Here is a 55,053-nt window from a genome sequence, read left to right on the forward strand (position 1 = left end):
GGTCGCTGGGTTCGTGCTGCGGTTCGTGAACCTCGGTGCGCGCGTCGCCCACCAGGACGAGGGCCGGGTCGGGTACTGGATCATCCGCTACCTCGAATCCGGCGTCTGGGAGTACCGTGCCATCGTCCACGGCCCGTTCCTCTTCCACGTGAACAAGTACGTGTTCGGGTTCCTCGGGCCCTCGGACTTCACGTCCCGGCTCGTCGTCGCCGTCATCGGCGCGCTCCTCCCGCTGACGGCGTGGTTGTTCCGCGAACACCTCCGGGACAGCGAGGTCGTCGCGCTCGGCTTCCTCTTGACGCTGAACCCCGTGCTCGTGTACTACTCGCGGTTCATGCGGAACGACGTCCCGCTCGCCGCGTTCATGCTGCTCGCCACCGGGCTCGCGGTCCGGTACTACGACACGCGCCGGTACCGGTACGTGTACGGGAGCGTCGGCGCGTTCGCGCTCGGGATGACGACGAAGGAGAACGGGCTCCTGTACGCGGCGTGCTGGCTCGGCGCGGCCGCACTCCTGCTCGACCACCGGCTGTTCGTCGCGAGCCAGGGCGACGCCGACCGTGGGCCGTTCCGGACCGCGGTCGCGTACGTCCGCTGGCTCCTCCCCGTGCGCGTCAAACGTCTGCCAGCGGCCGTCCAGGGTGCGTGGAACCCCGACCGGGGGACGCCCGACGACGACGCCAGCAGTCCCGGCCGGACGAGCCCGTGGAACTGGGTCGCGGTGAACTGGACCGCGGCCGTGGTCGCCGTCACCGCCGTCCTCGAGTTCCTCGCCGTCATCGTGTTCTTCTACGCGCCCCGCGGCGGCGGCTACATGAAGGTCGGCGGCGGCGGGCCACCGGACGTCCGCGAGGACACCACCGGCGAGATGGGACTGTACTCGTCGCTCGACGGCTTGCTCGCGGGCGACACCACGGAGTTCCGGCTCGTCGTCGAGGAGTCACTCGTCGGGAGCTGGCAGGAGTTCACGCGCATCTGGGGCGGCCACGAGCACTCCTACACCGCGTTCCTCAAGCACTACGTCGAGGTGATGATCGCGGGCGCACTCGTCGTGTCCGCGTTCGCGGTCGTCGGATTCCTCGTCGACCGGTACGGCGACGGCGGCCCGCGCGACCTCGTCGCGCTCGCGAGCTACTGGGGGTTCGTGAGCGTCCTCGGGTACCCGATCGCGACCGACATCAAGGCCGGGTGGGCGACCGCGCACGCCATCGTCCCACTCGCCATCCCGGCCGCGGTCGGGCTCGCGATCGTCATCCGGTGGGGCGTGCAGTCGTTCACGCTCGATGACGGCGTCGGCGTCGCGCTCGCGGTCGTCCTCCTGCTGTCGGTCGTCGGCTGGATGGGGTTCGCCGTCACCGACCAGGTGTACGTGAACTCACAGGCGCCGGACAACAAGATCATCCAGTACGCGCAGCCGTCGACGGACGCGAAACCGACGCTCGACCGCGTGCGCGAACTCGGCATGGAGCGGGGTGGTGCGGGCGACGTGGACGTCCTCTTCTGGGGTGACAAGTTCGCAATCGCGGACGAGAGCGGCCTCGCGCAGCCGCCGGCGCCGGGCCCGTACTACGACCGGCGGGTCTGGATGTGGTACATGGAGATGTACCAGTACGACGCGAACCAGACCGGCGAGCACTTCGTGTACAGCGACACGGACGACAGCCAGGTCCTCAACGAGACGCGGCCGCCGGTCGTCGTGGCGCTCGGCCAGAACGAGGGCGCGAAGGTTCCGAAGGACGGCGGCGAGGAACTCCACGAGTGGCTCGTCGAGAACGGCTACGAGCGCGTGGTCCACCAGCGGTACGGGGACGACCCGGACGGCGACTACTCGCGCCCCATCCTGTTCTACGTCCGCGAGAACCCCGAGGAGTCGACGGACGACCCGCCGCTCGACCCGTCGCCGGGGCCGATAGAGAACGTGAACGCGACGACGTCGATCGACGTCGACTCGACGGCCGTCACGCCCGTCGCTGCGTCCCTGCCGGCGCGCTCACCCGTCACGACCGACCTGACGGCGGTTTCGCCCGTCGAGTCTCCCGTGATGGCGGCGCCGTCGGCGCGTTCGAGCGGGTCGACGCCGCGAGCGACGGCAACGCGACGGCCGCTTCGACGGTCTTAAACGCGCTCCGCTCGTACGTCGCGGGGAATGAGCAACGCGGCGCTCTCGGTCGTCGAACTGTTGTTGACGGCGCACGTCTACAACGAGGAACGGTCGCTGGACGAGAACGACTTGCCGCCGCGGTACCGGCGTGTCTTCTATAGCGACGGGGAGGTCAAACGCCCCGTGTCGGTGACGAACGCGACGGCGCGCGCCGCCGCGAGCACGGACCACCCCTGGGACGCCATCTCGGGGTTGATGTTCACGGAGCGCGACGAGTTCTCGGGCTCCATCTCGCTCGCGGACACGGCGATGGCCGTCGAGTGGTACGCCGAGAACGCGGACGCCGAGCGCGTCCACACGAACCCCGTCCTGGCGTACGCGTACGGCGCGGACGGGTCGTTCGACGTGGACGCGTTCGCGGACGTCGACTACGAGTCCGCACGGGAGGCGAACCGCCCTATCCAGGCCGACCGCGTCTGGATCGACTCGTTGCTCGACGAGTACTTCGACTCGGACGACGAGGACGAGGAGGACATGCTCGACCTCGTGGACATCCGTGCGCCCGAGGAGATCGATATGACCCTGGACGACCTCGTCCTCACGCAAGAGCAGGAGGACGAGATCCAGAAGATCGTGAAGGCCATCGAGCATCGGGATTACCTCGCGAGGATCGGACTGCGCGAGATCGGGAAGTTGCTGTTCGTCGGGCCGCCGGGGACGGGGAAGACGAGTACCGCGCGGGGGCTCGCGCACTCGCTGGACCTGCCGTTCGTCGAGGTGAAGCTCTCGATGATCACGAGCCAGTACCTCGGTGAGACGGCGAAGAACGTCGAGAAGACGTTCGAGGTCGCCAAGCGGTTGTCGCCGTGTATCCTGTTCATGGACGAGTTCGACTTCGTCGCGAAGACGCGCGGCGGGGACGAGCACGCCGCCATCAAGCGTGCGGTGAACACGCTCCTGAAGAGCATCGACGACATGTCGCTCATCGACGACGACGTCCTCCTCATCGGAGCGACGAACCACCCGGACGACCTGGATTCGGCGGCGTGGCGGCGGTTCGACGAGATCGTGAACTTCCCGAAGCCAGACCGCGGGATGCGTTCGGACATCCTCCGACTCATCACGCACGCGATGGACATCGACGAGTTCGAGCCGGACGCCATCGCGGACATCACCGAGGGACTGACCGGGAGCGACCTCCGGCTCGTGATGCGCGAAGCCGTGTTGTCGGCGCTCACGGAGGAGCGGACGACGCTCACCCAGCAGGACCTCGTGGACGCGGTCGAGGAGTTCGAGGAGCGCGACAACCTGAAGAACCTCGACATGATGGACGGCGACGGCGACGCGCTCATCGCGGGCGGGACGCCGGGCGCGACCGACGGCGGCCACGACCACGACCACGACGACCACGCGCACGACCACGGCGACGACGACTGAGCGCTTCGTACTGGACGACGACTGTCGCCTCGGCGCGAGCGGGCGACCCGGGACGCGACGACTTTTCCGGCCGCGTCGTGTAGGGGGAGGCGATGCAGGTGACGTTGCTCGGGACGGGTGATACGACGGGGACGCCGACGCCGGGATGCGAGTGCGAGACGTGCCGGGAGGCGGTCGAGCGCGGCGTCGAGCGCACGCGGTTCTCGGTGCACGTCCACAATCCCCGTACTGGAGAGTCGTTGCTCGTGGACGCGAGCCCGGACTTCCGGTATCAGTTCCTGAAGAACGACGTCGACCTTCCGGACGCGGCGGTCATCTCGCACGTCCACTTCGACCACCTGGACGGCCTCGGGAACGCGTACCGCTTGCTCGACAGTCTGGACGTGTACGCGGCCGACGAGACGGACCCGAAGACCGGCGAGAGCGTCGCTGGGACGGTCGCCCGGAAGTACGACTACCTCGACACGGTCACCGCGTACCCGACCGCGCCGTTCGAGACGGTGGAGACGTGCGGGTTCGAGGTGACGCTCGTCCCCGTCGACCACCCGCCGCTCGTGTGTTACGGGCTCGTCGTCGAGGACCCCGAGACCGGTGCGAAGCTCTCGCTCTCCGGCGACACGAGCTACGGCATCCCCCAGGAGTCGCTCGACGCGCTCGCCGACCCCGACCTCCTGCTCGCGGACGGAATCGTGCCGTCGTCGCTCTGCGAACACCACCCGCTCGGCGGGAAACACGAGGCCTCCGACGGCACGTACCGGACGTTCGGCACGAAGCACATGACGCGAGAGGGCGCGCTCGCGCTCGCCGACGACCTCGACGCGACCGAGACCCGTATCGTGCACGCCGCGCACTTCTACCCCGCCGACGAGGCGTTCGAAGAACCCATCGCGGTCGACGGCGAGACGTACGAGCTCTGAGCGTCAGTCCTCTTGCCGGCCGACGTACCAGTGATACCCGACGACGCTCAGGACGATCGCGCCGAGTGCGACGAACGCAACCGCGAGGTACTCGAGTCCTCGCACGAACCCACCGCTGTTCACGCCGTGGTCGCTGTCCGAGTCGCCGTCAGCTCCGTCCTTCGAGTCGCCGCCGAAGACGTCACCGACGATGTTCCCGCCGCCGGAGCCGCCGTCGATGTCCTCGAATCTCGTCGCGTTCTTCAGGTAGGCGTCGCAGCGCTCCTGCTGGGTCGCGTTGAACGCCGCGTCCCCGTGAATGTTCACGGCGCCTTCGGCGTCCTGGTCGGCGATCGTGGGGCCGCCCGCCTCGTCACCGTACTGGACGCGCTCCACGTCGTAGACGAGCCACGGCGTGTACACCTCCCAGACGACCTCGCCGTCGGGCGCGACCTCCAGCACGCGGTTGTTGCTGGAGTCGCCGACGAGCGTGTTCCCGTTCGGGAGGCGGTCGGCGTCCCGCGGCCACGACAGCGACGACGCGTTCCCGACGCGCCACGTCCGCTGCCAGTCGCCGTCGCGGCGTGCGTACTCGACGATGCGGTTGTTCTCCGAGTCCGCGACGAGCACCGTCGACGTGTCGTTCTCGCTCTCGTAGTACACGGGATTGTGCTGTTTTCGCATCACCTCGCCGCTGTTCGGTTCGCCGAGCTCCCAGACGACGTCGCCGCTCGTGCGGTTCACGAGGATGGTCATGTCGAAGTTCCGCGGGCTCGCGAGGTAGTGCGTCTCGTTGATGGCGTCGACGTCGTTCACGTGCGTCCAGTCCTCGCTGTAGTTCCCGCCGATGTCCGCCTCCCGGCTGTAGTGGTCGCGGAACTGCCACTGCCACGTGATCTCGTCGGTCGTCCGGTTGTAGACAAGCAACCGGTCGCGGTTCCCGGAGACGTTCGCGGTGGCGCGCATGTTCGCGACGAGTATCTCGGTGTCGCTGAGGAGGTCGGCGTCGTGCGTGTCCTGGAACGGCGCGGTCTCGCTCCAGACGGTCTCGCCCGTCTCCGGGTCGAGTTTGTAGAACACCGTCCGCCCGGGCTTTTCCTTCCCGCGGTACTTCGTGGCGGTGACGAACAGCGTCCCGTCGTCGACGGGGTCGACGTCGTACGACCACGTCGTGCCCTCGCGATGATGCACCCACTCGATCTGTCCGCGCGGGCCGAGTGCGACGAGGCGTGCTTTGCGCTTCCCGCCGTCGTCGCCGAACCGCATCCCCTGGACGCTGACGACGGTGAGGCCGTTCGCGGCGCGCTCCATCGTGCCGACGCAGGGGTTCGCGTCGCCGGGCGTGACCGACGTCGTCGACGCTTCGGTCCCGGCGGACGCGGTGAGGACGACTGGTGCGGCGACGCAGAGACAACACAACACGACGAGGACGGAGCGACGACGCATACACCAATCCGGTTACCGGCACTCGGTATCAGTCTTGTCCCACGCATCGAACGCACCGGGCGTCCCGGCCGCTGGTTCGCTCCGCGTTCTCCTTTCCGGGCGCATCAGTCGTCGCAATCCCCGGATTCGGGCTCCGTCTCCTCTAGCGTGTCGGGGTGGCGAGACGTGCTCACGCGGTCCGGAAGGCTAAAGTCGTACTTGGGGAATCCTGTGGTATGGACGAGGAGGAGCGACCGTCACGGGATGGGGACGGTCACGGGGAGACGACGGCCCGGCGGACGTTCGATTGGGCGGAGACGAAGCCGTCGTCCGCGGTCGTCGAGGTCGTTTCGAGCGCACTGGGAGCGGCGGCGACGGACGTCGAACCGCTCTACACTGCCGTCGACCCGGATGCGCTCGACAAGCTCGTCTCGGACCCGGACGGTAGACGTGATTGTACGGCCGTCGTCGTCTCGTTCACGTTCGCTGACCGACACGTGACCGTCGAGGGGACGGGGACGGTCGTCGCCGAACCCGTGAACGTCGGGTGACCGGCTCTTCGATTCCTCGCTGGGTCGCGTGACCGACTCTTCGATTCCTCGCTGAATCGCGTATCCCTCGCTGGGCCGCGTGACCGACTCTTCGACCCTTCGATGGGTCGCGTGACCGATTCCTGTTCGCGACGAACAGCCGCTAGAGGACGCTCTGAGCGGGTCGTCACGGCCTGGCACGCGTGACCACGGTTCCGATACGATTTTCCGCGGGCCAGTCGAACCGTCGGGCAAGAATGCTCAGCCGGCAGTACGTACGCGAGAACCCCGACGAGGTCAGAGACGCCGTCGAACGGAAGGGCGTCACGGACGTGGACGTGGACGAGATCCTCGAGATCGACGCGGAGTGGCGCGAGCTGAAGGCGGAGGGCGACGACCTCCGGCATCAGCGCAACGAGGTCAGTCGCTCCATCGGCCAGCTCAAGCAGGAGGGCAAGGACGAGGAGGCCGAGGAGGCCATCGAGCGCTCGCAGGCGCTGAAGGACGAACTGGAGGCGGTCGAGGAGCGCGCGGACGAGCTCGAGGCGGAGCTCCACGAGCGATTGCTCGAGGTGCCGAACGTCCCTCACGAGAGCGTGCACACGGGCGCGGACGAGTCGGACAACGAGACCCGGTACCGGTGGGGGTTCGAGGACCTCCGTGACCTCCCCGACGAGGTCGTGCCGCATTACGACCTCGGCGAGGACCTGGACGTCCTCGACTTCGAGCGCGGCGCGAAGGTCACGGGTGGCGGGTTCCAGTTCGTCAAAGGTGACGGGGCGCGCCTCGAGATGGCGCTCGTGCAGTTCATGCTCGACGTCCACCGCGAGCAGGAGTACACCGACGTCCTCCCCCCGGTGCCGGTGAACTCGGCGTCGATGCGCGGCACGGGCCAGCTCCCGAAGTTCGACGAGGACGCGTACCGCGTCGGCGCGCGCCAGGACGACGAGTACGACGACGACGACCTCTGGCTGCTCCCGACCGCGGAGGTCCCGGTGACGAACATGCACCGCGACGAGATCCTGCTCGACGACGACCTCCCGCTGAAGTACCAGGCGTACTCGCCGAACTTCCGGCGCGAGGCCGGCGAGCACGGTACCGAGACGCGGGGGTACGTGCGCGTCCACCAGTTCAACAAGGTCGAGCTCGTGAACTTCGTGCGGCCCGAAGAGTCCTACGAGCGCCTCGAAGGCCTGCTCGACGAGGCGACCGAGGTCCTCGAACGACTCGGCCTCCCCTACCGCGTGCTCGACATGTGCACGGGCGACATGGGGTTCACGCAGGCGAAGAAGTACGACGTCGAGGTGTGGGCGCCCGGCGACGACATGGACGACGGCCCCGAGGAGGGCGGCCGCTGGCTCGAGGTCTCCTCGGTGTCGAACTTCGAGGACTTCCAGGCACGACGTGCGGGCATCCAGTACCGCCCCGAGCGCCACGAATCGGCCGAGTACCTCCACACGCTGAACGGGTCGGGCGTCGCGCTGCCGCGCGTGATGGTCGCCATCCTCGAGTACTACCAGAACGACGACGGCACCGTCGAGGTCCCCGAACCGCTCCGCGAGTACATGGGCGGCCAGGAGGTCATCGAGGGGCACAGTCCCGTCGGCGAGAGCGCGCTCGGCGCCGGCGACCGCGAATAAGGTCGCATTCGCGGCCGACTGATTCCCGCCCTTTCCGTCGACGGGATGATTCACCGAGACGACGTCCGGGGATGGTCGGAGGGTCGGACAGAGGGGGGGAGCCTGCGGCGTATACGGACAAGAGATTTGGTGGAGAGGTACACTCGAAGTCACATGTCCCCGACTATATCTCGGAGAGCGGTCGTACTCGCGGTGATACTTGTTGGTGGCCTCGCGCTCGTCCTCGCTGGTGGCGGCTTTCTGACCGAGACGAACGTAACGGTCCACGCGACGTTGGTGGAAGCCCCCGAAAATACGTCCCCGAAGTACACCTTAGCGGAACTCGGTGACGACAATCCAGTGGAGGTCGCGAGCGAAAGAGCGCTGGCACAGAACGGTTCAGGCTCGGTGAACACGACTGGTAGTCGTTTACAGGAGGAGGGAATTCCCCAGGAGACGTTCTTCGTCGGGCATCGCGACCAGTGGATTCGAATAACATTCCGGTCTAAGTGAAGAAAAGGTCTGGAGGGAAGCGGGCAACTCGTATCCTGACGTACCGATTCTACCCGTTATGTTCCGGATGTTCCCGTGAAGACGACGGTCGGGGACGCGACGCTTGGAAGTGAGCGCCACGGTAGCAGTATCCCGTCCGACTGCTATCTCACCGCGTGTAGGTGTCGAGGGCGACGATGCGGTCGGCGAGGACGTCGAAGCAGTCGACGAACCGGACGAGGACGTCGCCTGATTCGCGGACGACGGTGCCGCGTGCGAGGACGGTCTCGGCTTCGTCGCCCGCGGTCGGCGTCCACTCGCCCGTCGCGTCCGCGCCGTCGGTCGCGGTCGGGCGACCCGGTCCGTCGCGTTCGAGTCGAGCGCCGTGCGAGCGGTCCTCGCCCGGTGGTTCGACGAACACGCCGTCGAGGTCGTGCGTGGTGTCGCTGTGCGGTCGCGACTCGGTCATGAACGAGAGGAACGCGTCGCGGCCGTCGAACGTGCGGTCGGGGCGGCGCTGCGTGAACCCGGGTGCGAGTACGTCCCGGAGGTCGTCGTAGCGCGCGTCGTCGAGGCACGCGTAGTACGTGCGGACCGTCGCCTCGGCGTCCATGTTCCAGTGGTTCTCGCCCTGGATTGAAAAGCGCTCGGTGCGCGGACCGCAGGCGGGCGTCGGGCATCGCGGGACGAGCAGCCGCGGCGGTGGACCGCGACCACGGTGGTGGGCCGCGACCGCGGCGGCGTCTCAGTCGAACACGAGGGCGTCGGGGTCGAGTAGTTCGCCGACCTGGCGCGCGGACTCGTGGGGGCGCTGGGCGTCCTCGTGGTACTCGTCGGCGACGCCGTCCTTGCCTTCGACGCGGTGTTCGGCGGCGCTCGCAAACCACGCGGCGGCCTGCCGGAAGTCGTCGCTCGCGTCGCGAGCGGTCGTCGCGGCGTCGTGGACGCGCTCGCTCTCGGCGAACCGGCGCGCGGAGTCGAACGCGCCGCCGGCGGAGTCGAAGTACGCGACCGCTTCCTCGAACGCGGCGACGGCGTCCAGCCAGTTCTCGCGGTCGTACGCGCCGAGGGCGTTCTCGAACTCCGAGCGTCCGTACGTGTAGTGCTGGTAGCCGCGGCCGTAGCGTTCGGCGGCGGTGCGGTCGTCCTGGACGGCGTCGATGGCGTTCCGGACGGCGTCGAGGTCCGGTTGGGTCATCGGGTCGTCGGTACTCCAGGCGTACGCGACGCGGCCGCGGTCGTCGACGACGAACAGCGCGCGCTTCGGGACGCGCAGGTGTCCGTCGAGTTCCTCGTGGAGGACGCCGTACTCCTCGGCGACCTCGCCGATGGAGTCCGTCAGCAGCGGGAACTCGAGCGCGTTCTGTTCGGCGAACGCGCGGTGGCTGTGCACGGAGTCGCCCGATATCCCGAGGATGGTGACGTCGTCCATGAGCGTCAGGAGGTCGATGTCCCGGAGACTGCAGAGTTCGTCGGTGCAACCGGGGCTGAAGTCCATCGGGTAGAACGCGACGACGACGACGTCCTCGCCGACGTAGTCGTCGAGCGCGAACTCGTCGATCTCGCCGTCGTGGTAGCCGGGGAGCGCGAACGCGGGTGCCTCGGTTCCCTCCGTGAGCATTACCGCGGCGTACGCGCGGCCCGTACTTAGGCCTCGTGCCCACCGAACCAGGGGGGGGGTCGTCGCGGCGGCGCGTGCCGTCGTCGCGGTCGAGTCCGGTTGGTGAAATCGAGTTCAGGGAACGCCTTTGTCCCATCCGGTCGAAGCGTGTGGTATGGCAACGAGCGACGACGGCGACGGGTTCGTGCGGGCGACCAGTCTCGCCGACCTCGAGGACGCGGGCCGGGAGCTGTTCACGGCGCGAGGCACCGCCATCGCGCTGTTCCACCACGAGGGCGAGGTGCGCGCGGTCGACAACCGCTGTCCGCACATGGGCTTTCCACTATCCGATGGGAGCGTCGAGGACGGCGTGCTGACGTGTCACTGGCATCACGCGCGCTTCGAGCTGTCCTGTGGCGATACGTTCGACCCGTGGGCGGACGACGTCGCGACGTACCCCGTGGAGGTCCGCGACGGCGACGTCTACGTGCAGCCGAATCCGCCGCGTGACCGCGACCCGGCGGCGCATTGGCGCGACCGCCTCGACACCGGCCTCCGGGAGAACCTCCGGCTCGTCGTGGCGAAGAGCGCGGTCGGCCTCGACGACGCGGGCGTCGACCCGGTCGACGTCGCCGAGCGCGGCGTCGCGTTCGGGACGCGCTACCGCGAGGACGGCTGGAGTAGCGGACTCACGATCCTCGCCGCGTTGACGAACGCGCTCGACGTGCTCGACGGCGACGACCGGAAGCGCGCGACGTACACGGGCCTCCGGCACGTCGCGAGCGACTGCGCGGGCGAGCCCCCTCGCTTCGACCAGCCCGCGTTCGACGTCGACGACGTCTCCGCGGACCGCCTCGCGGAGTGGTTCCGCGAGACCGTCGAGGTCCGCGACAGCGACGGCGCCGAGCGCGTCCTCAGGACGGCGGTCGAGACCGCTTCGCGCGAGGACGTGGAGGCGATGCTGTACGCGGCCGCCACCGACCACGCGTACCTCGACGCCGGACACTCCTTCGACATGACGAACAAGGCCGTCGAGACGCTCGACCACCTCGGCTGGCCGAGCACGACCGACGCCGTCCGCCAGGAGGACGACGCGGCGGACGCGGCGGACGTCCTCGCGAGCCTCGTGACGCGCTTCACGGACGCGGACCGCGCGGAGGAGGGCTCGGAGTGGCGCCAGCCCGAGGACCTGGCGGCGATGCGCGAGAGCTTCGAGGCGGCCCTTCCGACGCTCGCCGCGGGCGAGCGCGACCCGGACTGGCGGCCGCCGTCGGGCTTCCAGGACGCGCTGCTGGGCGACGACCCGCACGACGTCGTCGACGCCCTCCGGGACGCCATCCGCGACGGGGCGACGGTCGGAGCGCTCGCGCACGAGGTGGCGACCGCCGCCGCCACCAGGGTGGCGCGGTTCGGGACGACGAACGAGTTCGGCGACTGGAACACCGTGCATCACACGTTCACGTACGCGAACGCCGTCCAGCAGGCCGCGAGCCGCGTCGAACCCACCGAACTCTACCGCGGCGTGCTCGACGGCGCGTTCAGCGTGTACCTCGACCGGTTCCTGAACAGCCCGCCCGCACCGGTTCCGAACCCGGCGGACGGCGACGCCGGCGAACTCGGGACCGTCGAGACGCACCGCGAGAGGCTCCTGGACGCGTTCGACCGCGAAGGTGCGGTGAACGACGCCGGCCGCGAGGCCGCCGCGCTGCTCGCGGTCGCCGACGACCCGCGCGAACTCTGGTCGACGCTCGGCGGCGCGCTCCTCCGCGAGGACGCCGGCTTCCACACGCTCCAGGCGTACGAGGCCGCACACGCGCAGTTCCACGCGGCGCGCGACCGAGCGAGCGACGGCCCCGAGGGGCTGCCGAGCGAACGCGAACGCACCGCCGCGGTCGCGGCCGCGCGCTACCTCGCCGCGCACACCCCGACGAGGCGCGAAGCCGAGCAGACGTTCACCATCGCCAGCCGCCTCCTCAGGGGCGAGAGCATCCACGAGGACTGACCGACTCCACTCGGCCGCGACGCACCGGGGATCGGCCCGGAAACCGCCGCGGGGGAATCTACTTGCCGCGGGCTGTCGAAGTCGAGGTATGGCGATGGAACGCGTGAATCCGGCGACGGGCGAGCACATCGAGACCGTCGACGCGCACACGGACGCGGAGGTCGACGAACTGCTCGGGGCCGCTCACGAGCGCTACCTCTCGTGGCGCGAGGTCCCGATGCACGAGCGCTGCGAGCTCATGGCGAACGCGGCGGACGTCCTCCGCGAGAACCAGGAGGAGTACGCCCAACTCATGACCGAGGAGATGGGGAAACCCATCACGGGGGCTCGGAGCGAGGTCGAGAAGTGCGCGTGGGTGTGCGAGCACTACGCCGAGCACGCCCAAGCATATCTGCAGGACGAGACGCTCCCGAGTCCGCCGGAGGCGGAGGCGAAGGTCGTCCACGAACCCCTCGGCGTGGTGATGGCGGTGATGCCGTGGAACTACCCGTTCTGGCAGGTATTCCGGTTCGCCGCGCCGAACCTCGTCGCGGGGAACGTCGGCGTCCTGAAGCACGCGTCGAACGTCCCCGGGTGCGCGAAGGCCATCGCGGAGGTGTTCCGCGAGGCCGGGTTCCCGCAGGCGTGCTTCCAGACGCTCCTCGTGTCGGGGTCGAAGGCGAACGAGGTCATCGAGGACGAGCGCGTTCGTGCGGTGACGCTCACGGGGAGCGAGCCCGCGGGGCGCGCGGTCGCCGAGACCGCCGGCCGGGAGCTGAAGAAGACGGTGCTCGAACTCGGTGGCGCGGATCCGTTCATCGTGCTCGACGACGCGGACGTGGAGGCGGCGGTGACGCGTGGCGTGACCGCGCGCCTCCTGAACTCCGGGCAGTCCTGTATCGCGGCGAAGCGCTTCGTCGTCCACGACGCAGTCTACGACGAGTTCATCGAGCGGTTCGTCGCGGAGATGGAGGCGCAGACCGTCGGCGACCCGACCGACGAGGCGACGGACGTCGGCCCGCAGGCGCGCGAGGACCTCATGGCGGAACTCCACGACCAGGTCGAGCGCTCCGTGCGGGACGGTGCGACCGTCGAGTGCGGCGGCGAACCCCTCGACCGCGAGGGCTACTTCTATCCGCCGACGGTGCTGACGGACGTCCCGCCGGACGCGGCCGCGGCGTGCGAGGAGACGTTCGGTCCCGTCGCGGCCGTCTTCCGCGTCGACAGCGAACAGGACGCCATCGACCTCGCGAACGACTCGACGCTCGGGCTCGGCGCGAGCGTCTGGACCGAAGACCTCGAACGCGGCGAGCGCATCGCTCGCGAGATAGAGGCCGGGTGTACGTTCGTGAACGAACTCACGAAGAGCGACCCGCGCGTCCCCTTCGGCGGCATCAAGGACTCCGGGTACGGGCGCGAGCTCGCCCAGCACGGCATCAAGGAGTTCCTGAACGAGAAGACCGTGTGGGTCCAGGACGCCCAGGACTGACCGCGTTCGACGCCCGGGCAACCACCGGCGCGACCCGATAGGTCGAACGCAAGACACTTTCTGTGGCGGCGCGAACCGCCGCGCATGCCCCCCAGCCCTCCACCGACGAGCGACGCCTCGTCGCGGGCGACGGCACGGTGGCGCGACCGCGCCATCTCGCGTCGTGACGCCCTCGCTGCGACCGGAAGCGCCGCCGTCGCCGCGCTCGCCGGCTGTCTCGGCACCGATGCGTCGGCCGCGACCGTGAACGCGGCGCCCTGGCCGATGCAGGGCTACGACGCCGGCCGGACGAACCACCGCGCGGACGCGAAGCCACCCCGTAGCGACCTCGCGGTCGCGTGGCGGGGCGACCTCCCCGAGCGGTGGCCGTCGACCCGCCAGCCGGTCGCGTACGACGACCTCGTCGTCGTCCCGAACGACGGCGTCGTCGGACTCGACCGCGAGGACGGCAGCGAGCGGTTCGCGCTCCACCCTACCGAACGCGGGCTGGCTGTCGCGGCCGCCGACGGCTACCGGACGCCGACGCTCGTCACCGGCAGCACCAGCACCGTCCTCGGCCTCGACGCGACCGGCGGCGTCGATACCGGCGTCGGGAAGCGCGTCGCGGAACGCTGGCAGGTGGGCGGCGACGACGACGGCCCGTTCCCGGGCGGACTGCTCGGCGGCGACGACGTACTCGCGGGGACGACGCCCGTGGCCGCCGACGGCGTCGTCTACCACGCGAGCCCCGACGCTGCGGTGGTCGCGCGCGACGCGGCGAGCGGCCGGGAGCGCTGGCGGCACGTCGGCGAACGCGGTGGCGGGTTCTTCGCGGTCGGCGAGCACGTCTACGTCGCGACGTTCGGCGAGTCCGTTCGCGCGCTCGACCCCGCGGACGGACGCGTCGTCTGGACGCACCGCGAGCGCGACGGCGACCCGAACCGCTGGACGGGCGTCTCGGCGGCTGACGGTGACGTGTTCGTGAACGACGGGCGCGGGGTCACGGCGCTCGACGCGACCGACGGCGGGCGCGTGCGCTGGCGGTCCGGCGACGGCGAGCGAACGGACGTCAGGACGGACTACGGCGTGCCGACCGTCGTCGACGACCGCGTGCTCCTCTCGGGGTTCGACGCGGTGTACGGCTTCGACCGGGAGACGGGCGAGCGCGTCTGGAAGCGCGCGCTCGACCCGACCGACCCGCGGCACGTCGCGGCCGCGGGCGACCTCGCGTTCGTCCCGACCGAGGGCGATGGACTGGTCGCGCTGCACGCTGCGACCGGCCGCACGGCGTGGGAGTTCGCCCCGCCGGACGCGTGGGAGGTCGGCCCGCCGGTCGTCGCCGACGGTCGCCTCTACGCCGTCGCCGGCAACGCGCTCGTCTGCCTGGAGGGGTCGCGATGACGGTCACGGAGGCGGTCCGCGAGCAGCACGAGCGCGACGGTCGAGGTGGACGGGACGCGGCCGACGACCGCGGCGACGGCGACCGTGGCGGTGGCGGGGACGAGCCCCGCGGGCCGGACCCGTCGAAGCCGGTGCGGCGCGCGTTCGGCGTCGTCTCGCGACGACCGGTACTCCTGTTCGCGTTCGCGCTCGCGGCTGTCGTGGTGGCGGCCGCGGACGTCGCGCGCATCCTCGACCCGGTCGGGAACGCGACCCCGAACGTCATCGGGGGCGGCCTGTCGTTCTCGTTCCTCGCGTACCCGACCGGGACGCGCGTCACGATGGTCACGCCTGGTTCGCTCGTCGGCCTCCAGCCGTGGTGGCTGCTGGCGACGGTCGTCCTCGGCGCTATCGGGCCGCTCGCGGCGGGCGTGGCGACGACGTGGACGGTCGCGCGGGCGGCGAACCGCGAGGTGACCGTCGAGCGCGCGCTCGCGACGACCACGTACGTCGTCGCGGTCGCGGCCGCCTGGCACGCCTCGGTCTGGCTCCTCGAGGTGTTCCCGGCGGCGGTCGCACCGCTCCTCCTCGTCGGCCTCTGGCTGTCCGCGCGCCTGTTCCCGGCGCCCGCGCTCGCCGCGCTCGACCTCTCGCCGCTCGACGCGGCGAGCGAGGCGTACGCGCTCACTCGCGGTCGAGCGTTCGGCTGCTTCCTGTCCGTGCTCGGCGCCGGGACGCTCGGAAGCCTCCTCGCGGACCTCGGGACCGTCGCCGCTATCTCGCAGAGCGACCCGAAGTTCGCGCTCGGAACCGTCCTGAGTTACACGTTCGCGGGCGCCATCGGCGCGGTCGCAGCGACAATTTACGCCGTCGAGGCGCGCGAAGAACGCGAACAGTGGCGTGCGGCACGCGAGGAACGCCAACAGGGACGAGCCGGCAGCGAGGACGAGCGGCGAAACGGAAACTGACTTGGCCGCGCCGCCGCGAGGACCGAGCATGACAGACTCCGACGCCGGCGCGACCGACGTCGACGGTGACGGGAGCGCGATGGACGCCTCGACTGCACTCGCCGGGGCGCGCGGGAAGCTCGCGCTCGCCGCGGTGTTCCTCGTCGCCATCGTCGCCGCCGAACTCACGGACGTCAGCGCGCCCGCGGTCGGCCTCGACACGGCGTTCGACGTGCAGGCCGCCATCGTCGGGACGTTCATCGTCCTCTTCGGGGGCGCACAGATCAGTCACGCGACGGACGTCGCCGGAAGTGCGGACGACGGCACCGCCAGCCAGTTGCAGCGCGGCGGCGCGGTCATCGTGCTCGGCGGGCTCGTCGTGCTCGCGGTCGCCTTCCTCTGACCCCGTGGCGCGTGGCACTGGCACGCCGCGCCAGCGACGTGGCGGGCGTGCGATTCGTTCGCACAGGTAGCGAGTCGTTTATTCGCTCGGGCCACGTACAACGGTCGAATTGTTCGTCGGTCACTCGCTGGTCGCGTTCGCCGTGGTCGCCGCCGTCGCCAGCCGCGCGTTCGACGTGGACGGCCGGCGGGCGCTCGTCCTCGGTGCGATAGCGGGTGCGTTCGCGGCGGTCCCGGACGCGGACATGGCGTACGCCGCGACGGGCGTCCTCGACGTCGCGCTCGCCGCGACCGTCGGCGCTGGCGGCGCTGTCGGTGGCAGTGAGGGCGTGTTCGCGGTGACGGGCGCGTTCTGGGCGGCGTCGACGATCGTCCACCGGTCGATGACGCACTCGCTCGTCGTCGCCCCGGTCGCCGCCGTCGGGTTCGCGCTCCTCGTGCATCGCGGGCAGCGCGTGCGACTCGCGGTCGCCGTCGGCGCCGGCGTCCTCGCCGCGCTCGCCGCGCTCGCGGTGGTCGTCCACGGCGCACTCGGGTTGTTCGTGTTCGCGGCGTTCGTCGCCGCAGGCGTCGGCGTCGCCGCCGTCGTCCGCTACGGCACCACGCTCGACGCCCGCGGGACGTTCGTGCTCGCGCTCGTCGGGCTCGCCTCCCACCCGTTCGGGGACGTGTTCACGGGCGAGCCGCCCGCGCTCCTCTGGCCGCTCGACGCCCGCGCCCTCGACGCCCGCGTCGCGCTCTCGACCGACCCGACGCTGCACCTGCTCGGCGCGTTCGCGCTCGAACTCGCCGTCATCGCGCTCGCACTCGTCGTGTACGCCGACCTCGCCGAGCGGTCGGTGCGGCCGTCGCCGCGCGCACTCCTCGGCGTCGCTGGCGGGCTCGCGGCGCTCGCGCTCCCCGCGCCGACGCTCGACGTCTCCTATCACTTCGTGTTCTCCGTGCTCGCCGTCGGCGTCGTCGCCGCCAGCCCGGGCCTCGCCGCGACCGCGCGCCGCCTCGTCGCTCGCGGTCGCGCCGCACTCGCCGCCGCCGCCCCACGCCCAGTGTTCGCCGACGGCGGCCACACCGTCGCCGCGCCCGCCGACCACGACCGCGCGCTTCGCGCGCTCGCCACCGCCGTCGCGACCGTCGCGCTCGCACTCGGCGCGTACGCCGTCGGCTACCTCGTCGTCGCCTGAGCGGACGACTCGTCGCGCAGTCGCCACGCTCGGTACGCAAGCAACGTTGCCGCCGCCGCCAACGCGACGCCGGGGAGCGCGAACAGGAGGTTCGGCGAGCATCCCGCAGCGATACAGAGCGCGTGCTCGAACGACTGCTGGACGAGGACCGCGCCAGCGAGCGCCATCGCCGTCGCGCCGACGACGCGCACGCGAACCGCAACCACAGCTAGACCAGGACCTCGACCTCGTAGCCGGCGTCGCGGATCGCCTCGATGAGCTCCTCGACGTGGTCGTGCCCGCGGGTCTCGAGGTCGATCTCGACCTCGGTGTCGGCCATCCCGATCTGGCGGCTCGTGCGGTCGTGCTGGATGGCGTAGATGTTCGCCTTCTTCGCGCTGATGACGTCCAGCAGGTCCTGGAGGCTCCCGGGGCGGTCCCGGAGGACGGTCTTGATCTTCACGTACCGGCCGGTGGCGACGAGGCCGCGCATGATGACGGTCGTGAGCGTGTTCAGGTCGATGTTCCCGCCGCACATCGCGGGCACGATGACCTCTCCCTCCTCGAAGTCGAACTTCTCGAAGAGCAGCGCCGCGAGCGGCGCGGCGCCCGCGCCCTCGACGAGCGTCTTCCCGCGTTCGAGGACGTACGTGAGCGCCATCGCGATCTCGGGGTCGCTGACGGTGACGACCTCGTCCACGCGCTCGCGGATGACCTCGAACGGCTGGTCGCCGACCCTGCGGGTTGCGATACCGTCCGCGATGGTGTCGACGCTATCGCGCTCGTATATCTCGCCCTTCTGGAGGCTCTGCGCGACGCTGGAGGCGCCCTCGGCCTGCACGCCGACGATGCGGACGTCGGGATTCCGGCCCTTGACCGCGGTCGCGATACCCGAGATGAGGCCGCCGCCGCCGATGGGGACGAGCAGCGTCTCGACCTCCGGGAGGTCGTCCATGATCTCCAGGCCGATTGTGCCCTGGCCCGCCATCACGTACGGGTCGTCGAAGGCGTGCACGTACGTCCGGTCCTCGGATTCCTCGAGTTCGTGCGCGTGGTCCGCCGCTTCGTTGTAGTCCGCGCCGTACAGCACGACCTCCGCGCCGTAGCTCTGGGTCGCGTTGATCTTCGAGATGGGCGCGTACTCCGGCATCACGATCTTCGAGTCGACGCCCGACCGCGACGCGGCGAGCGCCACGCCCTGCGCGTGATTGCCCGCGCTCGCCGTGACGACGCCCTTGTCCCGGGCCTCCTGGGGGAGCGTCATGATGCGGTTGGTCGCGCCCCGTATCTTGAACGACCCGGTGCGCTGGAAGTTCTCCATCTTCAGGTGGACCTCCGCACCCGTCATGTCCGAGAACGTATGCGAGTACTCGATCGGTGTGTGCCGCGACGTCTCCCGTACCCGCTCCAGGGCTTCCTCCACGTCCGCGAGTTCTATCATGCCACGAGATTCCCGGCCCGCCCGCTAATCGTTTTCGGGGCGAGCGAACCGTGGACCGCTCAAGCGGAACCGTCGCCTCGCGACGGCGGGCCTGGCGCGGTCAGTGCTGGTGGTGGACGGGGAACGCGACCTCGACCGTCGTCTTGTACTCCGTGATGCGACCGTCCTCGACGTTCGCCGTCCAGTCCTCCACCTCGATGCCGCTGATGTTCTCGACCGACTCGTTGGCCTGCGCGAGCGCTTCGGCCGCGGCGTCCTCCCAGGATTCGGTCGACGTTCCGAGCACCTTGATTATTTTCACTGCCGTCATGGCAGTCGACGTTGGTCGCGAACCGGCTTTGGTATGCGCGCACCCCGGGAGCGGTATGGGTCCGTTAGTGGAGTGAAAGGTCTTGCATCCGGGGTTGCACTAGCCTTTTACGCTCGCACGGGGAACGGTAGCGCAATGGGTCTCAGGTGTTCGCTCATCGGCCACGACTGGGGCGAGAGCGAGATAGAGCGCGATCGCGACGAACAGGGAAGCGAGGTGGTGTTGACGGTCCGCGAGTACGAGGTGTGTGCGCGCTGTGACGACCGGAACCTCATCAGCGAGAACACGGAGGTGACGACGCTCGCGACCGACGACGAGGCGGCGCCGGCCGAGCGTGCGCCGGAACCGACGCGCGACGGCACCGAGGCGCCCGAAGCGGGCGACGGCGCGGCGGCAGAACCGACGGCCGACGCGGCTGGCGCGGCCGACGCGGCCGAGGCGGGTGACGTGGACGCCGAGCCGGGGACGGACGCGACCGGCGATGGTGCCGACACGCACGGTGACGCAGCAGCGCACGAGGGTGCGCCCGCAGAAGCTGGGGCGGCCGAGATAATCGGCGGCGACGCCGGGTCGACCGACGGCGACGGGACCGACGCGACGGCCGCTGACGCGACGGCCGCCGACGAGACCGCTGCCGACGCGGCCGACGACGAGGAACCGCCGGTCGACGACGCGGTCTTCATCGACGACGCGGAGGACGACGCGGGAGAGGGCGCGGACGTCGACGCCGTCGAGGACGCGGTCGCGGACGCCGAGGAACCCGTCGCCGACGCCGCACCGGACCCGCACGGCGACGCCGCACCCGGTGCGACCGGTGACGCGCCCGACGACGACGCACCGGACGCTCCGGCGGCCGCGGACGAGACGGCGGTCGCGGACGACGACGGCGTCGTCCTCGACGACGACGACGGCGACGGTGGAACCGTGGACGACGACCGCGAGCACGGCGAGTGGCCGGACGGCCCCGACGATGCGAGCGCGAGCGCGCCGAATGCGGACGTCTCGGGCGCCGAGACTGGTGCGGGCGACGCGACGACCGGCCAGTTACACGAGTCCGCCGCCGCGGCCGACGGCGACGACGGCTACGACGCGGAGTTCATCGACGACGACACCGCCCGAGAGCAGACCCAGCCGGAGCCCGAGCAGGCGTCGGATTCGCCGAGCGGTATCAAGTCCGCCGGGGAGACCGCACCACCGGGACAACGCCACTCTCGGACCGGCGAGCTCGTCTGTCCGAACTGCCAGAACGCCGAGAGCGCGGACCGGACGAGCCTCCGCGCGGGCGACATCTGCCCCGAGTGCCGGAAGGGCTACCTGAGCAACCCCGGCGAGTGACGAAACAGGTAAACCACCGCCCGCCAATGTGCCTTCCATGAAGGAGTACAAGATGCGTCGTGGCGAGTACCTCGAGGAAAGAATCCCGGACCTCGAAGGAACCGTCGAGGAGACCTTCGGCCCCATCACTGGCACGGAGGAGTTCAAGGGCAGCGACCTGTTCGTCGTCGGGGAACCCGACAACCCCGTGTTCGAGCGCATCGTCGTCGGCGCCGTCGAGTACGGCTCGAAGAAGGACAAGCTCGCCGTCGAGTTCCACGAGCGCGACCCGACGGAGCTCTCCCCCGACGAGCTCGAGGCCGCCGAGGAAGCGGTCTCGGCGAAGAACGAGTTCCTCCTCGACGCGACCGGTCGCGACGCGAAGGCGCGCCGCGACTCCCTGAAGCGCTCGGTCGAGGACGACCCCGACCACGACGTCGACGCCTGAATCGCGACGTCGACGCCGGAGACGCCACCCTCGTTCGTTCTCTCTTCGTTCCCGTAGCGACGCGGCCGAGCAGCAGGACGGAACCGGCGTCCTGGCGGACGCCACGCTGGTGCGACCGGTAGCCTACCTGGATCGAGGAGAGGGTCCCGCCGTTCACGGCGGGCGTGAATCCGACAACAGAGACACAGCCGGCGACACCGCTCAGTCTGGGGTATCTAGGTCGTTCGCCGCGTGGAGCAACATCCCTTCCCACGTCAGGCCGTGGTCGTTCTTGATTCGACTCAACCGTTCATGCACGTCGTCGTCGACGACAACGTGGATGTTCTTCGCCATACATACATACAAAAACTAAACATACATTAGTCTTCGGATGCAACGACCTGTTGATGAAGCGCACCAACGAGTTCGTCGTACGCCCCCGCTCCGAGAAGGACGAGGAGCTACTGCGACGACTGTTGGACGCTTCTGCCGCACTCTGGAACGAAATCAACTACGAGCGCCGCGAGAACTACGCCGACCCGGACGGCGACGTCTGGGACATCAGCGAGTACCGCGGACGCTACGGTGGCACGCTCGGTGCGTCCACCGTCCAACAGGTCGAGCGGAAGAACCGCGAAGCGTGGCGGTCGTTCTTCGCACTCCAGGAAACGGGTGAAGCCAACGGCAAACCCGGATTCTGGGGGAGTGGCGACGACCGCGAGCTCCGCACGTACATCCGCAACACGTCGTACACGGTCGAGTGGGGCGACTACTCCCGACTCGAGATTCTGGTCGGCCAAGACCTGAAAGACGAGTACGGGCTTGGCTACCGCGAGCGCCTCCGACTCGAAGTTCGGGGCGACCCGAACTGGAAGGAGTACGACAAGCAGGGCCGGTTGGAGCTTTACTACGATGAGGCTTCGGACGAGTTCAGGGCCTTTCAGCCAGTCACTATCGACAATTCTCGACTGGCACAACCACTGGCTTCGGAAGAAGCCGTCACCAGAAATCCCAGATTTCTGGTTGCCCATCAGACGTAGTCTGATGACCGCGCTGGACATCGGTGCGAACAACCTCGTCGCCTGTACGACCACGACCGGCCAGCAGTACCTCTACGAAGGACGCGGCCTGTTCGAGCGGTTCCGCGAGACGACGCGCGAGATCGCGCGCCTCCAGTCCAAACTGGACGACCAGCGCCGGTCGAGCAAGCGAATCGACCGGCTGTACCGTCGGAGAACCCGGCGTCGCGACCACGCACAGGACGCGCTCGCCCGCGACCTCGTCGAGCGACTGCACGAGGAGGGCGTCGCGACCGTGTACGTCGGCGACCTGACGGACGTTCTCGAAACGAGCTGGTCCGTCCGGGCGAACGAGAAGACACACAACTTCTGGGCGTTCCGCGCGTTCGTCGAGCGACTCGCCAACACCGCCGAGGAGTACTGTATCACGGTCGAAGTGCGTTCGGAAGCGTGGACGTCGCAGACGTGTCCGAACTGTGGGTCGACCGACCGGACGACGCGACACCAGGACACGCTGACGTGCGAGTGTGGCTTCGAGGGCCACGCGGACCTCGTCGCGTCCGAGACGTTCCTGAGACGGCAGACCAACGTAGCAAGGCCGATGGCACGGCCTGTATGCCTCAAGTGGGACGACCACAATTGGTCGGAGTCACCACGCTCTCCCCGTCCCAACGAGGAGCATACGAACCCGCAAGTTGCCTCCGTGGGCCGGTAGTCGATACCCCCAGCGCGAGGAAACCCCGGCGTTCACGCCGGGGAGGATGTCATTGGAGTGCGTTCTGGACGGACGTGGCGACGGTGCGTGCGCGGTCGGCGAGCGCGGGCGGGACGTGGCCGGCGTCGACGGCGGCGTCGAGTTCGTCGTCGTCGACGCGCTCGACGGTGCCGTCCGCGTGTTTGACGACGTCGACGTGGAGGTCGACGTAGCGCGCGCCGTCGGGGAACAGTTCGACGGGCGTGCAGACGTTCACGTACGTTCCCTTCGTCTCGCCGTCCTCGCTCCGGTACACGGTCGGGTACCACCAGTTGCCTTCGGTGAGTTTCGTGATGGCGACGTCGCCTTCCTCGCGCGGGATGCCGAGCGCGTCGTACGTGCCGCCGCCGGTCATGTCGCGTTCGACCGTGAGTTTGCCGGCGTCGGCGTCGAGCGCGGTGATGCGGCCGCGGCCGAGCGTGTAGCGGTCGCCCTCGGGTTTCCCGTGCTCGATGGTGATGGTGCCGTCGTCGCGCGGCCCGAACGCGTCGACGACCGCCGCGAACGGGAGGTCGTCGGTCTCGTCGGCGTCGCCCCACGCGCCGTCGCCGGCGTGCGCGAGCACGCCTTCGGCGAAGTCGACGGCGTCGCTCGCGCTCGCACTCCCGGCTTTGACGCGGTGGTGGCCGGGCATCGTCGTCGCCACCGCGCGCCGGTCGTCGTCGAGCGCGAACCGGGACTCGCGCCCGAACCACACCCACGCCGTCGCCGCCGCGGGGACCTCCTCGAGGCTGGTGTCGAGGCGAACCGGGACGTCGTCCGGGTCGCCGTCGGGGAGTGCGTCGAGTGCACGAGCACGGTCGCTCGCGGCGTCGAGCGCGTCCCCGAGCGCGCTCATGTCGGCGTCGGCGGCGGCGCGCTGCCAGCGGACGCCCCAGCCGTCGGGCGGGTCCGGCTGGAGGAGTTCGGTGGTGCGGACGAGTTCGGTTGCGCGCTCCCCGCGGACGTTCGCGCTGACGCCCGAGCGCGCCCGGTCGAGCGCGACGAGGCCCCCGCGAACGCCGAGCGCTTCGGCGACCTCCGGGCGGTCGTCGCCCCACGGCGGCGCCGCGTCGACGACCTGCACGCGCCGGACGTCCCCGGGTTCGACGTAGCCGTCGGCGTCGTCGAACGGCAGGAACGCCTCGCGGTCGCCGAGGTCGACGACCGCGCCGCTCCCCATGGCGTCCGTGACGGGCGCGAGGAACACCGCCCCCTCGGGCGCCGGGTCGTCCCACGAGAGCGCGTCCACGGCCACGCCCGCGAGGTCCTCGCGGAGCGTCCTGACGGCGTCGGGGTCGCCCGAGAGGCCGACGCCCTGACGGTCCGCGGTCGTCGACGCGGCGACGTCCGCGGGTGCGAACCCGAACTCGTGGTCGAAGCGCTCGCGGATCGGCGGCGACGCCTGCACGACGTCGTGGTCGGCGTCGAGCAGTCGCTGCGTGATGGCAGTCGTGTAGATGCCACGGACGCGCGCCCTCATTCCAGTGCCTCCCGCGTCGGCGCGAACCGCACGCGCTCGTGGACGCTCGGGCCGAGCGACAACTCCACCACGAGCGGGTCGCCCGAATCGGTCGCCCCATAGTCAGCAGCGTCGTCGCCGCTCGCGCGTTCGAGGACGCGGCCGTCCTCGACGTACGCGCCCCACGTCTCGAAGCGGAGCCAGCCGCGCATCTCCGCGGCGTGGGTCGTGACGTCGCAGTAGTCGACGGCGTGCTCGGGGTAGTCGCTCGCGCTGTGCGCCATGTCCATGTCGGAGTACACGACGTCGTGCGCGTCGAAGAACGCGCCGAGCGCCGTCGCGGTCTCGTCGACGAGGGCGGCGACGCGCTCGCTCGCAGCCTGGAGGTCGTCGGTGTCGAGGCCGACCTCGCGGAGCGCGGTCTGCGTGCGCTGGTCGAAGTGCATGCCCGACCGTTCGAGGGTCGCCGGTAAGAAATCCCTCGTCTCCGAGCGGCCGGTCGACGTCGCCGGACGCGCTCGAGGTGTGGTCGTACGATGCGGACGCTGGTCGCGTCGCTCGGCGTGACTGTGGGTTGGCGTACGGAAACTCGTCGCTGCGGTCAGTCGTCGGCGGCGGCGGAGAAGGAGGCGGAGCGCAGAGAATGAGAGGCGGCGGCGGCGTCGTCGTCGGGTGCTGGTCGGTTCGAGAGTGTCGGTACGCGTTTTCGGTCGTTCTCGTCCTCGGGTGTGGGGAGTCCCGGGAAGAGAAGGTTGCTGTTGTCCTCGTCTGTCATTAGCATACGTTGGCTCTTCGTTCCTTATGAATCCCCTCCTTAAACAACTTGTGGTAGCTAATAGCATACAAGGACATTTAAGGACGGGTTGGTGCCACGTCGACGCCCCCGGAAGCACCCGGTCGCGCGCTCGGGTGGAGCGGCGCTCGATGGGGCAACGCTTAGGACCCACGTGCAACAAATCGGGGGCATGAAACGGGGTCGGGATCCGGTCGAGCGCGCCGCGAGCGACGACGAGGACCTCCAGGAGATCGCGACCTGGGAGCCCCGGACGCGACTCGACCGGTTCGCGGTCGGGTTCTACGAACGCATCTTCCCCGCCATCCGCGGTCTCGTCCTCGCCACGGCCGTGCTGTTCACCCTCGCCATCCTCTTCGCGAGCAGCATCGGCACCCCGCGACTCCCCGTCGTCGCGCTGTTCGCCGCACTCTCCGCCGTCCCCGCGCTCGCCCTCGCCGCGTACGTCTACGTCGCGGACGTCACCACGAAGGAACCACTCGACCTCATCGCGGCGACGTTCGCGCTCGCGTTCGTGTTCGCGAGCTTCGCCGCCATCGTCAACACCGCCGCCGAACCGCTGTTCGCGGCGCTCGGCGGCCTCGGCGTCGTCGGGTACTTCCTCCTCATCGTCGCCCCCGGCGAGGAACTCGTGAAGCTGCTCGCCGTCCGGTTCTACGCGTACCGCGACGGCCGATTCGACTCGGTCGTCGACGGCGCGGTCTACGGCGCCGTCGCCGGCCTCGGGTTCGCGACCATCGAGAACGCCATCTACGTCACGGGGTTCGTGCAGCAGGCGACCACCGGCATCGTCGTCGACCAGGCGATCGACATCGCGCAACGCCGCGCACTCGCCGGCCCCGGGCACGTCATCTACTCGGGCATCGCCGGGTACTACCTCGGTCTCGCGAAGTTCGTCGACGAACACCGCGGCGCCGTCGTCCTCAAGGGCCTCGTCATCGCCGCCGGCTTCCACGCCCTCTACAACCTCACCATCGGGTTCGCGCCCGGTATCGTCGGCGGGCTGCTGGGCGTCGGCCCCATCGTCGCGTTCGTCGTCTACGTCGTCGCGTTCGACGGCGTCGCCGGCGGCTTCCTCGTCCTCAAACTCTACAACTACCGGGACGCGTACAATCGCGTCGACGCGGGACGTACCTACGACCCGGACGCGCCCGTGGACGCGACCGAGATCGACCCGAGCACGAACGACGACCCCATCGCACCCGGCGCCAAGCGCGCGCAGTCCGCTCAGGAGGCCGACGAATCGACGGCAACCTGGGGGACGGACGACGCCGAGACCGACGCCGGATGGGAGTCCACCGTCGAGGACGACGACAGCGGCTGGTAGCGCGTTCGCTTCTCGTGGCGAGTGGCGCGACCGGTTCTTCCAGCGAGTGTTCGACCGCGTTCCGCGCCGGTCAGTCCTGGTAACCGTCGAGCATGGACGCGACGTACTTCCCGACGACGTCCACCTCGAGGTGGACGGGGTCGCCGACTCCCTTCTCGGAGAGCGTCGTCACGTCGTAGGTCGTCGGGACGATGGCGACCGTGACGCGCGGCCCCGAGTCCCCGCTCCCGGCCTGGAGGTCGGCGATGGTGAGACTGATGCCGTCGAGCGTGATGGAGCCCTTCTCGACGACGTAGTCCGCGTAGCGCGCTGGGAGTTCGAACTCGAAGAACCAGTCCTCGCCGCCCGTGGAGTCGACGTTCGTCACCGCGGCGACCGCGTCGACGTGCCCCTGGACGAGGTGGCCGTCGAACCGGCCGTCCGCCGGCATCGCGCGCTCCAGGTTGACGGCGTCGCCGACGTCGAGGTCGCCGAGGTACGTCTTCGCGACGGTCTCCTCGGCGAGGAACACCTCGAACGTCTCGTCGTCGAACGCCTCGACCGTGAGGCAGACGCCCGACACCGCGATGCTCGCGCCGTGCGCGACGTCCCCGAGGACGACGTCGCCGGCGATGGTGAGCCGCCGGCCGTCCTCGGTGACCGCGACGTCGACGACCTCCCCGGTCTCCTCGACGATACCCGTGAACATGCCTGCGGGTTGGCTCGACCGCCGGATAGCGGTGTCGGTCCCCGGTCGTCGAGCGCGCGATCGTCCGAGAGCGGTGTCGGTCCCGGTCGTCGCGGAGGCGAGCACCGCGAGGCGAGTCCCGGCGGGCTTTTGGTCGCGTAGCGGGTACGGACGGCAAATGCCTCGTTCGATCTCCGAGCAGTTCTCGCTCATGGTGGCGGTCGTCATCGCCGCCCCGATCGCGCTCGCGGGCGTCGACATGACGCTCCGCGGGGAGACGACGTGGGGGCCCGCGCTCGTCGGCGTGAGCATCATGATACTGCTCGTCGAGAAGTACGTCACGACCCCGCAGGACGTGCCGGGCCTGGCGGTCGCGAAGGCGGTCGGGTTCGTCGCGAAGGACCCCGAGGAGGACGCGGACGCGAGCGACGGCGACGGCTGACGCCCTCGCTTGGTCGGAACTTACGCGTCCGCGGACCCGTCGACGGTCGCGGTGTGCCGACCGTACGCGTACCCCGTCCAGACGAGGGCGGCCGGGAGGGCGACGGCCTCGACCAGTCGTACGAGCAGCAGGTAGTACATCGCCGTCTCTCCTGGCGTCCCGAGGCGGGGAAGCCACGGCGCGATAGCGGTGTCGGAGGCGAACGCGGCCGCGAGCACGCGGTCCGCGGCGACGACGAAGGCCGCAAGCGCGAGCGCGACGATGGCGGGGCGGCGCACGGACGGGTCGGTTCGGAGTGCGCGTAGCACGCTCATGCGGGGGCCGTCGGCTGCGCGCCCCAAAGTGGTTGCGTCGGCGTCCCCGGGCGTCTCTCCCACCGCGTCGTCGTTTCACTCCTTCCACGCCGTCGCTTCACTCCGCTCGCGCTGTCGCCTGCCAGTCGCGAGCGTAGCCGGCGATTTCGTCGGCGAACGCGGCTCTCGCCGCGCTCCAGGCTTCCTCGTCCGCGTCGCGGGCGCGCCGCCACGCGGCGACCTGGTCGGCGTCTTCGGCGCTCGCGAGTCGCATCATCTCGACGACGACGTCGTCGGTGACGCGCCAGCGCGCGTCGGGATTGCCGCGGACGGCGGCGCGGATGCGGTCGGGGTCGTCGGCGAGCGTGAACCGCGACTCGGGGAGGCGCCGGGAGAGTTTCGGCTGGTCGTCGAGGCCGGGAACGAGGCGCGTGTAGAGGGCGTGGAGGGTGCCGTCGGTGGGGGCGCGTTCGCGGACGCCGTCGACCATCGGGCGGAGCGAGCGCTCGTCGGCGCCCATGACGATGCAGTTCGCGGCGTAGTCGTCGGCGACGAGCGGGTGGAGCATGTCGGCGACCATCAGGAACCCGTCCATGCGGCGCGTGAAGCGACTTGGTTCCCAGTCGCTGGGGAGGTCGGTCTCGTCGAGTGCGGCGGCGTCGACGCCGGCGTCGTCGTACGCGTCGCGGTTCGCGCGCTCCCACGCGGTGACGTCGAGGTCGACCGCGGCCATGTCGCGCTCGGGGTCGGCGTACCGCGCGAGGTGGTACGCGGTGTGCGTGACGTCCTCGGCACCGTACTGGGTGCGGAGGCGGCCGCGGTCGTGGTCGAACCCGAGCGCGTCGACGAACGCGACGAACCGCCGGGCGCGTTCGCGGACGACGTCGAGCGCGTACCCCTGCGTGCTGTAGGGCTCGAAGTCGGCGACGACGAACTGGACGTCGAACCCGGCGCGCTGGAGGGCGATAGCGGTCTGCATCTGGCCGAGCGTCCCGACGTGGGGCGGGCCGGTGACGCTCACGCCGAACGTCAGGACGCCGTCGGTCCCGGCGCGGTCGGCGAACGCGCGGGCGTCCTCGCCGACGACGAATCGGCGGCGGACCTCGGCCGGCGGGAGGTCGCCGAGCGCCAGCGGTTCGCTGGCGTGGTCGTCGACTGGCTCGTAGCGGTCGCGAGCGCGGAGCGCGTCGTAGTGGTCCTCGAGTGAGGCCATACGACGAATCGTTTCACCTGTCAGTAAAGTGTTACTCTGTGACTAGGTACCGATGCGCAAATGAAGGCCGTGGTCGTCGGTCAGTTCGCGCCGGGGACGTCCATGCCGATCTGTCGCATCACGCCCATGGCGTCGTACTGCGCCCAGGACTCGGCGAGTTTGCCGTCCTCGAACCGCCACTCGATGTGGTCTTCGATGCTGATTCGTTCGTTCGTCGCCGGCATCCCCATGTACTCGCCGGTGTGGATGCCGGACACTCGCCCGCGGTGGAAGACGTGGTCGCCCTCGGCGACGACGTCGAGCACCTCGTAGGTGACGTCGCTCATCGCGTCGTGGATCGGGTCGAACTGGTCGCGCACGTCGGCGACGGTTCGCATACCGTCGGGCACCGCGGGGTCGTGGCCGACGTAGTCGGCTGTGCAGTGTGCCTCGAACTCGTCGTACTTGCCCGACCAGAGCAGGGTGGAGAGTTCCTTCGCGAGCCGCTTGTTCGCCGAGGTGTTGTCGATGGCTGCAGTCATTTGTAATCAACAATAGCTAGGTTTCGTAGCGGCTTAGCTGTTGTTCGACCATCAGAAAAGGCGACGCTACCAGGTGCGGAGGCCCGCGGACCCGCCAGCGAAGCCGGGTCTGACAGTCCGATGGCGGCTCCGGCACGGTGGCTACAGGTGCTTGCGCATGCACGTCGCCGACGCCGGACAGAGGTCGGCGAACTCGGCGGTATCCCGCAGCGCGGCGGGTGCGGTGTCGCGGTCGACGCGGTCGTACCCGCGGTCCGCGAAGAACCCCGCGGCGGTCGTCGTCAGGAGGTAGAGCGCGTCGACTCCCCGGTTGCGGGCTTCGCGTTCCAGGGCGTCGCAGACCGCCGTTCCGTAGCCCTGGCCGCGGGCCGCCTCGCGGACGACGACCGACCGGAGGAGCGCCACGTCACCAGCCACCTCGAGCCCGCCGATGCCGACCGCCTCACCGTCGTCGAACGCGACGAAGAACTCGCCGGGGCCCTCGCGGACGTCCGCCGCTGGAAGGTCGTTCCCCACGAGGAGCGCCTCGACGTCGGCGAGTTGCTCACCGGTCGCGCGTTCCAGCTCGACAGCGCGCTCGCTCATGGGTCGACGTTCGACGACGAGGCTCGTAAGCGCTTCCCAGCGAGAGACCGCGTTCGAGAACGAGCCCGAGCGAGTCAGACGGAATCGAAGCCGGTCAGGGTGCGCAGTCGAGTCACGGTGAACAGTCGAGTTACGGCGAGAGCGACCGGGACGCGGTGCCGAGGCCTTCGGCGCCGTCGTCGGTGACGACCGCCAGGTCCGCGACGCGAACGACGCCGTCCGGCCCCGAGACTGTCGCGTCCAGCGCGACGACCGCGCCCTCGCGCACCGTCTCGTCGCCGTCGAGGGGGCGTTCGCGGCGGGCGAGGCCGACGCCGTGCGCATCGAACGTGCTCGCGGGGTCGTCGAACCCGTACGCCGACACCTCCGCGGCACCCTCGCGTTCGACCGCGGCTAGGTCCACGCTCGGTTCGAGTTCAGCGAGCGCCGCGTCCACCGCACCGTCCGCGGCGAGTTGCGCGCGCCGCGTCCACCCGCCGTCGCCGTCGACGACGAGCGTCCGCACCACGCGCCCGTGGTAGCCGTCGCGGTCCCGCGGCGCGAGCGCGACGACGACCGGTTCGCCCGGACGAAGTGCCGCGTCCGACCGCGGCGTCGCATCCACGCCCGCGCCGACCGCGACCACGCCCGGGTCGACGCCCGCACCCGCGAGCTCGGTCGCGACCTCGCGGCGCAACCGCTCCGTCGTCAACGCCATCCCCTCGAACGCGAGGTGGTCGTCCGCCGGCTCGACCTCCGCCTCGTCGCCAGCGTGCCCATGGCCGTGACCGTCGCCACCGCCGTGGCGTTCGCTCTCGCGCAGGACCGCGCGAGCGCGCTCGACCGCGGCGTCCGCCGCCATCTGCACGCTCCGCACCCGAAGACGCTCCGCGTCCGTCTTCGCGACGCGCGCGTCCTCGACGACCGACGTCGACGCCACCTCGAACCCGCGGCCCTCCAGGTACAGCGCCGCGTCGTGCGGTATCGACCGCGGCGCGAGCACCGAGCCCTCCCGACCGAGGTCCTCCAGGGCGACCGCCACGCGCTCGCCCGTCGGAACGTCGCCACCACCAGGCAGCACGCGGTCACCCGGGAACGCCTCCCGCGCCCCGTCCGGTGAGTCCGGCGCGAACAACATCGCCTGCTCGGGCGTCACGCACATCCCCAGCTCGCCGTCGAGACCGCTCGCCCGCGCCAGATACCGCAGGATAGCGTCGTCGCTCGTCCCAACGTGCACGAACGCCGTCGCCTCGCGGTCCGCGAGCGCCTCGCGAACCGGCGCGTACTCGACCGCGAGCTGTGGGCTGCCTGCGTCCCCACCCATCTCTCGCCTAGTCCGCGGCCTCCATCGGCTCCTTGGCCTGCGCGATGAGGTCCTCGAGGTCCGTGCCCGTCGGCTCGTTGTTCAGGAGCACGTCGATGGGGAGCGTCGGCGCCCCATCGACGAGGTTCTCCAGGAGCACGAGGCGTTCGCGAGCACGCGACATCCCGACGTAGAACACGCGGCGTTCGTTGTCCGTCAACATCGGAACCGGACTCGTCGTCTTCGTGAACTCGCGCCCACCCGGGACCTCGTCGGGGTCCGCGGTCGCCGCCATCTGCTCGACGACCTTCTCCGTCAGGTCCGTCCCCACGAACACGTGATCGGCCTCGCGACCCTTCGCCGAGTGAATCGTCCCCAGGCGGACCGTATCGCGGGGCAGTCCGTGGTAGTCCGGGCTCGCGAAGTACGCCTTCATCGTCTTCTTCTGGAACGACGTCACCTTCCGCACCATGTCCGACGCCGACGCCGGCCCCGGCATGAACGGCACGTGGTCGCCGATGACGTCGGCGGGGATCTCGAGGTCCGTGAGGTCCTCGACGCCCGCCTCCTCCTCCATCTCGTCGACCGTATCGAAGAGGTCGTCGCGCTCGTTCGTCCCGAACGCCGAATCCGCGAGCATGTCGGCGAGCCGACGCGCCTGCAGTCCGTTGACGGCCTCGTCCTCGTCCACTCGCTCGACCGCCGTCACGTAATCGTCCAGGCGGTCCGTCCACATCCGCTGGTCCGTGAGGCACTTGAACGGAATCCCCTCCGTGATGAACTCGTCGATGAACTGGAACATCTGGTAGCGAGCGCGGAACAACAGCATCACCGTCTCGGGGTCGTCGTCGTCCATCGTCTCGTCGACGGTGCGGCGGACGTTCCGGACGAGGTCGAGCATCGACGGTCGCTGCACCGCCTCCACGACACCACCCTCCTTCCGCGGTTTCAGGTCCTTGTCCTGGCGCTTCGAGATGTGTCGAATCTCGCGGTTCACGACGTTCAGGACGTTCGACGGCAGCCGATACGAGTTCGGGAGGATGACGTCCTCGTCCGGGTCCGCTTCCAGCAAGAGGTCGGGGTCCGCGCCCTGCCACGCGTACACGACCTGGTCGTCGTCGCCCGCGATGAGGATGCCCGTCATGTGCGGTTTCCACTCCTCGTACACCTCGTGCTGGAGCTTCGTGATGTCCTGGAACTCGTCGATGACGAGGTACTCGACGTTCGGGAGCAGCGACCGCTGCTTGACGCGTTCGAGCATGTCAGCGAACCCGATGACGCCGTTCTCGCCCTTGTACGACCGCCAGCCGCGGATGGCGTCGGGGACGTCGATGCGGTCGTCGTCGCTCGGCCACGTCGGCGTGTACTTGTTGCCCTCCTGCGCGTTCGGGTCGATCTCGGGCGGAAGGCGGACCTCCTCCTCGTTCCACTGGAAGGGGACGTCGTACCAGTCCGCCACGTCGCGGTTCGTTCGCTGCAGCCACTGGCTCGTCGCGATGATCTTGTTCCCGATAGTCGTCGACCGCGCGGTCCGCCGGCCGGCACCGCCGTACTCGTCCTCGAACTCGAGGCCGAAGTCGTCACAGAACTCCTCCTTGTCGTCCTCGCCGACGACGTCACCGCGGGAGAGGTTCAGGAGGTCGTACGCCTTCGCGTGCATCGTGCAGACGTTCCCCTGGAGCGCCCGCGGGTTCTCGTCGAGGCGCTCGGCGAGGCGTTCGCGGATCTCGGCGGCGGCCGCTCGCGTGTAGGAGACGACGAGGATGTCGCGGAACTCGACGTCGTCGTCTTCGAGGATGCCTTCGACCTTGTCGAGGAGGGCGGTCGTCTTCCCGCTGCCGGGACCACCGAACAGACGGGTGAGTGTCGCGTCCGAGTCGGTCATTGTACCCACACTGGGCCCGAACGTTCATAAGGACCGTGGGTTCGGCGGGGCGGGGTCAACGCGTCGCTAGATGCCGGACGAGGAGAAGGTCCCGGAGGCGGTCGACGAGCGATACGGGGCGTTCCCTGGACGATGCTAGTTGTTGCGCGGAGAGCGGGCTTCGCGCACGTCGCTACCGTCGCGGATCTTGTCCTTGCAGTCCGGGCATACTCGGGGGTTCTCGACGCCCCGAGGTGTGAACACCCGGGCGTATGCATCCGTGACGAAGGACCCGCAGTTTTGACATTCCGGCATTTGGAACTCCATCTTCCTGTAGGGGAATAATCTGTATTAATGGTACCGCCGCTCGTGGTAGGCTGGCGCAATAGCCACCGGCCACCACCAGTGGAATCGAGTGACTGCGGTGGACTTCGCACTGTTTGTTACACTTTCCGGAAGAGTGTGAAAATCAGGTTTTACCACTCTGTGGCCTGCTCAGTCAGGGCTCCCAGTCGCAGACGGTGCACGCGGCAGCGCCGTCGTCGTGGAGCGCCATGCACTCCGGGCACTGGAGTTTGTTGTAGTTTCGCTCCCACCCTACCGGTTCCGTCTCGTGACCGCGGTTCTCGAGGAATTGGTCGAACACGTCGTCACCGGTATCGGGTGCGGACGCCATATGACACGGTAACGCATGGCAGGCATATAAAGTATGCTCCTACGACAGTTCGCGATACGAACCGGCAGGGACGCGGTAACCATCCCGAAACCACCCGCAGTCACCGTCTCGGCCGCGCTCGACGGCGTCGTATCCACGGACGTAAGTTCCTCGACGCGCTACGTCCGGCCGTGAGCGACCTGAACCTGGACGCGACCCAGCTCGACCGGTACTCCCGGCACGTCATCATGGACGAGGTCGGGCCCGACGGGCAGGCGGCGCTGCTCGACGCGAGCGTCCTCGTCGTCGGCGCGGGCGGCCTCGGCGCGCCCGTCCTCCAGTACCTCGCCGCCGCCGGGGTCGGCCGGCTCGGGGTCGCGGACGACGACGTCGTGGAGCGCTCGAACCTCCAGCGGCAGGTGATCCACGCGGACGCCGACGTCGGCCGCCCGAAGGTCGACAGCGCCCGCGAGTTCGTCGAAGCCCTCAACCCGGACGTCGCCGTCGAGACCCACGAGACCAGGGTCGACCGCGACGACGCCCCCGGACTCGTCGCCGAGTACGACGTCGTGGTGGACGCGAGCGACAACTTCGCGACGCGATACCTCCTGAACGATGCGTGCGTCCTCGCGGACACGCCGCTCTGTCACGGCGCCATCTACAAGTTCGAGGGACAGGCGACGACCATCGCGGCCGGCGGTGCACCGTGCTATCGGTGCCTGTTCCCCGAACCGCCCGAGCCCGGAACGGTCCCCGACTGCGCGACGACGGGCGTCCTCGGCGTCCTCCCCGGCACCATCGGCGCCGTGCAGGCGACCGAAGCCGTCAAACTCGTCACCGGCATCGGCGACCCCCTCGTCGGGCGGATGTTCACGTACGACGCCGCCGACCTCACCACCGACGAGGTCCCCTACCGCGCCAACCCCGAGTGCCCGGTCTGCGGCGACGACCCCGTCGAGAGCGTCGCGAGCCAGACCTACCAGGAGACGTGCGCGGTCCCCGAGTAAACGCGTCTCCGGGGGGGTTCCCGGCGACCTCCCACCCAAACCACCAGAGGTTTTAAATTCTAACAGTTTGTGTCCGGAAGCGATGGTCGAACTCGTCGCGTTCGCGGTCGCTGGCGCGTGCGTCGTCGCACTGTTCGCGATGATGGTGGTGACGTTCGTCTCGGACGTCAGACTCTGGCCGTCCGGCGACGACGACCGCAAGTTCAAAGTCTACGTGACGTTCTCGCGAACCTTCCTCCTCGGGTTCCTCGCGACGACCGCGCTCGACTGGGGCGGCACGTGGCTCCCGGTGTCAGGACTCGCTCTGTACGGCCCCGGCGCGGTCCTCCTCGTCGCCGGCGTCGCGCTCCTCCTCAAGTCCGGGAAGGACCTCGGTGGAGACGCGACGAAGGGCCAGGTCGACGAGTTGCGGACCGACGGCCTCTACCGGTACTCGCGGAACCCGCAGAACCTCGCGTACCTCGTCTTCTTCGCGTCGCTCGCCGTGCTGTCGAACTCGACGCTCGTCGCCGCCCTGACCGCCGGGGCAGCGGCGTTCATGGGCCTCCAGGCCGTCGTCGAGGAGCCGTGGCTCCGCGAGACCTACGGCGAGGCGTACCTCGCGTACCGCGAGCGCGTCCCCCGCTTCGTCGGCCTCCGCTCGGTCACGCGCGCCGTCGCCACGCTCCGGGACTGACCGCGCCGCCATCGCGAACACCTGTCGCGACCGCCCGGACCGACCCGTGCTCGCGAGTGTCAGTACGATATTATCTCCTCGGCGCGCGTATTCCCACGCATGACTCCCCGTACATCTCACACCTCCAGTTCCATCGACCGTCGCCACTTCCTCGCGGGCACGGCCGCCGTCGCCGCGACGGCGCTCGCCGGCTGCATCTCGACGAGCGGCGGCATCTCGAACGGCTCGAAGTCCGCGCTGTACGTCGTCCCCGAGGACCGCTTGCTTCGCGTCATCGCCGAGAACGGTGACGTTCGCGTGCTCGCGGACGACAGCCTCGACCGCGTGAAGGTGCGGTCGACCGTCGCGTCGAACGGCCTCGGGAACCCCCTCGAGAGCGCGCCCGTCGAGACCGCCGTCGAGAACGACCGGTACGTCGTCCACGCGCGAGCGGAACGCGACGGATTCCTCGGCGGGCGCGTCCGTCACGACGTCGAGGTTCGCGTCCCCGCCGGCGTCCGCGTCGACCGCGTCGAGACCGCGAACGGCCGCGTCCACGTCTCCGGCGTCGCCGGCGACGTCCACGCGTCCTCCCGGAACGGCGACGTCGCGGCGTCGAGCGTCGACGGCGTCGTCACCCTGGAGTCGTCGAACGGCGACGTCACCGCGACCGCGACCCGCGGCGTCGCGAGCGCGACCACCGGGAACGGCGACGTCACCGTGGAACTCGCCGCGCTCGACCGCGACGCCGATATCAGCTCCGGGAACGGCGACGTCACGGTCAGGGTCGGCCCGGCGCTCGCCGCGCGCGTCGACCTGTCGACCGGGAACGGTCGCGTCAGCGTCGTCGACGTCACCGTCGACGCGGACGTCGACGAGCGCCGGCACGTCCGGGGCCGCATCGGCGACGGCGGTCACCGCATCGACGCCAACACCGGGAACGGCGACGTCCGCCTCGAAGCGTACTGACGCCGCCGTCTCGCTCGGTTTCTATCGGTTCAGGCTTCAGCGTGCAGTTCCGCGAGCGGCCGCGCCGCCTCCCGCGGTGGGGCGTCGAACGCGTCCGGCCACAGCATCGCGGCGACGTGCTCGACCGTGTCGACGATACGGGGACCGGGCCGGTTCGCGTAGTGATGGCCGTCGAGCGCCCACGTCCGCCCCGACTGGACCGCCGAGAGCGACTCCCAGCCGTCGTGGCCGGTGAGCGCGTCCAGGTCGCGTGCGGTCTGGTCGAGGCCGAACCCGCAGGGTGCCGCGATGGCAACCTCGGGGTCGTACTCGCGGACCTCGGCGAACTCGCGGGGGCGCGCCGACTCGCCGGGGTCGACCATCCCGTACTCGCCGCCGGCGGCGTCGACGACGTCCGGCATCCAGTGCCCCGCGACCATCACGGGGTCGAGCCAGTCGAAGATGGCAACTCGTGGACGCTCCGCGCCGGTCGCCTCGCGGACGGCGTCGACGCGCTCGCGGACGGCGTCGACGCGCTCGCGGAGGTCCGCGGCGACCTCGCGCGCCTCGTCCTCGCGGCCGACCGCGGCGCCGACGCGCTCGACGTCACCGACGACGTCCTCGAGGCGATGCGGGTCCGTCGTCACCACCTCGGGGTTCGCGTCGATGCGCTCGACCGCGTCCTCGACGAGCACCGAATCGACCGCGCACACGTCACAGATACCCTGCGTGACGACGACGTCGGGGTCGAGTTCGTCCAGCACGTCCACGCGGATACCGTACACGCCCTCGCCCGACGATTCCGCCTCGGCGACCTGCGCGTTGATCTCCGCGCTGTCGGCCTCCGGGTCGACGTTCGCGTAGTTCACCGCCGGCAGGCGCTCGGCCTCGGGCGGGTAGTCGCACTCGTGACTGACGCCGACCGGTTCCACGCCGACGGCGTACAGGATCTCCGTCGCCGACGGCAGCAGCGACACGACGTTCATGCCCGCAGGTTGGGAGCGGGGTCACAAAACGCCACGCGTTCGCGAGTCGGCACCGGCGTCGACCGCCGCACGGGCTGGCGTCAGCGCGTCAATCCGAGGACGCTGACCGCGAGGCCGGCGACGACGAGCGGCCAGAACTCCGGGAGGACGGCGCCGACGAGGCTGACGTGGATACCGAAGAGGATGAGCTTCGGCCCGGTGAGCAGGCGCTCGTCGGCGCGCTCGGCCTTCGCGGCACGCACCCGAGAGAGCGGAGACCGACCAGAGCCGTCGGGCGCGTCCGTCGACGACTGGGACATACCTCCAGGTAGCGAGCACGAGCCTATGAGTCTCCTCATCTCTCGGCGCCGTACCGGACGGTGAGGAACTTGCGGCCGAACAGCCACATCTCGTGGGTCGCGACGACCGCACTCGAGCGGTCGACGCTCGGTGCTGTCGCGTCGTCCGCGGGCGTCGCGTCGTCGGCGGGCGTCGCGTCGTCGGCAGGTGTGGCGTCGGCGGGCCAGACGCGGAAGCGCTGGTGGGCCGGGAGCCGGTAGTCGGCGGTCGCGGTCGACCAGAACAGGCCGGGGTGGCCGGGTGCGCGCGTCGTCAGGTCGACGCCGACGTCGTCGCCCTCGGCGAGCGCGAGCGCTCGCGGTTCGAGCACCGTCGAGAGCGTCCCACCGGGGAGTGGCACGGCGATGTTCACGTACCGCCGGTCGTCGTGCACGTGCGACCCGTAGACGGCGACGAACACCGCCTCGCCGGTGTCGACGTCCGTCCGCACCCAGAACCGCGCGTCCTCGCGCGGGTCGACCACGTCCGCCGCGCCGCCAGTCGCGCTCGTGGCGGCGTCCGCGTCGAGCGCGTACAGGTCGTTCTCGACGACGCGGACGCGACCGCGCTCGCAGGGACCGGGGAGGTTCAGCTGTTCGAGCGCGCTCGTGACCGGGGCCGCGAGCGCCGCGCCCGCCCTGAACGGCCGATGCCACCCGGCGCTGACGGTCATCCGGTACTCGCTCGTCCGCTCGTAGAACCGCCGCACCGCGGGCGCGACCCGCGACGTCTCGAAGTCCTCGCGAGCGAACGCGTCCAGGTCGTCCATCTCGCCGACGACGCGGTCGCCCGCGAGCCCCGACCGCTCGTGGAAGTCCGCGCCGACGCGACCGCGCGAGCGGACGCGAGCCAAGGGAACGTCGTCGACGCGAGCACGCGAGAGCCGACGGCTGGCGTGCGCTGCGAGTGCCCCGCCAGTCGCGACCGCGAACGCGCCTGCCGCGAACGCACGACGTCGGTCCATGCCCACGCGTCCGCCCCACGGAGCCAAAAACGGGCGGGAACCGACGGCGGCCGGAAGCCGCCCTGGGGCCGACGCCGACCCGCCAGTCTTTAAGAGGCATCCGGGAGTGGTCTCGCGCATGAAGCGCATCATCAGCACGGACGACGCACCCGAAGCGGTCGGCGCGTACAGTCAGGCGACGACGAACGGCGACCTCGTGTTCACCGCCGGCCAGATACCGATGACGCCCGACGGCGAACTCCTCGACGACGAGGACATCACCACGCAGACCCGGCAGAGCCTGGAGAACGTCCAGGGCATCCTCGAGGAGGAGGGCCTCACGATGGAGGACGTCCTGAAGGCGACCGTGTTCCTCGCGGACATCGACGACTTCGAGGAGATGAACGCCGCGTACAAGGAGTACTTCGTCGACAACCCGCCGGCGCGCTCGGCGGTCCAGGCGGGCGCGCTCCCGAAGGGCGTCGGCGTCGAGATCGAGGTCATCGCGTCCGAGTGATGGACGCGGCCGCGAAGTCCGCACTCCTCTGGGGCGCCGTCGGCGCGATGTCGTTCCTCGTCCTCCACCAGGGGTACGTCCTCCTCGGGAACACCGGCATCGGCCTCCTCCCCGCGATAGGAGTGGCGGTCGTCGTCGGCATCGTCACGACCGCCGTCGCGTACGTCGGCGAGCGCAGGCTCTTCCAGAACACGCCCTGAATTGCGTCGCCGCGTCCCCCGACGCCGCGCTCGCTAACCGCCCGAAGCGGAAACAAAGCCCTTAAATTACCGAGTCCGGTATCGTCGAACGGAGCCAGGATGGCCGAACGGTAAGGCGCACGCCTGGAAAGCGTGTTCCCTTTCGGGATTCAGGGTTCAAATCCCTGTCCTGGCGTATTCTACCGCCGACAACAGTGAACGAGACGCGTAGCGTCGAGTGAACGCTGTCGGCGGTGAATCGCCGGACGCAGGGTTTGAACCCTACGAGTCGCAGCGCCCGAGCGGAGCGAGGGCGACCGTCTCGTATCGGTTCGAATCCCTGTCCTGGCGCTTCTTCACCGCAACAACGAGCGAGGAGCGATAGCGACGAGCGAGTCGTTCGGTGAAGAAGCGGAAACAGGATTTGAATCAGGGAGCAGCTTGCTGCGACCGTGGTTCGAATCCCTGTCCTGGCGTTTCTGGAGGCGACAACGACGACGAGCGATAGCGACGGGTGGGTTCGTGTGGTTGGCGCTGTTCGAGGTGGGGGAGTGGTCGTGTGGTGATGGTTGGGGAGACTGGTCGGCGGTATCGCAGTCTGGTGGTCTGGGGGCCGATAGGTCTATCAGCGTACACGTGGTGGGTTCGTGTGATAGATGCCTGAGTCGGTATTGGAGGTGGCGAAGCGGCGGGCTGACGTGCTGGATTTGTTGCGTGATGGGCCGTTCGATAAGCGGATGCTGGTGGAGCGGGTGGGGTCGTCGCGGTCGACGGTGGATCGGGCGACGAAGGAGTTGGCGTCGAAGGGGTTGATTCGGCGGTTGAATGGGGAGTTCGAGACGACGGTGACGGGGGTGTTGGCGCTCGGTATCGTGCACGAGTGCGAGCGGTCGGCGACGGCGTTGGAGCGGTCGGCGGCGGCGTTGGAGCCGTTGTGGAAGGAGGCGCCGTTGTCGGTGGATTTCCTTCGAGAGGCGGATCGTGCGCTCGTCGGGGACGTGGCGGGGTTCGACGTGCGTGCGGGGGTTCGGGCGGCGTTCGAGCGGGCGTCGTCGGTTCGGGCGATAGTTCCGGACGTGTCGAGCGTGGAGCACCTGGAGGTGTTGTACGCGCAGGCGGTGGAGGGCGAGACGGCGGTCGAGTTGGTGTGCTCGGAGGCGTTGTTCGATGCGCTCGCGGCGTCGTACTCGGGGTGGCTGCATGGGATGGTGGTGGATGGTGACGCGTCGGTCGCGACTGCGGCGGTTCCGGAGTTCGCGTTGTTCGTGAGCGATCTCGGGACGCATCGGGTCGCGCAACTGGTCGTGTACGACGACGGCCGGCCGCACGCGGTTCTGCGGAACGAGACCGAGGAAGCGCTTGCGTGGGCGGACGACTGCGTGGACGCGTGCGCGTCGAGGGCGACCGACCGGACCGAGGACGTCCGCGAACTCCCGGAGGCGTCGTCGTTCGCGGGTGTGGACGGCTCGGGGCCGGTGCTCGGTGAGCGCGCTGCGGCCGCGACCGCGCCGGCGGACCTGGGCGAGGGCGAGCCGGCGAGCGAGTCGCTGCTCGGCGCGGGCTACGCGGTCGACGGCGGGCGGCTGCGGACGCCGGCGTTCGGCGCGGCGGGTGCGGCGACGGTCGCGTGCTGGCTGCGGCCGACGGGGTCGCTCTCGACGTGGCAGGTCGTCGCGAAGTGGGACGAACTCACGCTCGCGCTGCGTCGCGAGCAACTCCTCGGGCGGCTGTACGACCGCGACGCCGACCGGTCGCGCGCGGAGGTGAGCGTGCCCGCGAGCACCCTGACCGTGGACGCCTGGCAGCACGTCGCGTACGTCGTCGACGGCGAGACCGCGTGCCTCTACGTCGACGGCGAGCTCGTCGGCGAGACCGCGGACCGGTATCCGGTCGCGCTCGACGCGATCGGTGCGGCGGTCGGCTATCACTACGTCGACCGCGACCAGGGCGTGCACACGCCCGACTTCGAGGGGCAGCTCGCTGACGTCCGGTTCTACGACGCCGCGCTCGACCACGAGGACGTCGAGCGACTCCACCGCACGACCGCGCCGTCCCGCGGGCCGGCGTCGCCCTGACCGGGGTCCGTACCCTGTGACCGACCGCGTATCGAGAACTGTCCCGCCGGAAGCGCTTTTTACGTCGTAGGTCGAGGTACGTGTCGTGTTCCGCGAGTTCGCGTCGGACGATGGAGCGACCGGTGGCGCGAGCGTCTGCGCCGTCGGCGTGGACGTCTCCGGGCTCCTTCCCGCGTTCGACGTGAACGCGGTCGCGGACGTGGACGCGGTGGTGACGGCGGCCGCGGTCGGCGTCGTCGACTGCGTCGTCGTCGGCTCGGACCCGCCGACAGCGTCCCTGGCGGGGTTCGTCGACGCGGTCGACGAGGTCGCCGACCGCGTGCCGGTGGTCGTCGTCACGCACGGTGGCGATGGCGCGGTCGCGGACGCGCTCGCCGCTGGCGCCGACGAGGTCGTGGACGTCACGCGCGCCGACGCGGGTGACGTGCTCGCGCATCGCGTGCATCGTGCGGTCGAGTACGCGGGGTCGCGGCGCGCGCTCGGGAAGGCCGAGGAGTTCTTCGAGCAGGCACTGGACTCGATGATGGACGCGTTCTACGTGTTCGACGAGACGGGGCGGTGTCGGTACTGGAATTCGGCGCTCGCGGACGTCACGGGGCTGTCGGACGCGGAACTCGAGGGGCGGCCGGCGCCGGACTTCGTGGTGAACGCGGACCGGGAGCGCATCGCGCGCGCCATCGCGGTCATCCTGGAGACGGGAGCGGCGACGGTCGAGGTGGACCTGGAGACCGCGGCCGGTGACGCCGCACCCTACGAGTTGACGGGCACGCGACTCACGGACGCCGACGGGGACGTCATCGGGTTCTGTGGCGTCGGGCGGGACGTCTCCGGTCGCGAGCGCCGGGAGCGCGAGCTCCGCCGGCAGGCCGAACAGTTGTCGGTCCTGAATCGCGTGCTCCGGCACGACATCCGGACGACCGCGAACATCGTCGCGGGGTACGCGGAGACGCTCCCGGATCACCTCTCGGCGGTCGACGAGATCGTCGAAGCGGCGCACGACCTGGTGGCGCTCGGGGAGCGCGCTCGCGAGCTGGAGCGCGCGTTCGAGACGGACGTGACGAAGAAACCGTTCGACCTCGGCGCGCACCTCCGGCGGACGGTCGACGGGCTCGAGGAGACGTACGATGCGGCGTTCTCGCTGTTCGCGCCGGACGCGTTGTGGGTGTCGGTGAGCGACCGCATCCCGTTCGTGTTCGAGAACGTGATGGAGAACGCGGCCGAGCACAACGAGGGCGACACGCAGCGCGTCGACGTCGTCGCGCGCGAGGAGCACCCCGGGGACGGCGGCCCGTGGGCGGTCGTGGAGGTGCACGACGACGGCCCGGGCATCCCGAAGCACGAGCGCGAGGTGTTCGACGCGACCGCGGAGACGCCACTGAGTCACAGCGACGGCCTCGGGCTCTGGCTCGTGAACTGGCTCGTCGAGGACGAGGGCGGGACGGTCGCGGTCGACACCGGCGCCGAGGGGACGACCGTCGTCGTTCGATTACCGCTCGCGGACGAGGACGACCGCGGTGCGTGAGGGCTCCGGGAGGGCGGTCCAGCGACCGTCGCCGACGGTGCGCATAAGCGCTCGCCGTTCCTACGCCGAGGTATGTGTGGTCGATACACGCTGACGGTCGAGGCCGGGGACCTCGCGGAGCGCTTCGGCGTGCACGTCCCGGAACGCTACGAGCCGCGGTACAACGCGGCGCCGCGACAGTCCCTCCCCGTCGTCCGGACGGGCGTCGACGTCGACGACGAGCACGCATCCGGCGACTCTCCGGACGCGGCGGTGCCGGAGGATGCTGGTCGCGAGCTCGCGTTCGCCGAGTGGGGGCTGGTGCCGTCGTGGGTCGACGAGCCCGACGACGCGAATCGCCCCATCAACGCGCGGTCGGAGACGGTTCGCGAGAAGCGCTCGTTCCGCGACGCGTTCGCGCGCCAGCGGTGTCTCGTGCCCGCGGACGGGTTCTACGAGTGGACCGAGCGCGGCGGCGGGAAGCAACCGTATCGCGTCACGCTCGACGACGAGTCCGTGTTCGCGATGGCCGGCCTCTACGAGGTCTGGGAGGGCGAGGTCGCGCAGTCCAGTCTCGCCGCGTTCGGCGCCGACGGCGACGACGACGACCGACGCCGGCGCGTCGAGTCGTTCACGGTTCTGACGACGGACCCGAACGACGTCGTCGCGGACCTCCATCACCGGATGGCGGTCGTCCTCGACCGCGAGGACGAGGCGACGTGGCTCCGCGGCGACCCCGACGAGGCTGCGTCGCTGCTCGACCCGTACCGTGGCGGGATGCGCGCGTACCCGGTGTCGACTGCGGTGAACGACCCAGGTAACGAGTCCCCCGGGTTGCTCGACCCGGTCGACGTCTGAGCGCGGCGACTCGCCGCCGGCTACTCGCGCCGGTGGCGTCGCAGTCGGTCACTCGCGCCGTTGGAGTCGCGGTCGGCCGTCGGGGACGACGTACTCGGCGAGCGTCCGTCGGTCGGCGTCGGCGCTGTTCTCGTCGATGTCGACGCCGTACGCGGTGTAGCGCGCCTCGTCGCGCGTGAACTCGACGACCGCGTACCCGTGCTCGTGCCAGTCGACGAACTCCAGGTGCGGGTTCTCCTCGAGCGCGAGGTCGTCGACGTCGCGCTCGTCGAGCCACGCGGGATACGTGAGGACGTCCGCGGCGTTCACGCTGGAGACCGCCGGTGCGAGGAGTTCGACGCCGACGCGTGGTCCGCGGTCGCCGCGACCGAACTCGCCGTAGTGCGCGTGCTGGATGCCCGCCATCGCGCAGTGCAGGTCGCCCGTGAGCGTCACGAAGTTCCGCGGGCCGCGTCGCCGGAGGTGCCGCATGAGCTGGTGGCGTTCGTGCTGGAAGCCGTCCCAGGCGTCGTGCAGGAACTCCACCTGATTCCAGCCCGTTCCCTGCGTGAGCGGCATCGTCAGCACCTCGTTCAACCACACGGTCCAGCGCGCGTCGCTTTTCGCGGTCCACGTCTTCCACCAGCGCTTCTGGTCGGTGCCGAGCATCGTCCGCCCGCGCTCGTCCTCGCTGAAGCACGTCACGACCTCGCCGTCGGGGCACGGCGGGCCGTTCCTGAACAGGCGCTCGTCGGTGACCGCGAGGTCGACGAGGTCGCCGAACTGGACGCGCCGCCAGAGCTGGAGTTGGTTCTGGAGGTGCTCGGCTTCGGGGTCGTAGTCGACACGCATCGGCATGTGCTCGACCCACGCCTGGATGCCGTTCGCCGTGAGCTGTATCGCGAACTCGGGGTCGCGCCCCCTGCGTTTCTCGGGGAGAACGGGGGCGTCGGCGGCGTAGTCCCAGTAGCGGTTGTTCCCGATCTCGTGGTCGTCCCAGCCCGCGACGAGCGTGTGCCGTTCGAGCGCTTCCTGGAGGAACCGGTCGCGCTTGTACCGGTTGTAGAGGTACCGGAAGTCGTCGAGGGACTCCGCGAGCGGCTTGCCGCTCGGCAGCGAGAGTCGCCTGTCCTCGGGGACGCGCCGGCCGGGCGTGGTGTACTGGCCGTTCGCGGATTCGTAGATGAAGTCACCGAGATGCAGGAGGAAGTCGACGTCCTCCTCGGCGACGTGATGGAACGCGCCGTAGTAGCCGTTCTGGTAGTCCTGACACGAGACGACGGCGACGCGCAGCGAGTCGGGGCTCGCGTCCGGTTCCGGGAGCGTCCGCAACCGGCCGGTGCGGGTCGCCGTGCCGTCGTACACGAACCGGTAGTGGTAGAACGAGTCCGCGTCGAGTTCGCCGTCGAGGTCGACCTGGACGACGTGGTCGTGGCGCGCCGAGAACCGAGCGTCGGGCACGATGGTGGAGACGACGATATCCGAGAAGTCGGGGTCGGTCGCGACCTGGCAGACGAGCATGCCGTTGTGTGCGGCGGCCGACGGGGAGAGGCGCGTCCAGACGATGGCGCCGGACGACGTCGGGCCGCCACTCATCACTGACTGCGGGAACACCGCGTCGGGGTCCGCGTCCGCGTTCACGTCGACGACGGTCGGGTCGCGAGCGTCGAGGTCGGCCGCGGCGACCGGCTGGACGATGTCGCGGTCGCCGAGGATTGCCAAGAGCCCACCGCCGACGGTCGCGGCGGCGACCGACCGGAGGAACCGACGGCGACCACCATCACCAGTGGTCGACCCGCCCACACCACCAGTGGTCGACCCGCCCACACCACCCTCGGACTCGCAGGGCACCGACTCATCGGTCCTGGTCACCGATCCATCTGTCCCGGTCTCCGACTCATCTGTCTGTGCCGCTCCGTTCGTCGTCTCCCGGGTCGTCGTTTCCTGGTTCCTCGGCTCCGTGTTCGTCGGTTCCGCGGTGGGTTCCTCGTCGCCGCTGCCAGAACCTCGGTCCATCGCGACACAGGTAGCATGCCAGCGAGATAGTTATCGACCGGTTTGTCCGCGCGTGGTCGTCGACAAGGGCCGACTGTCCACTGGAAAGCCGACCGTAGCGGGAGACGGCACCGCGGGCCCGCTTCCGATGGTGTCCCGGACGCGAAGCCCTGTCAGGTGGTCGTTACACGCGCGACGGTCGGCGCCCGCGCGATGGTCGGTGTTCGAGGGCTGGTTGCCGGTCGTCTCGACGCCCGAAGATAGTACTTAAAGGACGGCCCTTTGCCGAGGAACACGCGTTGCGGAGCTTGGTAACACACGTCACACAACCACCGTAGTCGCGCCACTGTACTGCGTTTTCGCCGAAGGCCCACAGCCAGCCAGAATAGCTGACAATTTGCGTATGTTCAACCTTTATTACGAATCACAATCATAGATGCGAGTGACTATGAGTCAGCGAATGGCCCAAGGCCAGCCCATGATCGTAATGTCGGACGAATCCCAGCGCGTCAAGGACAAGGACGCGCAGGAGTACAACATCTCCGCGGCTCGCGCCGTCGCGGAGGCCGTCCGCTCCACACTCGGCCCGAAAGGGATGGACAAGATGCTCGTCGACTCGATGGGCGACGTCACCATCACGAACGACGGCGTCACCATCCTCAAGGAGATGGACATCGACAACCCGACGGCCGAGATGATCATCGAGGTCGCCGAGACCCAGGAGGACGAGGCCGGTGACGGCACCACGACCGCCGTCGCGGTTGCGGGCGAACTCCTCAAGAACGCGCAGGACCTCCTCGAGCAGGACATCCACCCGACGGCCATCATCAAGGGCTTCCACCTCGCGAGCCAGCAGGCCCGCGAGGAGGTCGACGACATCGCCGAGCACGTCGAACCCGACGACGAGGCACTCCTCCAGAAGGTCGCCGAGACCTCGATGACCGGCAAGGGCGCCGAGCTCGACAAGGAGCACCTCGGCCAGCTCATCGTCGAGGCCATCCAGCAGGTCGCCGTCGACACCGAGGGCGACGAGACTCTCGTCGACATGGACTTCCTGAAGATCGAGACGCAGACGGGTCGCTCCGCGAGCGAGAGCGACCTCCTGAAGGGCGCGGTCATCGACAAGGACCCCGTTCACGACGACATGCCCAAGAGCGTCGGTGACGCGGACGTCCTCCTCCTCAACGAGGCCGTCGAGGTCGAGGAGGCGAACGTCGACACCGAGGTCAACGTCACGGACCCGAGCCAGCTCCAGCAGTTCATCGAGCAGGAGGAAGCCCAGCTCAAGCAGAAGGTCGAGCAGATCATCGACACGGGCGCGGACGTCGTCTTCTGCCAGAAGGGCATCGACGACATGGCCCAGCACTACCTCGCGAAGGAAGGCATCCTCGCCGTCCGTCGCGTGAAGAAGTCCGACATGGAGTTCCTCTCCGAGATCGTCGACGGTGCGGTCGTCAGCGACCTCGACGACGTCGACCCGGCCGACATCGGGCACGCCGACGTCGACCGCGACGACGCCGACGACATGTTCTACGTCACGGGCGACGAGAACGCACACGGCGTGACGCTCCTCCTCCGCGGCTCCACGGAGCACGTCGTCGACGAACTCGAGCGCGGCGTCACCGACGCGCTCGACGTCGTCGCGTCGACCGTCCGCGACGGCCGCGTCGTCGCCGGCGGTGGCGCAATCGAGGTCGAGGTCGCGAACCGCCTCCGCGATTACGCCGACTCCGTCGAGGGCCGCGAGCAGCTCGCCGTGGAAGCGTTCGCGGACGCGCTCGAACTCATCCCGCGCGTCCTCGCCGAGAACGCCGGTCTCGACAGCATCGACACGCTCGTCGAGCTCCGCGCAGCACACGAGAACGGCCAGCACCGCGCCGGCCTGAACGTCTTCAGCGGCGACGTCGAGGACACGTTCGAGTCCGGCGTCGTCGAGCCCGCGCACGCGAAGGAGCAGGCGCTGACGTCTGCCACCGAGGCCGCGAACCTCGTCCTCAAAATCGACGACATCATCTCCGCCGGCGACCTGTCGACGGACAAGGGCGACGACGAAGGCGGCGCTGGCGGCGGCATGGGCGGCATGGGCGGCATGGGTGGCATGGGCGGCGCGATGTAAGCGAGGCAGGCAAACGCGAACCCATCGGGTGAGCGGCAAACTGCCTCGTTGTCGAGCGGGCGTAGCCCGCGAGACGAGACCAGGGCACATTCGCCGCACAGCCCCCATCGACCCGGCCGGAGCCGCACTGACTCAGAACACGCGGATTCCTTCTTTCGCGCACCGTACTCGACAGCCGCGGCTGCGTCGAGCGAGTAGCCTTTTGTAGCATCCGTGTCGATTCCGTGGTATGGCAACGCGACGAGGGGTGTTGGCCGCGCTCGGCGCGAGCGCGCTCGGTGGCTGTGCGGCGTTCCCTCGCGACCGCGCGGCACCGACGACGAACCTCGCGACCGGACCGCAGATGCACGTCGACGTCTCGTACGACACGGCAGGGGGGACGCTCCGGTGCGTGGTCGACATGGGAACACCGTTGACGCCGTCGAACACTGTGCGATTGGTAGTGAGCGGCGAAGGGGGTTCGGACGTGGTATGGGTCGCCCGAGACGGGACGGCGGAACGGTCGTTCCCGGTCGAGCCCGGTGACGTTCTCGAAGTCGAGTGGAGCGCCCCGGACGCCTACGTCTGGTGGGTCGGACCTGGCGGGGGAATGAAGAATGTATTCGGCGAACTCGACGCCGAGGCGACGAGTGACGACGCATGAACTGGCGGTGGCTCGTCGACGCGGACGTCCGCTGGCGGACGCTCGTCGCGGCGTACGTCGGCGTCCTCCTCGTCACCGGGAGCGTCGTCGGGTACGTCCGCATCGCTGACGTCCACGGACCGCCCGCCGAGCACCGCATCTCGCCGGACGCCCAGCCCGGTGAGATGATCGCGACCGCGAACGAGGCGTTCCAGCACGTCGACCATCGCGTCGTCACACGCGTCTCCGCGGTGAACGGGAGCGAAAGACGCCCCGTCTTCGCGTACGAGTACCGCTACGATTACACGGACCGCCAGTTCTTCGCGCAACGCGTCTGGACGGGGTCGTACGCGAAACGATGGGAGCGGTCGTACACCCCGTACTGGTTCCCACTCGCCGTCCTGCCTGGGAAGTACTACGTCACAGACGGCCGCGTCGAGATTGGCGCCAATCATCCGGAAGGAGGCTCGCTCGGTTCCCGCGAGTTCGAAAACCCGAGGCCGCCGTTCCGCAGAGGTGCGTTCTCGGCGTCGTCGCCCGATAACGTGTGGGAGTTCGCATACGGCGGGAACGTCTTCCTCGAGGGTGCGAGCGAGGCGGACTGGTCGGTCGTCAGCGAGAACGCGTCGACGGTCGTCCTCGGTATCGACGCCCACGAGGAGTACTACGAGACGCGACAGATGTTCTACGCACGCGACGTCCACGAGGGGAGTTCCATCCGCGTCGTCGTCGACAAGGAGTCGGGGCGCGTGACGCGGATGGTCGAGCATCGCGTCGCGACGTACGAGGTCACCGTCGAGCGCGCCGACGGCGAGTACGAGGACGTCGAACGAACACGGCACTACGTCGTCGTCACCGAGTTCAGCGAGTACGGGACGGTCGACGTCGAACGACCCGAGGGTGTCGGGTCACCGACGCTCAAGGAACTCTGGCGGGACTTCTTCTACTACTGACCCCGCGAACGGACCGAACGACGACACACCGACCTCGCGGTCGCCGTCTGCTCGTGGGGCGATTCCAACGAGAAACGCCGGCTCGGGGCCGGCGTCTGCTCGTGCGAGCAACCACCCCAGAAACGTCACCCTGGCGGGTGCCGTACGCTCGTGCGGGCGGTTACTCTTCTTCGATGTCGAGCGTGAACTGTTCGTTCTCGTTGACGGTGTTGAGGACGACGCTCGTGTTCGACTCGTTGATGTCGGGGTCGGTGAGGAGTTCCTTGATCTGGGCGTTCATGCCGTCGGTGTCGGTGAACTTCCCGATGGCGACGACGTCGTAGTCGCCGGTGACCTCGTAGACCGAGGTCATCTGCTTGTGGCCCTTCAGGCGCTCCGTGATGTCCGGGAGCGCGCTCCCCTCGACCTTGAGTTGGATGAACGCGGTGACGTCGTACCCGAGTTCGTCGTAGTCGACGATGGGCGTGTACCCGCGGATGACGCCCTGGTCTTCGAGGTCGCTGAGGTGGTTCGAGACCGTGGTCACCGAGACGTCGAGGTCCTCGGCGAGCGATCGGAGGCTCGCGCGGCCATCGCCGAGAAGTGCATTCACTAGCTTCGCGTCGAGATTTTCGTAGGTCATTACCCCAACGTGCGCCCCGGAGGGTTTAGAACTTTACGAACGTACAATCGGTGCGAGTTGGGCGAAAGTTTGCTTACAGCACTAAGGTTTTTGTACTGGAAGTAGTTTGTCGAAGCGAGCATAAGATGACAAGCGGCAACCTCTCCGAGAAGGAGGAAGCGGTGCTGGAGACCATCGACGAAGAGAACATCGACTTCCTGCGTCTGCAGTTCACGGACATCCTGGGGACCGTCAAGAACGTGTCCGTCCCGGCACGCCAAGCGGAGAAGGCGTTCACGGAGGGCATCTACTTCGACGGGTCCTCGATCAACGGCTTCGTCCGCATTCAGGAGTCCGACATGCGTCTGGACCCCGACCCGGAGACGTTCGCCGTGCTGCCGTGGCGCTCCAAGGAGGACGGTGGCGCCGCGCGCCTCATCTGCGACGTCATCGACACGTCCACGGGCGAGCCGTTCTCGGGCGACCCGCGCGGCGTCCTGAAGCACGCGATCGAGCGCGCGGACGACCTCGGGTACACGGTGAACGCCGCGCCGGAGCCGGAGTTCTTCCTGTTCGAGGAGGACGAGGAGGGACGTGCGACGACGAAGACGAACGACGCCGGCGGGTACTTCGACCTCGCACCGAAGGACCTCGCGCAGGACGTCCGTCGGGACATCATCTTCGGCCTCGAATCCATGGGGTTCGAGATCGAGGCGAGCCACCACGAGGTCGCGCAGGGCCAGCACGAGATCAACTTCACGTACGACGACGCGCTGTCCACGGCTGACAACGTCGCGACGTTCCGGTCCGTCGTCCGCGCCATCGCGGCCGAGCACGACCTGCACGCGACGTTCATGCCGAAGCCGATCGCGCGCATCAACGGCAGCGGGATGCACACGCACTTCTCGCTGTTCCAGGACGGCGAGAACGCGTTCCACGACGACGACGACGAGTTCAACCTGAGCGAGACCGCCAAGCAGTTCACGGCGGGTATCCTCGAGCACGCACCCGCGATCGCGGCGGTCGCGAACCCGACCGTGAACTCCTACAAGCGCCTGGTGCCGGGCTACGAGGCGCCGGTGTACGTGGCGTGGTCCGACCGGAACCGCTCCGCGCTCATCCGGAAGCCGGCGGCGCGCGTCCCCGCCGCATCGCGTATCGAGGCGCGCTTCCCCGACCCGTCGTGTAACCCGTACCTCGCGTTCGCGGCGCTCATCCACGCCGGTCTCGACGGTATCGAGCAGGGCATGGAGTGCGACGACCCGGTCCGCGAGAACATCTACGAGTTCGACGAGGCCAAGCGCGAGGAGTACGGGATCGACACGCTCCCGACGAACCTCGGCGAGGCGCTCGACGCGCTCGAAGCGGACGAAGTCGTCCAGGATGCGCTCGGCGAGCACGTCACGGAGAAGTTCCTGGAGGCGAAGCGCTCGGAGTTCAACGATTACCGCGTCTCCGTCTCCGAGTGGGAGAAGGACCGCTACCTCGAGACGTTCTGAGGCGACTCGCGGTCACGGTTCGCTTTTTTCGCGTCGACGACGACCGGTTAGAGGAGCGTGCTCGCGAGTGCGGCCAGCGGTGCGAGGACGGGGAATCGCCGACGGCACGTCGTTCGTCAACGTTTAGCACGCTGAGCGGCTAGCGTGACGTATGGACACGGAGGCGACGTTCAGGGTCGAACGGGACGGTGAACGGGTCGTGCTCGTTCCGCGGTTCTGGCCGAGCGACCTCGACGCCGAGGCGCGCAGCGCCTACGACGGCCTGCGGACGCTGCACGTCGTCGAGGACGGCGCCATCTCGATGCCGGCGGAGTACCTGCCGGGCGTCGAACCAGGGAGTACGGTGGCGCTTTCTTCGGTCTGGGCGGCGCGCACCGAACGCCTGGGTGCGCTCGGCGCCGGCCCGTTCCCGGCTGGCGCTATCGACGGCGCACTGGCGGACCGCGACCGCATCGCTCGCACGCTCCTCGACGACCACGGTCGGTAACCAGGCCGGCCGACCGTCACGCGTTTGACGCCGCCGCCCGTCGACCCGGACATGACAGGGACGGACATCCGCGAGCTCGACGCGAGGACCGTCGAGCGCATCGCGGCCGGGGAGGTCGTCGAGCGCCCGGCGTCGGTCGTGAAGGAGCTCGTCGAGAACGCGCTGGACGCTGGGGCGTCTCGCGTCGCGGTCGCCGTCGAGGACGGCGGGACCGGCGGGGTGACGGTGCGCGACGACGGCCACGGGATGACGGAGGTGGACGTCCGCGCGTCGGTCCGCGAGCACACGACGAGCAAGATACGGGACGTCGACGACCTCGAGGCGGGCGTGTCGACGCTGGGGTTCCGCGGCGAGGCCCTCCACACCATCGGCGCGGTGTCGCGGATGACCATCCGGACGCGGCCGCACGACGCCGAGACGGGGACGGAACTCGTGTACGCGGGCGGCGAGGTCGAGTCCGTGAGCGAGGTCGGGTGTCCGGCGGGGACGACGATCGACGTCGAGGACCTCTTCTACAACACGCCGGCTCGCGAGAAGTACCTGAAGACGACGCCGACGGAGTTCGCGCACGTGAACCGCGTGGTTCGGTCGTACGCGCTCGCGAACCCGGACGTCGCGGTGTCGCTCGAGCACGACGGCCGCGAGGTGTTCGCGACGCCCGGCCGCGGCGACCGGCTGGCGACCGTGATGGCGGTGTACGGTCGGGAGGTCGCGGAGGCGATGCACGCGGTCGACGACGTCGACGTCCCGGAGGGGCCGCTCGACGACGTCCACGGGCTCGTGTCGGACCCGGAGACGAACCGGAGCGCGCGCGAGTACGTCTCGGTGTTCGTGAACGGGCGCGCGGTCTCGGCGAGCGCGGTCCGCGAGGCGGTCATCGAGGCGTACGGCGGGCAACTTGACGCCGACCGGTACCCGTTCACCGCGCTCTTCCTCGACGTGCCCGCGGGCGACGTGGACGTGAACGTGCACCCGCGGAAGATGGAGGTCCGGTTCGCGGACGAGGCGGCGATGAAGCGACAGGTGCGCGCGGCGGTCGAGGAGACCTTGCTGGACGCTGGCCTCGTCCGCTCCTCGGCGCCGCGCGGCCGCTCGAAGCGACCGGAGGCGGCGGTCGAACCGACGACCGCGAGCGACCTCGACGACGACGGCGACGCCGGCGGCGTCGACGACGCTGACGTGCTCGACGCCGAGAGCGCCCGCGATTCGGTCGACCGCGACGACACGGACGCTGGCGACGACACGGATACCGGCGGCGACACGACCGCTCGCGACGACCCGGAGGACGGCGACGATAGCGACGAGGGCGAGCGTGTCGGGGTCGCACCCGACGCGTCGACGCCGGTGGACGACGAGACGACGCGGGACCGGTCGGCGCGCGACGCGAGTGCGGAGGCTGCGAGCGCCCCGTCGTCGACGGCGGACGCGACCGCGACCGGGTCGACGCGGTCCGAGTCGTCGAGTTCGACCGCCGGGCCGGCCGGTGGCTCTACGCGGTCGAGCGAGCGCGTCGACGCCGAGTCCTCGTCGCCGAGCGAGAGCGAATCCTCGTCGCCGGCCGCGGGCGAGCATCGCACGAGCAGTCGGGAGCGAATCGGACGCGCCGAGGGACCCGACGGTGGCGACGACGGGCGGTTCGGTGGCGCGGCCGAGCAGCGGACGTTGACGGGCGAGGCGGCGACGCCCGAGGGCGAGTACGACCGGTTGCCGTCGATGCGCGTCCTCGGCCAGTACCGCGACACGTACCTGGTCGCCGAAACGGAGGACGGGCTCGTGCTCGTCGACCAGCACGCGGCGGACGAGCGCGTGAACTACGAGCGGTTGCGGGCGGCGTTCGAGGCGGACGCGACCGCGCAAGCGCTCGCCGAACCCGTGACCCTGGAGTTGACCGCGGGCGAGGCCGAGGCGTTCCCCGCGTACCGCGAGGCGCTCGCAACGCTCGGGTTCCACGCGGAACGAACCGACGGCGCGACCGACGAGAGCGGGTCGGCCGGCGCGCGCGAGGTGACGGTGACGACGGTGCCCGCGGTGTTCGACGAGACGCTCGACCCGGGGGACGTCCGCGACGTCCTCTCCGGGTTCGTCGCGAGCGACGACGACGGCGCCGCGACCGTGGACGCGCTCGCGGACGCGTTCGTCGCCGACCTCGCGTGCTATCCCTCCGTCACCGCGAACACGAGCCTCACCGAGGGGTCGGTCGTCGAACTGCTCGAGGCGCTCGACGACTGCGAGAACCCGTTCGCGTGCCCGCACGGCCGGCCGACGGTCGTTCGGTTCGACCACGACGAGGTCGAGGACCGCTTCGAGCGCGACTACCCCGGGCACGGCGGCCGCCGGGAGCTCTGACCGATGACGGTCGAGATAGACGGGAGCGCGGGCGGCGGGCAGATTCTGCGGTCCGCGCTCTCGCTCGCGGCCATCACGGGCGAGGCCGTCACCGTCGAGGACGTCCGCGGTGACCGCCCGAACCCGGGATTGAAGCACCAGCATCTCGCGTGCGTGGAGGCGGCCGCCGACGTGTGCGACGCCGACGTCGACGGCGCCGAACTCGGGAGCGACACGGTCGCGTTCGACCCCGGCGACCCAACGGGCGGCGAGGTATCGGTGGACGTCGAGACCGCGGGCGCGGCGACGCTCGTGTTCGAGACCGTCCTGCCACTCGGCGTCGTCGTCGACGACCCCATCGAGCTGTCGGTGACCGGCGGCACGGACGTCGCGTGGTCGCCGACCGTCGACTACTACCGGCACGTCCGCCTGCCCCTCGCCGCGCACGCCGGCTGGGAGGCGACCGTCGACGTCCCCCGGCGCGGGTTCTACCCCGAAGGAGGAGGCGAGGCGACGCTGCACGTGGCGCCGAGCGACCGCGAGCGCGTCGCGTTCGACGACCGCGGCGCGTTCCGAGGGGCGCGCGTCGAAGCGGTGGCGTCCAGCGACCTCGCGGACGCCGACGTCGCCGACCGGCTCGTCGCCGCCGCGGTCGACGACCTCGAGACGGCGAACGTCGACGTGAACGCGTCGACCGCCCGAA

Annotated in this window: 55 protein-coding genes, 1 tRNA gene and 1 pseudogene (2 of these 57 only partly in view); 33 read left to right on the plus strand and 24 right to left on the minus strand. The window is 69.6% G+C overall.

Going from position 1 to position 55,053, the window contains the following annotated elements; translation table 11 throughout:
• The 3 genes from VYJ16_RS03935 to VYJ16_RS03945 all read left to right on the plus strand — a co-directional run.
• Positions 1-2,119, plus strand: partial view of a flippase activity-associated protein Agl23 gene (locus VYJ16_RS03935; protein ID WP_336349004.1) — the 3' portion only. Its footprint begins 479 nt before the window's first position; the window shows 2,119 of its 2,598 coding nt (coding positions 480-2,598); the start codon falls outside the window, past its left edge; its stop codon occupies positions 2,117-2,119.
• Positions 2,120-2,146: 27 nt separating this feature from the next.
• A complete protein-coding gene (locus tag VYJ16_RS03940; protein ID WP_336349005.1) occupies positions 2,147-3,538 on the plus strand; it encodes an ATP-binding protein in 1,392 nt (463 codons plus the stop codon).
• Between the two features lie 92 nt (positions 3,539-3,630).
• Positions 3,631-4,455 carry an MBL fold metallo-hydrolase gene (locus VYJ16_RS03945; RefSeq protein ID WP_336349006.1) on the plus strand — a complete coding sequence of 275 codons (825 nt, stop codon included), beginning with the start codon at positions 3,631-3,633 and terminating at the stop codon, positions 4,453-4,455.
• A 3-nt stretch (positions 4,456-4,458) separates the two neighbouring features.
• Here the strand turns inward: VYJ16_RS03945 and VYJ16_RS03950 are convergent, their stop codons facing one another.
• A complete protein-coding gene (locus tag VYJ16_RS03950; RefSeq protein WP_336349007.1) occupies positions 4,459-5,880 on the minus strand; it encodes an arylsulfotransferase family protein in 1,422 nt (473 codons plus the stop codon).
• A gap of 215 nt (positions 5,881-6,095) precedes the next feature.
• Here VYJ16_RS03950 and VYJ16_RS03955 point away from each other — a divergent pair, with 215 nt between their 5' ends.
• The 3 genes from VYJ16_RS03955 (at position 6,096) to VYJ16_RS03965 (ending at position 8,521) form a co-directional block, all read left to right on the plus strand.
• Positions 6,096-6,410 carry a HalOD1 output domain-containing protein gene (locus tag VYJ16_RS03955; RefSeq protein ID WP_336349008.1) on the plus strand — a complete coding sequence of 105 codons (315 nt, stop codon included), beginning with the start codon at positions 6,096-6,098 and terminating at the stop codon, positions 6,408-6,410.
• 236 nt (positions 6,411-6,646) lie between these two features.
• The gene (gene serS, locus VYJ16_RS03960) at positions 6,647-8,029 is read left to right on the plus strand and encodes a serine--tRNA ligase (protein WP_336349009.1); all 1,383 of its coding nucleotides are present in this window, start codon (positions 6,647-6,649) and stop codon (positions 8,027-8,029) included.
• Between the two features lie 153 nt (positions 8,030-8,182).
• Positions 8,183-8,521 carry a hypothetical protein gene (locus tag VYJ16_RS03965; protein ID WP_336349010.1) on the plus strand — a complete coding sequence of 113 codons (339 nt, stop codon included), beginning with the start codon at positions 8,183-8,185 and terminating at the stop codon, positions 8,519-8,521.
• Positions 8,522-8,669: 148 nt separating this feature from the next.
• Here the strand turns inward: VYJ16_RS03965 and VYJ16_RS03970 are convergent, their stop codons facing one another.
• Both VYJ16_RS03970 and VYJ16_RS03975 read right to left on the minus strand, forming a co-directional pair.
• Positions 8,670-9,113 (minus strand): nuclear transport factor 2 family protein, encoded by a 444-nt coding sequence (locus VYJ16_RS03970; RefSeq protein ID WP_336349011.1) that lies wholly within the window; start codon positions 9,111-9,113, stop codon positions 8,670-8,672.
• Positions 9,114-9,245: 132 nt separating this feature from the next.
• Positions 9,246-10,121 carry a redoxin domain-containing protein gene (locus VYJ16_RS03975; protein WP_336349012.1) on the minus strand — a complete coding sequence of 292 codons (876 nt, stop codon included), beginning with the start codon at positions 10,119-10,121 and terminating at the stop codon, positions 9,246-9,248.
• 154 nt (positions 10,122-10,275) lie between these two features.
• On the opposite strand from VYJ16_RS03975, the gene VYJ16_RS03980 reads away from it, so the two are divergent.
• The 6 genes from VYJ16_RS03980 (at position 10,276) to VYJ16_RS04005 (ending at position 17,459) form a co-directional block, all read left to right on the plus strand.
• Positions 10,276-12,102 carry a Rieske 2Fe-2S domain-containing protein gene (locus VYJ16_RS03980; RefSeq protein WP_336349013.1) on the plus strand — a complete coding sequence of 609 codons (1,827 nt, stop codon included), beginning with the start codon at positions 10,276-10,278 and terminating at the stop codon, positions 12,100-12,102.
• A 94-nt stretch (positions 12,103-12,196) separates the two neighbouring features.
• Positions 12,197-13,570 (plus strand): NAD-dependent succinate-semialdehyde dehydrogenase, encoded by a 1,374-nt coding sequence (locus tag VYJ16_RS03985; RefSeq protein ID WP_336349660.1) that lies wholly within the window; start codon positions 12,197-12,199, stop codon positions 13,568-13,570.
• 84 nt (positions 13,571-13,654) lie between these two features.
• Complete coding sequence (locus VYJ16_RS03990) at positions 13,655-14,950, plus strand: PQQ-binding-like beta-propeller repeat protein (protein ID WP_336349014.1); 1,296 nt, start codon at positions 13,655-13,657, stop codon at positions 14,948-14,950.
• A complete protein-coding gene (locus VYJ16_RS03995; protein WP_336349015.1) occupies positions 14,947-15,897 on the plus strand; it encodes a hypothetical protein in 951 nt (316 codons plus the stop codon). The genes VYJ16_RS03990 and VYJ16_RS03995 overlap by 4 nt, the downstream gene beginning before the upstream one ends.
• A gap of 28 nt (positions 15,898-15,925) precedes the next feature.
• Positions 15,926-16,279 (plus strand): hypothetical protein, encoded by a 354-nt coding sequence (locus VYJ16_RS04000; RefSeq protein WP_336349016.1) that lies wholly within the window; start codon positions 15,926-15,928, stop codon positions 16,277-16,279.
• A 109-nt stretch (positions 16,280-16,388) separates the two neighbouring features.
• Complete coding sequence (locus VYJ16_RS04005) at positions 16,389-17,459, plus strand: metal-dependent hydrolase (RefSeq protein ID WP_336349017.1); 1,071 nt, start codon at positions 16,389-16,391, stop codon at positions 17,457-17,459.
• Here the strand turns inward: VYJ16_RS04005 and VYJ16_RS04010 are convergent.
• The 3 genes from VYJ16_RS04010 to VYJ16_RS04020 all read right to left on the minus strand — a co-directional run bounded on the left by VYJ16_RS04010 (position 17,441) and on the right by VYJ16_RS04020 (position 19,189).
• Complete coding sequence (locus VYJ16_RS04010; RefSeq protein ID WP_336349018.1) at positions 17,441-17,665, minus strand: hypothetical protein; 225 nt, start codon at positions 17,663-17,665, stop codon at positions 17,441-17,443. The two genes, VYJ16_RS04005 and VYJ16_RS04010, sit on opposite strands and share 19 nt — an antisense overlap.
• A gap of 2 nt (positions 17,666-17,667) precedes the next feature.
• Positions 17,668-18,879, minus strand: coding sequence for a threonine ammonia-lyase (ilvA, locus tag VYJ16_RS04015; protein WP_336349019.1), 1,212 nt, complete (start codon positions 18,877-18,879; stop codon positions 17,668-17,670).
• A 100-nt stretch (positions 18,880-18,979) separates the two neighbouring features.
• Positions 18,980-19,189, minus strand: a complete 210-nt coding sequence (locus tag VYJ16_RS04020; protein ID WP_336349020.1) for a dodecin family protein — start codon at positions 19,187-19,189, stop codon at positions 18,980-18,982.
• Between the two features lie 135 nt (positions 19,190-19,324).
• Between VYJ16_RS04020 and VYJ16_RS04025 the strand changes: the two genes are divergently transcribed.
• Together VYJ16_RS04025 and VYJ16_RS04030 are read left to right on the plus strand one after the other, a co-directional pair.
• A complete protein-coding gene (locus tag VYJ16_RS04025) occupies positions 19,325-20,524 on the plus strand; it encodes a DUF7093 family protein (protein WP_336349021.1) in 1,200 nt (399 codons plus the stop codon).
• Between the two features lie 37 nt (positions 20,525-20,561).
• Positions 20,562-20,951, plus strand: coding sequence for a DUF5611 family protein (locus VYJ16_RS04030; protein WP_336349022.1), 390 nt, complete (start codon positions 20,562-20,564; stop codon positions 20,949-20,951).
• Positions 20,952-21,152: 201 nt separating this feature from the next.
• On the opposite strand, the gene VYJ16_RS04035 is transcribed toward VYJ16_RS04030, so the two are convergent.
• The gene (locus tag VYJ16_RS04035; protein ID WP_336349023.1) at positions 21,153-21,284 is read right to left on the minus strand and encodes a hypothetical protein; all 132 of its coding nucleotides are present in this window, start codon (positions 21,282-21,284) and stop codon (positions 21,153-21,155) included.
• 53 nt (positions 21,285-21,337) lie between these two features.
• Here VYJ16_RS04035 and VYJ16_RS04040 point away from each other — a divergent pair.
• Positions 21,338-22,664: pseudogene (locus VYJ16_RS04040) on the plus strand (RNA-guided endonuclease InsQ/TnpB family protein).
• A 49-nt stretch (positions 22,665-22,713) separates the two neighbouring features.
• Here the strand turns inward: VYJ16_RS04040 and VYJ16_RS04045 are convergent.
• The 3 genes from VYJ16_RS04045 to VYJ16_RS04055 all read right to left on the minus strand — a co-directional run bounded on the left by VYJ16_RS04045 (position 22,714) and on the right by VYJ16_RS04055 (position 24,919).
• Positions 22,714-24,165: a ribonuclease FAU-1 family protein gene (locus VYJ16_RS04045; RefSeq protein ID WP_336349024.1), complete on the minus strand. Its 1,452-nt coding sequence runs from the start codon at positions 24,163-24,165 to the stop codon at positions 22,714-22,716.
• On the minus strand, positions 24,162-24,590 hold the full coding sequence (locus VYJ16_RS04050) for a DUF7532 family protein (protein WP_336349025.1): 429 nt from the start codon (positions 24,588-24,590) through the stop codon (positions 24,162-24,164). The genes VYJ16_RS04045 and VYJ16_RS04050 overlap by 4 nt, the downstream gene beginning before the upstream one ends.
• A gap of 155 nt (positions 24,591-24,745) precedes the next feature.
• Complete coding sequence (locus VYJ16_RS04055) at positions 24,746-24,919, minus strand: hypothetical protein (protein ID WP_336349026.1); 174 nt, start codon at positions 24,917-24,919, stop codon at positions 24,746-24,748.
• A gap of 190 nt (positions 24,920-25,109) precedes the next feature.
• Here VYJ16_RS04055 and VYJ16_RS04060 point away from each other — a divergent pair, with 190 nt between their 5' ends.
• A complete protein-coding gene (locus VYJ16_RS04060; RefSeq protein WP_336349027.1) occupies positions 25,110-26,264 on the plus strand; it encodes a PrsW family intramembrane metalloprotease in 1,155 nt (384 codons plus the stop codon).
• A 70-nt stretch (positions 26,265-26,334) separates the two neighbouring features.
• On the opposite strand, the gene VYJ16_RS04065 is transcribed toward VYJ16_RS04060, so the two are convergent.
• Complete coding sequence (locus tag VYJ16_RS04065) at positions 26,335-26,952, minus strand: riboflavin synthase (protein WP_336349028.1); 618 nt, start codon at positions 26,950-26,952, stop codon at positions 26,335-26,337.
• A 157-nt stretch (positions 26,953-27,109) separates the two neighbouring features.
• Between VYJ16_RS04065 and VYJ16_RS04070 the strand changes: the two genes are divergently transcribed.
• Positions 27,110-27,373 (plus strand): DUF7533 family protein, encoded by a 264-nt coding sequence (locus tag VYJ16_RS04070; RefSeq protein ID WP_336349029.1) that lies wholly within the window; start codon positions 27,110-27,112, stop codon positions 27,371-27,373.
• 20 nt (positions 27,374-27,393) lie between these two features.
• On the opposite strand, the gene VYJ16_RS04075 is transcribed toward VYJ16_RS04070, so the two are convergent.
• The 8 genes from VYJ16_RS04075 to VYJ16_RS04105 all read right to left on the minus strand — a co-directional run bounded on the left by VYJ16_RS04075 (position 27,394) and on the right by VYJ16_RS04105 (position 33,807).
• Positions 27,394-27,687, minus strand: coding sequence for a hypothetical protein (locus tag VYJ16_RS04075; RefSeq protein WP_336349030.1), 294 nt, complete (start codon positions 27,685-27,687; stop codon positions 27,394-27,396).
• Between the two features lie 97 nt (positions 27,688-27,784).
• Positions 27,785-28,879 (minus strand): nucleotidyl transferase family protein, encoded by a 1,095-nt coding sequence (locus tag VYJ16_RS04080; RefSeq protein WP_336349031.1) that lies wholly within the window; start codon positions 28,877-28,879, stop codon positions 27,785-27,787.
• Positions 28,880-28,959: 80 nt separating this feature from the next.
• Entirely contained in the window at positions 28,960-29,400 is a 441-nt protein-coding gene (locus VYJ16_RS04085; RefSeq protein WP_336349032.1) for an ester cyclase, read from the minus strand.
• Between the two features lie 141 nt (positions 29,401-29,541).
• Positions 29,542-29,985 (minus strand): arsenic resistance N-acetyltransferase ArsN2, encoded by a 444-nt coding sequence (arsN2, locus tag VYJ16_RS04090; protein WP_336349033.1) that lies wholly within the window; start codon positions 29,983-29,985, stop codon positions 29,542-29,544.
• A gap of 130 nt (positions 29,986-30,115) precedes the next feature.
• Complete coding sequence (locus tag VYJ16_RS04095; protein WP_336349034.1) at positions 30,116-31,288, minus strand: M24 family metallopeptidase; 1,173 nt, start codon at positions 31,286-31,288, stop codon at positions 30,116-30,118.
• A gap of 7 nt (positions 31,289-31,295) precedes the next feature.
• The gene (locus tag VYJ16_RS04100; RefSeq protein ID WP_336349035.1) at positions 31,296-33,152 is read right to left on the minus strand and encodes an ATP-dependent helicase; all 1,857 of its coding nucleotides are present in this window, start codon (positions 33,150-33,152) and stop codon (positions 31,296-31,298) included.
• Between the two features lie 135 nt (positions 33,153-33,287).
• The gene (locus VYJ16_RS22150) at positions 33,288-33,446 is read right to left on the minus strand and encodes a DUF7563 family protein (protein ID WP_418934290.1); all 159 of its coding nucleotides are present in this window, start codon (positions 33,444-33,446) and stop codon (positions 33,288-33,290) included.
• Between the two features lie 184 nt (positions 33,447-33,630).
• Positions 33,631-33,807, minus strand: a complete 177-nt coding sequence (locus VYJ16_RS04105; protein WP_336349036.1) for an HVO_0416 family zinc finger protein — start codon at positions 33,805-33,807, stop codon at positions 33,631-33,633.
• A 170-nt stretch (positions 33,808-33,977) separates the two neighbouring features.
• On the opposite strand from VYJ16_RS04105, the gene ubaA reads away from it, so the two are divergent.
• The 3 genes from ubaA to VYJ16_RS04120 all read left to right on the plus strand — a co-directional run bounded on the left by ubaA (position 33,978) and on the right by VYJ16_RS04120 (position 36,417).
• Complete coding sequence (gene ubaA / locus VYJ16_RS04110) at positions 33,978-34,793, plus strand: SAMP-activating enzyme E1 (protein ID WP_336349037.1); 816 nt, start codon at positions 33,978-33,980, stop codon at positions 34,791-34,793.
• An 82-nt stretch (positions 34,794-34,875) separates the two neighbouring features.
• Positions 34,876-35,469, plus strand: coding sequence for a methyltransferase family protein (locus VYJ16_RS04115; RefSeq protein ID WP_336349038.1), 594 nt, complete (start codon positions 34,876-34,878; stop codon positions 35,467-35,469).
• 99 nt (positions 35,470-35,568) lie between these two features.
• Complete coding sequence (locus tag VYJ16_RS04120) at positions 35,569-36,417, plus strand: DUF4097 family beta strand repeat-containing protein (RefSeq protein ID WP_336349039.1); 849 nt, start codon at positions 35,569-35,571, stop codon at positions 36,415-36,417.
• Positions 36,418-36,446: 29 nt separating this feature from the next.
• Here VYJ16_RS04120 and VYJ16_RS04125 read toward each other — a convergent pair whose 3' ends face one another.
• The 3 genes from VYJ16_RS04125 to VYJ16_RS04135 form a co-directional block, all read right to left on the minus strand.
• Positions 36,447-37,382 carry an ABC transporter substrate-binding protein gene (locus tag VYJ16_RS04125; protein ID WP_336349040.1) on the minus strand — a complete coding sequence of 312 codons (936 nt, stop codon included), beginning with the start codon at positions 37,380-37,382 and terminating at the stop codon, positions 36,447-36,449.
• Positions 37,383-37,462: 80 nt separating this feature from the next.
• Positions 37,463-37,681, minus strand: a complete 219-nt coding sequence (locus tag VYJ16_RS04130) for a hypothetical protein (protein WP_336349041.1) — start codon at positions 37,679-37,681, stop codon at positions 37,463-37,465.
• Between the two features lie 35 nt (positions 37,682-37,716).
• Positions 37,717-38,664, minus strand: coding sequence for a hypothetical protein (locus tag VYJ16_RS04135; RefSeq protein WP_336349042.1), 948 nt, complete (start codon positions 38,662-38,664; stop codon positions 37,717-37,719).
• A 118-nt stretch (positions 38,665-38,782) separates the two neighbouring features.
• Between VYJ16_RS04135 and VYJ16_RS04140 the strand changes: the two genes are divergently transcribed.
• The 6 genes from VYJ16_RS04140 (at position 38,783) to VYJ16_RS04165 (ending at position 43,773) form a co-directional block, all read left to right on the plus strand.
• A complete protein-coding gene (locus VYJ16_RS04140; RefSeq protein ID WP_336349043.1) occupies positions 38,783-39,160 on the plus strand; it encodes a Rid family detoxifying hydrolase in 378 nt (125 codons plus the stop codon).
• A complete protein-coding gene (locus tag VYJ16_RS04145) occupies positions 39,160-39,360 on the plus strand; it encodes a DUF7981 family protein (RefSeq protein ID WP_336349661.1) in 201 nt (66 codons plus the stop codon). The genes VYJ16_RS04140 and VYJ16_RS04145 overlap by 1 nt, the downstream gene beginning before the upstream one ends.
• Positions 39,361-39,453: 93 nt before the next feature.
• A tRNA-Ser gene (locus tag VYJ16_RS04150) sits at positions 39,454-39,535 on the plus strand.
• 460 nt (positions 39,536-39,995) lie between these two features.
• Complete coding sequence (locus tag VYJ16_RS04155) at positions 39,996-41,414, plus strand: LamG-like jellyroll fold domain-containing protein (RefSeq protein WP_336349044.1); 1,419 nt, start codon at positions 39,996-39,998, stop codon at positions 41,412-41,414.
• Positions 41,415-41,499: 85 nt separating this feature from the next.
• Complete coding sequence (locus VYJ16_RS04160) at positions 41,500-42,936, plus strand: PAS domain-containing sensor histidine kinase (RefSeq protein ID WP_336349045.1); 1,437 nt, start codon at positions 41,500-41,502, stop codon at positions 42,934-42,936.
• Positions 42,937-43,008: 72 nt separating this feature from the next.
• Entirely contained in the window at positions 43,009-43,773 is a 765-nt protein-coding gene (locus VYJ16_RS04165; protein ID WP_336349046.1) for an SOS response-associated peptidase, read from the plus strand.
• A gap of 48 nt (positions 43,774-43,821) precedes the next feature.
• Here the strand turns inward: VYJ16_RS04165 and VYJ16_RS04170 are convergent, their stop codons facing one another.
• Positions 43,822-45,768, minus strand: coding sequence for an alkaline phosphatase D family protein (locus tag VYJ16_RS04170; protein ID WP_336349047.1), 1,947 nt, complete (start codon positions 45,766-45,768; stop codon positions 43,822-43,824).
• 427 nt (positions 45,769-46,195) lie between these two features.
• On the opposite strand from VYJ16_RS04170, the gene thsB reads away from it, so the two are divergent.
• The 3 genes from thsB (at position 46,196) to VYJ16_RS04185 (ending at position 49,438) form a co-directional block, all read left to right on the plus strand.
• Positions 46,196-47,863: a thermosome subunit beta gene (gene thsB / locus VYJ16_RS04175; RefSeq protein ID WP_379761787.1), complete on the plus strand. Its 1,668-nt coding sequence runs from the start codon at positions 46,196-46,198 to the stop codon at positions 47,861-47,863.
• 229 nt (positions 47,864-48,092) lie between these two features.
• Positions 48,093-48,506 (plus strand): hypothetical protein, encoded by a 414-nt coding sequence (locus tag VYJ16_RS04180; protein ID WP_336349048.1) that lies wholly within the window; start codon positions 48,093-48,095, stop codon positions 48,504-48,506.
• Entirely contained in the window at positions 48,503-49,438 is a 936-nt protein-coding gene (locus tag VYJ16_RS04185) for a hypothetical protein (protein ID WP_336349049.1), read from the plus strand. Before VYJ16_RS04180 ends, VYJ16_RS04185 begins: the two co-directional genes overlap by 4 nt.
• Before the next feature lie 160 nt (positions 49,439-49,598).
• Here the strand turns inward: VYJ16_RS04185 and lrp are convergent, their stop codons facing one another.
• Complete coding sequence (gene lrp / locus VYJ16_RS04190) at positions 49,599-50,060, minus strand: HTH-type transcriptional regulator Lrp (protein ID WP_336349050.1); 462 nt, start codon at positions 50,058-50,060, stop codon at positions 49,599-49,601.
• 125 nt (positions 50,061-50,185) lie between these two features.
• Between lrp and glnA the strand changes: the two genes are divergently transcribed.
• The 4 genes from glnA to rtcA all read left to right on the plus strand — a co-directional run.
• Positions 50,186-51,538, plus strand: coding sequence for a type I glutamate--ammonia ligase (glnA, locus tag VYJ16_RS04195; protein WP_336349051.1), 1,353 nt, complete (start codon positions 50,186-50,188; stop codon positions 51,536-51,538).
• A 151-nt stretch (positions 51,539-51,689) separates the two neighbouring features.
• A complete protein-coding gene (locus tag VYJ16_RS04200; protein ID WP_336349052.1) occupies positions 51,690-52,025 on the plus strand; it encodes a hypothetical protein in 336 nt (111 codons plus the stop codon).
• 51 nt (positions 52,026-52,076) lie between these two features.
• Positions 52,077-54,371, plus strand: a complete 2,295-nt coding sequence (gene mutL, locus VYJ16_RS04205) for a DNA mismatch repair endonuclease MutL (protein WP_336349053.1) — start codon at positions 52,077-52,079, stop codon at positions 54,369-54,371.
• A gap of 3 nt (positions 54,372-54,374) precedes the next feature.
• Positions 54,375-55,053, plus strand: the 5' portion of a protein-coding gene (gene rtcA / locus VYJ16_RS04210; RefSeq protein ID WP_336349054.1) for an RNA 3'-terminal phosphate cyclase. 359 nt of this gene lie beyond the right edge of the window; 679 of the gene's 1,038 nt are visible here — the first part of the coding sequence; the start codon lies at positions 54,375-54,377; its stop codon lies off the right edge, out of view.

It is taken from the genome of Halorubellus litoreus, from assembly GCF_037081675.1.
Lineage (GTDB): Archaea > Halobacteriota > Halobacteria > Halobacteriales > Natrialbaceae > Halorubellus > Halorubellus litoreus.

What these genes read in the sequence shown, in the direction of transcription:
- VYJ16_RS04180 (WP_336349048.1), top strand. Translation starts at nt 48,093, where the DNA reads ATGGCAACGCGACGAGGGGTGTTGGCCGCGCTCGGCGCGAGCGCGCTC.
- VYJ16_RS04095 (WP_336349034.1), bottom strand. Translation starts at nt 31,288, where the DNA reads ATGGGTGGGGACGCAGGCAGCCCACAGCTCGCGGTCGAGTACGCGCCG.
- VYJ16_RS03950 (WP_336349007.1), bottom strand. Translation starts at nt 5,880, where the DNA reads ATGCGTCGTCGCTCCGTCCTCGTCGTGTTGTGTTGTCTCTGCGTCGCC.
- serS (WP_336349009.1), top strand. Translation starts at nt 6,647, where the DNA reads ATGCTCAGCCGGCAGTACGTACGCGAGAACCCCGACGAGGTCAGAGAC.
- VYJ16_RS03980 (WP_336349013.1), top strand. Translation starts at nt 10,276, where the DNA reads ATGGCAACGAGCGACGACGGCGACGGGTTCGTGCGGGCGACCAGTCTC.
- mutL (WP_336349053.1), top strand. Translation starts at nt 52,077, where the DNA reads ATGACAGGGACGGACATCCGCGAGCTCGACGCGAGGACCGTCGAGCGC.
- VYJ16_RS04170 (WP_336349047.1), bottom strand. Translation starts at nt 45,768, where the DNA reads ATGGACCGAGGTTCTGGCAGCGGCGACGAGGAACCCACCGCGGAACCG.
- VYJ16_RS04155 (WP_336349044.1), top strand. Translation starts at nt 39,996, where the DNA reads ATGCCTGAGTCGGTATTGGAGGTGGCGAAGCGGCGGGCTGACGTGCTG.
- VYJ16_RS04000 (WP_336349016.1), top strand. Translation starts at nt 15,926, where the DNA reads ATGACAGACTCCGACGCCGGCGCGACCGACGTCGACGGTGACGGGAGC.
- VYJ16_RS04130 (WP_336349041.1), bottom strand. Translation starts at nt 37,681, where the DNA reads ATGTCCCAGTCGTCGACGGACGCGCCCGACGGCTCTGGTCGGTCTCCG.
- VYJ16_RS03940 (WP_336349005.1), top strand. Translation starts at nt 2,147, where the DNA reads ATGAGCAACGCGGCGCTCTCGGTCGTCGAACTGTTGTTGACGGCGCAC.
- VYJ16_RS03985 (WP_336349660.1), top strand. Translation starts at nt 12,197, where the DNA reads ATGGAACGCGTGAATCCGGCGACGGGCGAGCACATCGAGACCGTCGAC.
- VYJ16_RS04115 (WP_336349038.1), top strand. Translation starts at nt 34,876, where the DNA reads ATGGTCGAACTCGTCGCGTTCGCGGTCGCTGGCGCGTGCGTCGTCGCA.
- VYJ16_RS03970 (WP_336349011.1), bottom strand. Translation starts at nt 9,113, where the DNA reads ATGGACGCCGAGGCGACGGTCCGCACGTACTACGCGTGCCTCGACGAC.
- VYJ16_RS04020 (WP_336349020.1), bottom strand. Translation starts at nt 19,189, where the DNA reads ATGACGGCAGTGAAAATAATCAAGGTGCTCGGAACGTCGACCGAATCC.
- VYJ16_RS03990 (WP_336349014.1), top strand. Translation starts at nt 13,655, where the DNA reads ATGCCCCCCAGCCCTCCACCGACGAGCGACGCCTCGTCGCGGGCGACG.
- VYJ16_RS03965 (WP_336349010.1), top strand. Translation starts at nt 8,183, where the DNA reads ATGTCCCCGACTATATCTCGGAGAGCGGTCGTACTCGCGGTGATACTT.
- glnA (WP_336349051.1), top strand. Translation starts at nt 50,186, where the DNA reads ATGACAAGCGGCAACCTCTCCGAGAAGGAGGAAGCGGTGCTGGAGACC.
- VYJ16_RS03945 (WP_336349006.1), top strand. Translation starts at nt 3,631, where the DNA reads ATGCAGGTGACGTTGCTCGGGACGGGTGATACGACGGGGACGCCGACG.
- VYJ16_RS04120 (WP_336349039.1), top strand. Translation starts at nt 35,569, where the DNA reads ATGACTCCCCGTACATCTCACACCTCCAGTTCCATCGACCGTCGCCAC.
- VYJ16_RS04045 (WP_336349024.1), bottom strand. Translation starts at nt 24,165, where the DNA reads ATGAGGGCGCGCGTCCGTGGCATCTACACGACTGCCATCACGCAGCGA.
- VYJ16_RS22150 (WP_418934290.1), bottom strand. Translation starts at nt 33,446, where the DNA reads ATGCCGGAATGTCAAAACTGCGGGTCCTTCGTCACGGATGCATACGCC.
- VYJ16_RS04030 (WP_336349022.1), top strand. Translation starts at nt 20,562, where the DNA reads ATGAAGGAGTACAAGATGCGTCGTGGCGAGTACCTCGAGGAAAGAATC.
- VYJ16_RS03955 (WP_336349008.1), top strand. Translation starts at nt 6,096, where the DNA reads ATGGACGAGGAGGAGCGACCGTCACGGGATGGGGACGGTCACGGGGAG.
- VYJ16_RS03995 (WP_336349015.1), top strand. Translation starts at nt 14,947, where the DNA reads ATGACGGTCACGGAGGCGGTCCGCGAGCAGCACGAGCGCGACGGTCGA.
- thsB (WP_379761787.1), top strand. Translation starts at nt 46,196, where the DNA reads ATGAGTCAGCGAATGGCCCAAGGCCAGCCCATGATCGTAATGTCGGAC.
- VYJ16_RS04050 (WP_336349025.1), bottom strand. Translation starts at nt 24,590, where the DNA reads ATGCACTTCGACCAGCGCACGCAGACCGCGCTCCGCGAGGTCGGCCTC.
- VYJ16_RS03975 (WP_336349012.1), bottom strand. Translation starts at nt 10,121, where the DNA reads ATGCTCACGGAGGGAACCGAGGCACCCGCGTTCGCGCTCCCCGGCTAC.
- VYJ16_RS04135 (WP_336349042.1), bottom strand. Translation starts at nt 38,664, where the DNA reads ATGGACCGACGTCGTGCGTTCGCGGCAGGCGCGTTCGCGGTCGCGACT.
- VYJ16_RS04025 (WP_336349021.1), top strand. Translation starts at nt 19,325, where the DNA reads ATGGGTCTCAGGTGTTCGCTCATCGGCCACGACTGGGGCGAGAGCGAG.
- VYJ16_RS04185 (WP_336349049.1), top strand. Translation starts at nt 48,503, where the DNA reads ATGAACTGGCGGTGGCTCGTCGACGCGGACGTCCGCTGGCGGACGCTC.
- VYJ16_RS04200 (WP_336349052.1), top strand. Translation starts at nt 51,690, where the DNA reads ATGGACACGGAGGCGACGTTCAGGGTCGAACGGGACGGTGAACGGGTC.
- lrp (WP_336349050.1), bottom strand. Translation starts at nt 50,060, where the DNA reads ATGACCTACGAAAATCTCGACGCGAAGCTAGTGAATGCACTTCTCGGC.
- VYJ16_RS04165 (WP_336349046.1), top strand. Translation starts at nt 43,009, where the DNA reads ATGTGTGGTCGATACACGCTGACGGTCGAGGCCGGGGACCTCGCGGAG.
- arsN2 (WP_336349033.1), bottom strand. Translation starts at nt 29,985, where the DNA reads ATGAGCGAGCGCGCTGTCGAGCTGGAACGCGCGACCGGTGAGCAACTC.
- ilvA (WP_336349019.1), bottom strand. Translation starts at nt 18,879, where the DNA reads ATGATAGAACTCGCGGACGTGGAGGAAGCCCTGGAGCGGGTACGGGAG.
- VYJ16_RS04105 (WP_336349036.1), bottom strand. Translation starts at nt 33,807, where the DNA reads ATGGCGTCCGCACCCGATACCGGTGACGACGTGTTCGACCAATTCCTC.
- VYJ16_RS04060 (WP_336349027.1), top strand. Translation starts at nt 25,110, where the DNA reads ATGAAACGGGGTCGGGATCCGGTCGAGCGCGCCGCGAGCGACGACGAG.
- VYJ16_RS04075 (WP_336349030.1), bottom strand. Translation starts at nt 27,687, where the DNA reads ATGAGCGTGCTACGCGCACTCCGAACCGACCCGTCCGTGCGCCGCCCC.
- VYJ16_RS04140 (WP_336349043.1), top strand. Translation starts at nt 38,783, where the DNA reads ATGAAGCGCATCATCAGCACGGACGACGCACCCGAAGCGGTCGGCGCG.
- VYJ16_RS04085 (WP_336349032.1), bottom strand. Translation starts at nt 29,400, where the DNA reads ATGACTGCAGCCATCGACAACACCTCGGCGAACAAGCGGCTCGCGAAG.
- VYJ16_RS04055 (WP_336349026.1), bottom strand. Translation starts at nt 24,919, where the DNA reads ATGACAGACGAGGACAACAGCAACCTTCTCTTCCCGGGACTCCCCACA.
- VYJ16_RS04125 (WP_336349040.1), bottom strand. Translation starts at nt 37,382, where the DNA reads ATGAACGTCGTGTCGCTGCTGCCGTCGGCGACGGAGATCCTGTACGCC.
- VYJ16_RS04100 (WP_336349035.1), bottom strand. Translation starts at nt 33,152, where the DNA reads ATGACCGACTCGGACGCGACACTCACCCGTCTGTTCGGTGGTCCCGGC.
- VYJ16_RS04065 (WP_336349028.1), bottom strand. Translation starts at nt 26,952, where the DNA reads ATGTTCACGGGTATCGTCGAGGAGACCGGGGAGGTCGTCGACGTCGCG.
- VYJ16_RS04035 (WP_336349023.1), bottom strand. Translation starts at nt 21,284, where the DNA reads ATGGCGAAGAACATCCACGTTGTCGTCGACGACGACGTGCATGAACGG.
- VYJ16_RS04145 (WP_336349661.1), top strand. Translation starts at nt 39,160, where the DNA reads ATGGACGCGGCCGCGAAGTCCGCACTCCTCTGGGGCGCCGTCGGCGCG.
- VYJ16_RS04070 (WP_336349029.1), top strand. Translation starts at nt 27,110, where the DNA reads ATGCCTCGTTCGATCTCCGAGCAGTTCTCGCTCATGGTGGCGGTCGTC.
- VYJ16_RS04080 (WP_336349031.1), bottom strand. Translation starts at nt 28,879, where the DNA reads ATGGCCTCACTCGAGGACCACTACGACGCGCTCCGCGCTCGCGACCGC.